56 protein-coding genes (2 of these 56 running past the window's edge) are annotated in these 57,671 nt (G+C 64.4%); 13 read left to right on the top strand and 43 right to left on the bottom strand.

Annotated elements, in window-relative coordinates; translation table 11 throughout:
• The 3 genes from AOT83_RS18025 to pafA form a co-directional block, all read right to left on the bottom strand.
• Positions 1 to 866, bottom strand: partial view of a YafY family protein gene (locus AOT83_RS18025; protein WP_030095626.1) — the 5' portion only. Its footprint begins 115 nt before the window's first position; 866 of the gene's 981 nt are visible here — the first part of the coding sequence; it begins with the start codon at positions 864 to 866; its stop codon lies beyond the left edge, outside the window.
• Complete coding sequence (locus AOT83_RS18020) at positions 863 to 1,864, bottom strand: YafY family protein (protein WP_057964730.1); 1,002 nt, start codon at positions 1,862 to 1,864, stop codon at positions 863 to 865. The genes AOT83_RS18025 and AOT83_RS18020 overlap by 4 nt, the downstream gene beginning before the upstream one ends.
• A 97-nt stretch (positions 1,865 to 1,961) precedes the next feature.
• Complete coding sequence (gene pafA, locus AOT83_RS18015) at positions 1,962 to 3,320, bottom strand: Pup--protein ligase (protein ID WP_030095624.1); 1,359 nt, start codon at positions 3,318 to 3,320, stop codon at positions 1,962 to 1,964.
• Between the two features lie 166 nt (positions 3,321 to 3,486).
• On the opposite strand from pafA, the gene AOT83_RS18010 reads away from it, so the two are divergent.
• From AOT83_RS18010 to AOT83_RS18000, 3 genes are all read left to right on the top strand, one after another.
• A complete protein-coding gene (locus tag AOT83_RS18010) occupies positions 3,487 to 4,731 on the top strand; it encodes a glycosyltransferase (protein WP_030095623.1) in 1,245 nt (414 codons plus the stop codon).
• 27 nt (positions 4,732 to 4,758) lie between these two features.
• Positions 4,759 to 6,234 (top strand): amidase, encoded by a 1,476-nt coding sequence (locus AOT83_RS18005; protein ID WP_030095622.1) that lies wholly within the window; start codon positions 4,759 to 4,761, stop codon positions 6,232 to 6,234.
• Positions 6,235 to 6,376: 142 nt separating this feature from the next.
• On the top strand, positions 6,377 to 7,600 hold the full coding sequence (locus AOT83_RS18000; protein WP_057964729.1) for an ankyrin repeat domain-containing protein: 1,224 nt from the start codon (positions 6,377 to 6,379) through the stop codon (positions 7,598 to 7,600).
• An 8-nt stretch (positions 7,601 to 7,608) separates the two neighbouring features.
• Here AOT83_RS18000 and AOT83_RS17995 read toward each other — a convergent pair whose 3' ends face one another.
• The 10 genes from AOT83_RS17995 to dop form a co-directional block, all read right to left on the bottom strand.
• A complete protein-coding gene (locus AOT83_RS17995; RefSeq protein ID WP_057964728.1) occupies positions 7,609 to 7,794 on the bottom strand; it encodes a hypothetical protein in 186 nt (61 codons plus the stop codon).
• Between the two features lie 255 nt (positions 7,795 to 8,049).
• A complete protein-coding gene (locus AOT83_RS17990; protein WP_044104478.1) occupies positions 8,050 to 8,859 on the bottom strand; it encodes an ABC transporter ATP-binding protein in 810 nt (269 codons plus the stop codon).
• Entirely contained in the window at positions 8,843 to 9,871 is a 1,029-nt protein-coding gene (locus AOT83_RS17985) for an ABC transporter substrate-binding protein (protein WP_057964727.1), read from the bottom strand. Before AOT83_RS17985 ends, AOT83_RS17990 begins: the two co-directional genes overlap by 17 nt.
• Positions 9,868 to 10,734, bottom strand: coding sequence for an ABC transporter permease (locus AOT83_RS17980; protein ID WP_030095617.1), 867 nt, complete (start codon positions 10,732 to 10,734; stop codon positions 9,868 to 9,870). Before AOT83_RS17980 ends, AOT83_RS17985 begins: the two co-directional genes overlap by 4 nt.
• Before the next feature lie 125 nt (positions 10,735 to 10,859).
• Positions 10,860 to 12,053: a hypothetical protein gene (locus AOT83_RS17975; protein ID WP_057964726.1), complete on the bottom strand. Its 1,194-nt coding sequence runs from the start codon at positions 12,051 to 12,053 to the stop codon at positions 10,860 to 10,862.
• 1 nt (position 12,054) lies between these two features.
• On the bottom strand, positions 12,055 to 12,417 hold the full coding sequence (locus tag AOT83_RS17970; protein WP_030095615.1) for a hypothetical protein: 363 nt from the start codon (positions 12,415 to 12,417) through the stop codon (positions 12,055 to 12,057).
• A 136-nt stretch (positions 12,418 to 12,553) separates the two neighbouring features.
• Positions 12,554 to 13,345, bottom strand: a complete 792-nt coding sequence (gene prcA, locus AOT83_RS17965; RefSeq protein WP_057964725.1) for a proteasome subunit alpha — start codon at positions 13,343 to 13,345, stop codon at positions 12,554 to 12,556.
• Entirely contained in the window at positions 13,342 to 14,190 is an 849-nt protein-coding gene (gene prcB / locus AOT83_RS17960; RefSeq protein WP_030095613.1) for a proteasome subunit beta, read from the bottom strand. Before prcB ends, prcA begins: the two co-directional genes overlap by 4 nt.
• A complete protein-coding gene (locus tag AOT83_RS17955) occupies positions 14,187 to 14,381 on the bottom strand; it encodes a ubiquitin-like protein Pup (protein ID WP_030095612.1) in 195 nt (64 codons plus the stop codon). The genes prcB and AOT83_RS17955 overlap by 4 nt, the downstream gene beginning before the upstream one ends.
• A gap of 90 nt (positions 14,382 to 14,471) precedes the next feature.
• Positions 14,472 to 15,968, bottom strand: a complete 1,497-nt coding sequence (dop, locus tag AOT83_RS17950; protein ID WP_030095611.1) for a depupylase/deamidase Dop — start codon at positions 15,966 to 15,968, stop codon at positions 14,472 to 14,474.
• A 92-nt stretch (positions 15,969 to 16,060) separates the two neighbouring features.
• Between dop and AOT83_RS17945 the strand changes: the two genes are divergently transcribed.
• Entirely contained in the window at positions 16,061 to 16,885 is an 825-nt protein-coding gene (locus AOT83_RS17945) for a class I SAM-dependent methyltransferase (RefSeq protein WP_057964724.1), read from the top strand.
• A gap of 78 nt (positions 16,886 to 16,963) precedes the next feature.
• Here AOT83_RS17945 and AOT83_RS17940 read toward each other — a convergent pair whose 3' ends face one another.
• The 6 genes from AOT83_RS17940 to AOT83_RS17915 form a co-directional block, all read right to left on the bottom strand.
• Entirely contained in the window at positions 16,964 to 18,022 is a 1,059-nt protein-coding gene (locus tag AOT83_RS17940; RefSeq protein ID WP_030095609.1) for an aminotransferase class I/II-fold pyridoxal phosphate-dependent enzyme, read from the bottom strand.
• A complete protein-coding gene (locus tag AOT83_RS17935; protein ID WP_030095608.1) occupies positions 18,001 to 19,014 on the bottom strand; it encodes a 3-oxoacyl-[acyl-carrier-protein] synthase III C-terminal domain-containing protein in 1,014 nt (337 codons plus the stop codon). Before AOT83_RS17935 ends, AOT83_RS17940 begins: the two co-directional genes overlap by 22 nt.
• A complete protein-coding gene (locus tag AOT83_RS17930; protein WP_030095607.1) occupies positions 19,011 to 19,670 on the bottom strand; it encodes a hypothetical protein in 660 nt (219 codons plus the stop codon). The genes AOT83_RS17935 and AOT83_RS17930 overlap by 4 nt, the downstream gene beginning before the upstream one ends.
• Positions 19,657 to 21,357 (bottom strand): thiamine pyrophosphate-binding protein, encoded by a 1,701-nt coding sequence (locus tag AOT83_RS17925; protein ID WP_057964766.1) that lies wholly within the window; start codon positions 21,355 to 21,357, stop codon positions 19,657 to 19,659. The genes AOT83_RS17930 and AOT83_RS17925 overlap by 14 nt, the downstream gene beginning before the upstream one ends.
• Positions 21,358 to 21,579: 222 nt before the next feature.
• Positions 21,580 to 22,326, bottom strand: a complete 747-nt coding sequence (locus AOT83_RS17920) for a zf-HC2 domain-containing protein (protein WP_030095605.1) — start codon at positions 22,324 to 22,326, stop codon at positions 21,580 to 21,582.
• Positions 22,323 to 22,805 carry a sigma-70 family RNA polymerase sigma factor gene (locus tag AOT83_RS17915; RefSeq protein ID WP_005061267.1) on the bottom strand — a complete coding sequence of 161 codons (483 nt, stop codon included), beginning with the start codon at positions 22,803 to 22,805 and terminating at the stop codon, positions 22,323 to 22,325. The genes AOT83_RS17920 and AOT83_RS17915 overlap by 4 nt, the downstream gene beginning before the upstream one ends.
• A 149-nt stretch (positions 22,806 to 22,954) precedes the next feature.
• Between AOT83_RS17915 and AOT83_RS17910 the strand changes: the two genes are divergently transcribed.
• Entirely contained in the window at positions 22,955 to 24,115 is a 1,161-nt protein-coding gene (locus AOT83_RS17910) for a hypothetical protein (protein WP_057964723.1), read from the top strand.
• Between the two features lie 2 nt (positions 24,116 to 24,117).
• Here the strand turns inward: AOT83_RS17910 and AOT83_RS17905 are convergent, their stop codons facing one another.
• Complete coding sequence (locus AOT83_RS17905) at positions 24,118 to 24,723, bottom strand: maleylpyruvate isomerase family mycothiol-dependent enzyme (RefSeq protein WP_057964765.1); 606 nt, start codon at positions 24,721 to 24,723, stop codon at positions 24,118 to 24,120.
• A 139-nt stretch (positions 24,724 to 24,862) separates the two neighbouring features.
• Between AOT83_RS17905 and AOT83_RS17900 the strand changes: the two genes are divergently transcribed.
• A complete protein-coding gene (locus AOT83_RS17900; RefSeq protein WP_070943050.1) occupies positions 24,863 to 25,738 on the top strand; it encodes an SAM-dependent methyltransferase in 876 nt (291 codons plus the stop codon).
• A 9-nt stretch (positions 25,739 to 25,747) separates the two neighbouring features.
• Here the strand turns inward: AOT83_RS17900 and arc are convergent, their stop codons facing one another.
• Complete coding sequence (gene arc, locus AOT83_RS17895; RefSeq protein WP_030095601.1) at positions 25,748 to 27,556, bottom strand: proteasome ATPase; 1,809 nt, start codon at positions 27,554 to 27,556, stop codon at positions 25,748 to 25,750.
• Positions 27,557 to 27,719: 163 nt separating this feature from the next.
• Here arc and AOT83_RS17890 point away from each other — a divergent pair, with 163 nt between their 5' ends.
• A complete protein-coding gene (locus tag AOT83_RS17890; RefSeq protein ID WP_030095600.1) occupies positions 27,720 to 28,247 on the top strand; it encodes a hypothetical protein in 528 nt (175 codons plus the stop codon).
• A gap of 82 nt (positions 28,248 to 28,329) precedes the next feature.
• Positions 28,330 to 28,932: a hypothetical protein gene (locus AOT83_RS17885; protein ID WP_081343679.1), complete on the top strand. Its 603-nt coding sequence runs from the start codon at positions 28,330 to 28,332 to the stop codon at positions 28,930 to 28,932.
• Positions 28,933 to 28,949: 17 nt separating this feature from the next.
• Here AOT83_RS17885 and AOT83_RS17880 read toward each other — a convergent pair whose 3' ends face one another.
• On the bottom strand, positions 28,950 to 29,786 hold the full coding sequence (locus tag AOT83_RS17880; protein WP_030095598.1) for a tRNA (adenine-N1)-methyltransferase: 837 nt from the start codon (positions 29,784 to 29,786) through the stop codon (positions 28,950 to 28,952).
• Positions 29,787 to 30,053: 267 nt separating this feature from the next.
• On the opposite strand from AOT83_RS17880, the gene AOT83_RS17875 reads away from it, so the two are divergent.
• A complete protein-coding gene (locus AOT83_RS17875; RefSeq protein ID WP_057964763.1) occupies positions 30,054 to 31,427 on the top strand; it encodes a DEAD/DEAH box helicase in 1,374 nt (457 codons plus the stop codon).
• A 21-nt stretch (positions 31,428 to 31,448) separates the two neighbouring features.
• Here AOT83_RS17875 and AOT83_RS17870 read toward each other — a convergent pair whose 3' ends face one another.
• Positions 31,449 to 32,369, bottom strand: a complete 921-nt coding sequence (locus AOT83_RS17870) for an acyl-ACP desaturase (RefSeq protein WP_030095596.1) — start codon at positions 32,367 to 32,369, stop codon at positions 31,449 to 31,451.
• A gap of 95 nt (positions 32,370 to 32,464) precedes the next feature.
• Positions 32,465 to 34,432 (bottom strand): CocE/NonD family hydrolase, encoded by a 1,968-nt coding sequence (locus tag AOT83_RS17865; protein ID WP_057964721.1) that lies wholly within the window; start codon positions 34,430 to 34,432, stop codon positions 32,465 to 32,467.
• A gap of 172 nt (positions 34,433 to 34,604) precedes the next feature.
• On the opposite strand from AOT83_RS17865, the gene AOT83_RS17860 reads away from it, so the two are divergent.
• On the top strand, positions 34,605 to 35,495 hold the full coding sequence (locus tag AOT83_RS17860; RefSeq protein WP_030095594.1) for a RecB family exonuclease: 891 nt from the start codon (positions 34,605 to 34,607) through the stop codon (positions 35,493 to 35,495).
• Positions 35,492 to 36,301, top strand: a complete 810-nt coding sequence (locus AOT83_RS17855) for a thioesterase family protein (RefSeq protein ID WP_030095593.1) — start codon at positions 35,492 to 35,494, stop codon at positions 36,299 to 36,301. Before AOT83_RS17860 ends, AOT83_RS17855 begins: the two co-directional genes overlap by 4 nt.
• A gap of 1 nt (position 36,302) precedes the next feature.
• On the opposite strand, the gene AOT83_RS17850 is transcribed toward AOT83_RS17855, so the two are convergent.
• Together AOT83_RS17850 and AOT83_RS17845 are read right to left on the bottom strand one after the other, a co-directional pair.
• Positions 36,303 to 36,965 carry an MOSC domain-containing protein gene (locus AOT83_RS17850; RefSeq protein WP_057964762.1) on the bottom strand — a complete coding sequence of 221 codons (663 nt, stop codon included), beginning with the start codon at positions 36,963 to 36,965 and terminating at the stop codon, positions 36,303 to 36,305.
• Between the two features lie 22 nt (positions 36,966 to 36,987).
• Complete coding sequence (locus AOT83_RS17845) at positions 36,988 to 37,653, bottom strand: TetR/AcrR family transcriptional regulator (RefSeq protein WP_057964720.1); 666 nt, start codon at positions 37,651 to 37,653, stop codon at positions 36,988 to 36,990.
• 129 nt (positions 37,654 to 37,782) lie between these two features.
• Here AOT83_RS17845 and AOT83_RS17840 point away from each other — a divergent pair, with 129 nt between their 5' ends.
• Both AOT83_RS17840 and AOT83_RS17835 read left to right on the top strand, forming a co-directional pair.
• Positions 37,783 to 39,183: a cytochrome P450 gene (locus AOT83_RS17840; RefSeq protein WP_057964719.1), complete on the top strand. Its 1,401-nt coding sequence runs from the start codon at positions 37,783 to 37,785 to the stop codon at positions 39,181 to 39,183.
• A 34-nt stretch (positions 39,184 to 39,217) separates the two neighbouring features.
• Positions 39,218 to 39,895 carry a nuclear transport factor 2 family protein gene (locus AOT83_RS17835; RefSeq protein WP_057964718.1) on the top strand — a complete coding sequence of 226 codons (678 nt, stop codon included), beginning with the start codon at positions 39,218 to 39,220 and terminating at the stop codon, positions 39,893 to 39,895.
• A 22-nt stretch (positions 39,896 to 39,917) separates the two neighbouring features.
• On the opposite strand, the gene AOT83_RS17830 is transcribed toward AOT83_RS17835, so the two are convergent.
• The 17 genes from AOT83_RS17830 to AOT83_RS17750 form a co-directional block, all read right to left on the bottom strand.
• Positions 39,918 to 40,574: an ABC transporter permease gene (locus tag AOT83_RS17830; protein WP_057964717.1), complete on the bottom strand. Its 657-nt coding sequence runs from the start codon at positions 40,572 to 40,574 to the stop codon at positions 39,918 to 39,920.
• A gap of 99 nt (positions 40,575 to 40,673) precedes the next feature.
• Positions 40,674 to 41,915, bottom strand: a complete 1,242-nt coding sequence (locus AOT83_RS17825; protein ID WP_030095587.1) for a fatty acid desaturase — start codon at positions 41,913 to 41,915, stop codon at positions 40,674 to 40,676.
• Between the two features lie 186 nt (positions 41,916 to 42,101).
• Positions 42,102 to 43,700: an NADH-quinone oxidoreductase subunit NuoN gene (gene nuoN / locus AOT83_RS17820; RefSeq protein ID WP_057964716.1), complete on the bottom strand. Its 1,599-nt coding sequence runs from the start codon at positions 43,698 to 43,700 to the stop codon at positions 42,102 to 42,104.
• Complete coding sequence (locus AOT83_RS17815; RefSeq protein WP_075908931.1) at positions 43,697 to 45,295, bottom strand: NADH-quinone oxidoreductase subunit M; 1,599 nt, start codon at positions 45,293 to 45,295, stop codon at positions 43,697 to 43,699. Before AOT83_RS17815 ends, nuoN begins: the two co-directional genes overlap by 4 nt.
• The gene (gene nuoL / locus AOT83_RS17810; protein ID WP_109394666.1) at positions 45,289 to 47,154 is read right to left on the bottom strand and encodes an NADH-quinone oxidoreductase subunit L; all 1,866 of its coding nucleotides are present in this window, start codon (positions 47,152 to 47,154) and stop codon (positions 45,289 to 45,291) included. Before nuoL ends, AOT83_RS17815 begins: the two co-directional genes overlap by 7 nt.
• A 13-nt stretch (positions 47,155 to 47,167) precedes the next feature.
• Positions 47,168 to 47,467: an NADH-quinone oxidoreductase subunit NuoK gene (gene nuoK / locus AOT83_RS17805; RefSeq protein WP_030095583.1), complete on the bottom strand. Its 300-nt coding sequence runs from the start codon at positions 47,465 to 47,467 to the stop codon at positions 47,168 to 47,170.
• Positions 47,464 to 48,192 carry an NADH-quinone oxidoreductase subunit J gene (locus AOT83_RS17800; RefSeq protein WP_030095582.1) on the bottom strand — a complete coding sequence of 243 codons (729 nt, stop codon included), beginning with the start codon at positions 48,190 to 48,192 and terminating at the stop codon, positions 47,464 to 47,466. Before AOT83_RS17800 ends, nuoK begins: the two co-directional genes overlap by 4 nt.
• Positions 48,193 to 48,221: 29 nt before the next feature.
• Positions 48,222 to 48,758: an NADH-quinone oxidoreductase subunit NuoI gene (nuoI, locus tag AOT83_RS17795; protein ID WP_101312732.1), complete on the bottom strand. Its 537-nt coding sequence runs from the start codon at positions 48,756 to 48,758 to the stop codon at positions 48,222 to 48,224.
• Complete coding sequence (gene nuoH, locus AOT83_RS17790; protein WP_057964714.1) at positions 48,751 to 50,028, bottom strand: NADH-quinone oxidoreductase subunit NuoH; 1,278 nt, start codon at positions 50,026 to 50,028, stop codon at positions 48,751 to 48,753. Before nuoH ends, nuoI begins: the two co-directional genes overlap by 8 nt.
• Entirely contained in the window at positions 50,025 to 52,409 is a 2,385-nt protein-coding gene (locus tag AOT83_RS17785; protein WP_057964760.1) for an NADH-quinone oxidoreductase subunit G, read from the bottom strand. The genes nuoH and AOT83_RS17785 overlap by 4 nt, the downstream gene beginning before the upstream one ends.
• Positions 52,406 to 53,710 carry an NADH-quinone oxidoreductase subunit NuoF gene (gene nuoF / locus AOT83_RS17780; protein ID WP_057964759.1) on the bottom strand — a complete coding sequence of 435 codons (1,305 nt, stop codon included), beginning with the start codon at positions 53,708 to 53,710 and terminating at the stop codon, positions 52,406 to 52,408. Before nuoF ends, AOT83_RS17785 begins: the two co-directional genes overlap by 4 nt.
• On the bottom strand, positions 53,710 to 54,471 hold the full coding sequence (nuoE, locus tag AOT83_RS17775; RefSeq protein ID WP_057964713.1) for an NADH-quinone oxidoreductase subunit NuoE: 762 nt from the start codon (positions 54,469 to 54,471) through the stop codon (positions 53,710 to 53,712). The genes nuoF and nuoE overlap by 1 nt, the downstream gene beginning before the upstream one ends.
• Positions 54,471 to 55,742: an NADH dehydrogenase (quinone) subunit D gene (nuoD, locus tag AOT83_RS17770; RefSeq protein WP_234797645.1), complete on the bottom strand. Its 1,272-nt coding sequence runs from the start codon at positions 55,740 to 55,742 to the stop codon at positions 54,471 to 54,473. Before nuoD ends, nuoE begins: the two co-directional genes overlap by 1 nt.
• A 26-nt stretch (positions 55,743 to 55,768) precedes the next feature.
• Positions 55,769 to 56,455 (bottom strand): NADH-quinone oxidoreductase subunit C, encoded by a 687-nt coding sequence (locus AOT83_RS17765; RefSeq protein ID WP_057964711.1) that lies wholly within the window; start codon positions 56,453 to 56,455, stop codon positions 55,769 to 55,771.
• Positions 56,452 to 57,006: an NADH-quinone oxidoreductase subunit B gene (locus AOT83_RS17760; protein WP_030095574.1), complete on the bottom strand. Its 555-nt coding sequence runs from the start codon at positions 57,004 to 57,006 to the stop codon at positions 56,452 to 56,454. Before AOT83_RS17760 ends, AOT83_RS17765 begins: the two co-directional genes overlap by 4 nt.
• 72 nt (positions 57,007 to 57,078) lie before the next feature.
• Positions 57,079 to 57,465: an NADH-quinone oxidoreductase subunit A gene (locus tag AOT83_RS17755; RefSeq protein WP_030095573.1), complete on the bottom strand. Its 387-nt coding sequence runs from the start codon at positions 57,463 to 57,465 to the stop codon at positions 57,079 to 57,081.
• 205 nt (positions 57,466 to 57,670) lie between these two features.
• Position 57,671, bottom strand: partial view of a response regulator gene (locus AOT83_RS17750; protein ID WP_057964710.1) — a 1-nt sliver only. It continues 395 nt past the right edge of the window; just 1 of its 396 coding nucleotides falls inside the window; its start codon lies off the right edge, out of view; its stop codon straddles the right edge of the window (only 1 of its three bases is visible, at position 57,671).

Here is a 57,671-nt window from a genome sequence, read left to right as displayed (position 1 = left end):
ATCCAGTCCTCGGAGGCATAGGTCATGGCGGCCTCGACCGATCCATCGGCATGCTGGACACCGGTGGGCCGCATCGGGAAGTAGTCGAAGACCCAGGAGGCGCCCGGCCCGACCAATACCGTCGCGGCCGGCAACGAGGGGTCCGCCTCGAACAGGCCGGTGTCGGTGGCCGTCTGGACCGCGGGCGCGGGGGGTGCCGAACGCTGGTCGAGAACCTCGGCCTGTTCGATCCTGTCGAACCGGAATAACCGCACCCCCTCGGAGGCGCGACACCAGGCCTCCAGGTAACTGTGGTCCCCCACGACCGCGATCCGAATGGGATCGACTATCCGCTCCGACAAGGCATCTCGTGATGCCGAGTAATACTCGATGCGCAGCGCCTTGCGGTTACGCACGGCCGAGCGGACGGCGGAGACCGCCTCGGACTCGACGGGAGTCGCCGGTGAAGCGTTCGATTCGGCGTCTGATTCTCGTCGCCCGAGCGTCTCGTCGCCGGCCCCCGCGGCATCCTCGATCTTGGCGATAGCGCTGCGCGCGGCCTCCGGGTCGACGGTGCCGGGCATGTCCAGCAGGGCGCGCAGGGCGACCAACAGCGCCGTCGCCTCGGGCGAGGTGAGGCGCAGCGGACGGTCGATACCGGCCGAGAACGTGACCTCGATGCTCTCCTCGGAGAACGAGAGATCGATCAGGTCGCCGGGACCGTAACCGGGCAGGCCACACATCCACAGCTGGTTCAGATCGGCCATCAGCTGCTTGGTGGTGACGCCCAGATCCGCGGCGGCGTCAGCGGCACTGATACCCGGATTGGCCTGGAAGTACGGAACCATGTTGAGAAGCCGGGTCAGACGATTCGACAGCTCGGTCATGCCGTGACCCCCGCGTGCTCCTGAAGACGAGCGATGACCTCTTCGCGCACCTGCGCCGGCTCCAACGCGACCGCATCGGCGCCGTGGGAGGCGATCGAGCGGACCAGACGGTCGGGTGAGGCCACCTCGATCTCGACCACATCTCCGTCGCGCTCGCCCAGCCGGCGTGGCTCGACCATTGCGCCCATCCGGCGCAGCTCCTGGGCACGTCCCTCGGCGATCCACACCCGCGCAGTGATGCGCACCGGCCCATCGCCGACGGCCCTGGCCACGATGGCGCGCAGATCCACTCCGTCGGGGCGACGCACCGCGCCCGGCTTTTCCAGCATCGTGACGTCCTCTCCGATGCGGGAGAGCCGGAACGTACGGGTGGCATTGCGGTCCCGATCGTGTCCGACCAGGTACCAGCGTCCGCGGTCGGTGATCACGCCCCACGGCTCCACGGTGCGCGTGACGTACGGCTCGGCGCGTGAGGGCCGGTGACCGAACTGCACTGCCTGACCGGAGTCGATGGCGGACAGCAGGATTCGCAACACCGATTCCGACCCACGACCACCGGGCATCGCTAGGTTTGACGTGGACCCCGCCACCGAAACGTTCTCGGCGGCGGGATCGACGTCCACGCCCGCCGCGCGCAGTTTCATCAGCGCACCCTGTGCGGCGGTGACCAGTTCGGGCGACTGCCACAGCTGCGTGGCGACCGCAACAGCCGCGGATTCATCGGCGGTGAGAGTGATATCGGGCAACTCGTAGGCGTCGCGACGGATGCGGTAGCCCTCCGTGGCATCGAAGGACGACACTTTGCCCGTTTCCAGCGGGATGCCCAGGTCGCGCAGTTCGTTCTTGTCGCGCTCGAACATCCGGCTGAAGGCCTCATCGCTCGGCGAGTCCGAGTAACCGGCCACAGAGGTGCGGATTCGTTCTGCGGTGACATAGGTGCGGGTGGACAGCAGGCAGATCACCAGGTTCATCAACCGCTCGACTTTGGAGATCGCCACGGCGGAAAGCTTAGAGGAAACCGGCACGTCAGCCCGGAGCGCATGCGGGAGTGTCCGAATGTTTGTTCGGACACGACCCAAACGCCGAGCGCGAGCGCTACATGCTGGCGATGAGCCGTTCCACCCGCTCGTCGACCGACCGGAACGGGTCCTTGCACAGCACGGTGCGTTGCGCCTGGTCGTTGAGCTTGAGGTGCACCCAGTCGACGGTGAAATCGCGGCCGGCCTCCTGGGCGGCGGTGATGAAGTCGCCGCGGAGCTTGGCGCGCGTGGTCTGCGGCGGCTGATCGACGGCGGCCTTGATCTCCTCATCGGTGGTGATGCGTGCGGCCAACCCCTTGCGTTGCAGCAGGTCGAACACGCCCCGGCCACGCTTGATGTCGTGATAGGCCAGGTCCAGCTGAGCGATCTTCGGGTCAGACAGCTCCATGTTGTAGCGATCCTGGTACCGCTGGAAGAGCTTGCGCTTGATCACCCAGTCGATCTCGGTGTCGACCTTCGAGAAGTCTTGGCTCTCAACGGCATCCAGCGTGCGACCCCAGAGTTCGACGACCTGCTCGACCTGCTCATTGGGTTCTCTGGTGTTGAGGTGTTCCACGGCACGCGCGTGGTATTCGCGCTGGATGTCCAGCGCGCTGGCCTGACGCCCACCGGCGAGCCGGACCGGGCGACGGCCGGTGAGGTCGTGGCTGACCTCACGGATGGCGCGGATCGGGTTGTCCAGAGAGAAGTCCCGGAATGCCACACCCGACTCGATCATCTCCAGCACCAGTGCCGCGGTGCCCACCTTGAGCATGGTGGTGGACTCGGACATGTTGGAGTCGCCGACGATGACGTGCAGGCGCCGGTACTTCTCGGCGTCGGCGTGCGGCTCGTCGCGCGTGTTGATGATGGGGCGGCTACGCGTGGTCGCCGAGGACACACCTTCCCAAATATGCTCGGCACGTTGCGATAAGCAATAGGTCGCGGCCTTGGGCGTGAGCAGCACCTTGCCCGCCCCGCAGATCAATTGGCGGGTGACCAGGAACGGCAGCAGCACATCCGAGATCCGGGAGAACTCACCGGCCCGCACGATGAGGTAGTTCTCGTGGCAGCCGTACGAGTTGCCCGCGGAATCGGTGTTGTTCTTGAACAGGTAGATGTCGCCGCCGATGCCCTCGTCGGAGAGGCGCTGCTCGGCGTCGATGAGCAGATCTTCCAGGACGCGTTCTCCGGCGCGGTCATGGGTGACCAGCTGCACCAGGCTGTCGCACTCGGCGGTGGCGTACTCGGGGTGGCTGCCCACGTCGAGATAGAGCCGCGCGCCATTACGCAGGAAGACGTTGGAGCTGCGCCCCCAGGACACCACCCGGCGGAACAGGTAGCGGGCGACCTCGTCCGGGCTCAATCGCCGGTGGCCGTGAAATGTGCACGTGACGCCGAACTCGGTCTCGATCCCCATAATTCGACGTTGCACACCATCGAGCCTACTGGGTGAGGCCATCGACAGCGGGGAGGCTGGCCTTTCTCGAGGCCATCTGTCTGGGTATCTCAGCAGCACGACCGGCGATCCGATACGGTTCGGTTCGGGTTGGGCCCGGTTTCGTCCGCGCCGTATTGGCACACAACGACAGGTTTCGACAATGCATATTGCGCTGTTCACCGATCTTCACCCTGAGAGCCTGGGCGGGGCGCAGATCTCGGTGGCGCGCCAGCGTCACGGGCTGGAACGGCTGGGACACAAGGTGACGGTGTTCACCGCGCCGCTGGCCCACACCGTTGACCCCGACCCGAACGTCGTCGAGGTCAAGCCGGTGCCATTCGTGGCCGAGGCAATGCGCAAGCTCGGCAAGCACGACGATTTCACCTTCGTATGGCCCGGGGCGGCGAACAAGGAGCTGATCGATCGGGAGCTTCGTGCCCGCGGGCCGATCGACATCATCCACAGCCAGGGCGACCTGGGCGTCTGCATCGCCGGCGTGGAAGCGGCCCGCCGCAATGGCATCCCGGTGGTGCAGACCAAGCACACCCGGTACGACGTGTACTTCGAAAAGGCCAGCCCCAACCCCCTGCTGTTGGCGTGGATCTTCAGCCAGATGCAGGAGCGCCATCTACCCAAGGATTTCCACCTGACGACGGTGCAGGAATCGGCCGCGTCGCGGCGGGCATGGCAGCTGATGATGGCTCAGGCGCAGGCGGTGGATCACGAGATCACCCCGACGACACACTTTGCCCAGGCCCTCACCGACCGCGGGCTGCGTCGGCCGATTTCGGTGGTCTCCAATGGCGTGGACGACGAGCTGGTGGATATCGCCCGTGAAGCCGCGGACGACAAGCCGACCGACGACGAGCCGCTACGGCTGATCTGGTGCGGACGGCTGTCCCCGGAGAAGCGGGTGCTGGAGGCCGTGAAGGCCGCCACCCAGGTCCAGAACTGCGTCATGGACATCTACGGCGACGGCCACCTCGAGCACGCCATCAAGAAGTACGTCGATTCACACGGAGCTTCGCACCGCATCAGGCTGCGCGGCCGGGTCAGCCAGGACAGCTGTCTGGCGGCGATGGGAGCCAGCAGCGCCCTACTGTTCACCTCCTACGGTTTCGACACCCAGGGACTGGTTCTGCTGGAGGCGATTTCGATGTCAACTCCGGTGATCTTCTGCGACGAGATCCTGGGCGAGTCGGTACCCGATGGCGGTGGCCTGGTCACCGAGAACGAATCCGTCGAGGCCATTGCGAAGGCCATCCGGGCGTTGGCCGATGACCGCGCCAAGCTGCGGCAGATGACCGAGGTGGTGGCCGCGCACCAGGACGAGCCGCGGCAGTCGCTGCAGACCGAGAAGATTGTCGCCATCTACAACGATGTGTTGAAGAAGGCCAACGCCTGACCCCGTGAGGCCGCATAGGCTGGCCGGGTGGACTTCTCCGAATACTCCCGATACGACGCCACCGGCCTGGCCGAGCTGGTGGCCACCAAGCAGGTCACCCCGGCCGAACTGCTCGCCGCGGCCCGCGCCCGCGCGGTAGCGGTCAACAACAAGATCACTGCCATAGTCCGGACCATTCCGGAGGCGGATAAACAGGTCGAGGGCGAGCTGAGCGGTCCGTTCGCGGGGGTTCCTTTTCTCATCAAGGACCTCGGCCAGGACTACAAGGGCCACCCGACATCGGGAGGGTGCCGGGCGCTGTCCACCCTTCCCGCGCCGGAGCATTCCACCATCGTGCAGCGGTGGCTCGACGCCGGTCTGGTCATCTTCGGCAAGACCAACACCCCCGAGTTCGGCTCGAAGGGCATCACCGAGCCGGAACTTTTTGGGGCTAGCCGTAATCCGTGGGACCTGGACCGCACACCCGGCGGATCATCGGGTGGCTCCGCGGCCGCCGTCGCGGCGGGAATCGTCCCGGTGGCCGGTGCCAGCGACGGCGGCGGGTCCATCCGCATCCCCGCGGGATGTTGTGGCCTGGTGGGCCTCAAGCCAGGGCGTGGCATCACTCCGATGGGTCCGGCGGCCGGCGAGCCCATGCACGGTGCGGCCGTGAGCGGCACGGTCTCGCGCACCGTCCGCGATACCGCCGCGATGCTCGATGTTATTGCCGGACCGGATGCGACGTCGCCGTACCTGCCTGCCATACCCGAGGATTCGTACGCCTCGCAGGTGGGCAGGGATCCCGGAAAGCTGCGGATCGGGGTGCGCATCCCGACCGTCATCACCCCCAATCCCGATCCGGCGGCAGCCGCCGCGGTCGAGGCCGCAGTGCGTGTCCTGACGCATCTGGGCCACGAGGTGGAAGAGGTGAGCGCCCCGTATGACGATGGGCAGCTGGCACGCGACTTCCTGCTGACCTGGTTTGTGCACGCGGCCTACGAGGTGGACGACACCAAGCGGCTAACCGGAGCCGGTGACGAAGGTTTCGAACGCGACACCCTACTCATCGCCGCGCTGGGCCGTGCCACCAACGGCCCCGATTATGTTGCGGCCGTGGAACGCCGGCACAACTATGTACGGGAACTGGCCACCTTCTTCGGCGACTACGACCTGTTGCTCACGCCCACGCTTGCCAAGGTCCCACCGAAGATCGGCGAGTTCAACCTTCCGGCACCCTTGGCGGCGGTGTCCGATCTGTTGTTGCGCACCAAGACGGCCCGCGTGCTCAAGTACGCCAACATCGTCGACAGCATGATCAACGACAACCTCGGCTGGGTTCCCTATACCCAGTTGGCGAATCTGACTGGGCGCCCCGCGATTTCCCTGCCCCTGTATCAAACGCCGAAGGGCCTGCCACTCGGTGTGCAGTTCGTCGCCCCACTGGGCGGCGAATCACTGCTCATCCGGCTGGCCGCCCAGTTGGAGGCAACCGCACCGTGGGCAGACCGCCGGCCCACGCTCTAGCGCGGTAATGTGGACGCCGGGCGTGCAGGAGCGCCCGGTGTCCGCCCGAAGAGGCTCAGCCTCCCTGCCTTGCTTGCACTGGTTTACCGACCTCTTCTCGCACCTGGTCTCGCGGACATCGGGCACACGAGAGGAGGCCGTCATGGCCAGCACCCTTCCCACCAATCCGTCACTTGATCGCCTCCGCGATGAGGCGCGCGGACTGCAGCGCGCGATGCGAGCCACCGATCTTGACGCGGCCGGCGTGGTGCGTCAACACCATCCACGTCCGGATATCGCCTTGGCGGGTGAACAATTCGCGCTGCACGATGCCCAGCTGACAGTGGCCCGCCGCTACGGATTCACCGGCTGGCCCGCGCTCGTGCACTATGTGGAGCTTGCCGCCGGACTCAGCACCGATCCGAGCGCGGTGTCCGAAGCGGCGCTCGACAAGGCCGACCGATTCTGCGCTCTGGCATCGCTGCGATACGACGAGGACGATGAGCCGCCCCGTTGGCAGACGGCCGCGGACCTCGCGGCCGCCGATCCCGCGCTGGTAGATCGGCATGTATGGGCGGCCGCCTCGGCCGCCGACCCGGCCGCACTCGCACGACATCTGGCGGCGCGCCCAACACTGGCGAGCACGAATGGTGGTCCATACCAATGGTTTCCGTTGATGTACCTGTGCTACGGCCGTGCGCCATTGGGCCGCACGGAGCAGCAGACGGTAGCTGCCGCGCGCCTGCTTCTGGACGCCGGCGCCGATCCGAACGCGGGATACCTCTGGCGCGGTCTGTCCACTCCGTTCACCGCGCTGACGGGGGTGTTCGGCGAGGGTGAGCAGGGGCCGGGACGTCAGCCCCGGCACCCCTTCGCCGAAGCGCTGGCCACCGTTCTGCTGCAGCGCGGCGCACACCCGGTGGATCAGCAGACCCTCTACAACAGGATGTTTCGCCCCGACGATTCGCATCTGGAGCTGCTGTTCGCCCACGGGCTGGCCGATGCCGGGGCGAGCCCGTGGGAACTCCGCCTGGGCGAGGCCATGGAAACCCGTCAACAGATGTGGCGGCGGCAGGTCGACTGGGCCGCCGAGCACGGGTTCTCCGGCAGGCTGGAACTGCTCGCACGGCATGGAATCGACACCGCGGGCGCCACCGTCGTGGTACCCGCCTTCCCCACCGACGTCAACGCCCGCGACGACGAAGGCGCGACGCCGCTGCATCACGCCGCCTGGGCGGGCGACCTCGGGTTGATCCGAAGGCTTCTGGACGCAGGAGCCGATCGCACAATCGCCGACAACCGTTTCAGCACAACGCCGCTGCAATGGGCAGAGCACGCGTACCAAATGGAGGCGGCAAAACTACTGCGGGATGCCGGACATGGATAGGCGCCGGATCAAGCGGAGTCCCTGAGTCGCTGCACGTCGTGCTCGACGCAGCCCACCTCGTCGGCCGCCTGCGTAACCGATAGAGCCGGATTCAGCAGAATCCGCAGTTCACTGGAGGTAAAGGTCGGCTCGACTTCCCAGGGCGCATGATCCCACCCGGTTTCACTCATGCCGACGAAGAGTTCTTCGCTCATTTTCGATCCTCAGAACAAGGAGAATTAAGAACGGGACACCACGATGAGGGCCCAGCTGAGGTGGGCTTCTTCGCCCACCCGTGACGTATGCCAGTAATGCTAGCCGCGCGTGTCAGCCAGATACAGCACCGTCCCGATAACACTGCGTAACGAGTCCGCTCTCCCTGTGGCACAACCATGTTAACGGGTGCGCAGCCGCGCACACTCGAGGCCGGACACTCGTCGGTTCGACCTGCCGCAAACTGTTCGCGCGCGTCAGGCGGCAGCGGCCTTGACGGCCTTGCCCACCTCGGTACGCAGTTCGGCGTACTCGGGAGAACGGCGTAGATCGTCGGGGTCGATGCCGGTTCTGGGCAGGTTCACCGGAATGTCCAGTGCCACTTGCCCCGGGCGGCGGGTCAGCACGACGATGCGCGACCCGAGGAAGGCAGCCTCGTCGGCGCTGTGTGTGACGAACACCGTGGTGCGGCCCGACTCGGCACTGACCTGCCGGACATCTTCCTGGAGACGCTCGCGGGTGAGTGCGTCGAGCGCGGCGAACGGCTCGTCCAAGAGGAAAAGCGGGGTCTCCGCGGCGAGTGCCCGGGCGATGGCCACCCGCTGCTGCTGGCCGCCGCTGATCTCCCAGATGCGCCGACTCGCGGTGCCCTCCAGCCCGACGCGGGTGAGCAGTTCGTCCCGGCGCTGCGCCCATCGATCCCGAGGCACCTTTGCGTACTTCAGGGCGAGTTCGACGTTGCCTCCCACGGTGCGCCAGGGGAACAGCCGTGGCTGCTGAAAGACCACTCCAGAGGTGATGCCGGGGGTGGGCGCATCGCCGGCCACCTGTACGGCCCCCTCACTCGGTGATTCGAATCCGGCCAGCAGCCGCAACAGGGTGCTCTTTCCGCAGCCCGAGGCCCCGACCAAGACCAGAAAGGTCCCCGGATCGACGGTCAGGTCCACCGGGCCCAGTGCCGTGGTCCTGTCCGCGCCGCTGCCGTAGCGGTGCGTGACGCCACTGATCTTTATCGATCCGGTTTTGCTTTCCTGGACAGTGCTTTCCACATCATTTGCCAATGACACCGGGTAGGCCTTTCGTATAGACGGCATTCTCGAATGTCGACAGTGGCGCCGCAGCGGGGATCTGTTTCTGTTCGGCCAGGAACTGTGACGCACTCTGCAGGTCCACGGCGATATGGCCCGGCTTTCCCTGTTCACCGAGCCATTTCGGAGAAGCGACCTCACCGGGAGTCAAGTAGATCCCCTGCTTGAGCTGGCCCGCCACCTCTTGTGGAGTAAGCCCGTTCTCGGCGGCGATGGCCTTGGCCGCCGCACTCGGATCGTCATGAATGAGTCGCAGCGCCCGTGCCTGCTGCTGGCGCCACACGTCGACGATCTCCGGGTGCGCGTCGGAGAAGACGTTGGCCACGGCCGCCAGGTCCAGGGTGGGTTTACTCCCCTGGGCCAGCTGCCGGCTGGTGATGAGATCCCTACCGTTCTTGCGCACCTGGTCCACCGTGGGCAACCAGGTGTAGACGGCGTCCACGTCACCGCGGTCGAAGGCGGCCAGCGCGGCTTGTGGCTGCAGATCCACGAGCTGAACATCCTTGGCGGACAGTCCGTTCTGAGCCAATGCCGCCAACAGGCTGTAGTGGGCGGTGGAGGCAAAGGGGGTACCCACGCGCTTACCCCGCAGACCCGCGATAGTCGTGACACCGCTGCGATTACTGGCCACCAGGGCCTCGTTGTCCCCCGCGACATCGAGAACGAAGGCCACCCGGTACGGGATGTTCAAGGGCGCCGACAATCCCCGCGCGAAGGGACTTGAGCCCAGCGACCCGAAGTCCAGCTCCCTGGCGATGAATGCCGTGTTGACATCGGCACCGGAGTCGAACCGCGTCCACTTGATGTTGTAATCGGGTAAAGCCGTTTCCAGCCAACGGTTTTGCTTGACCACGAGGTCGCCGCTGGGGAAGTTCTGATACCCGATGCGGATGGTCGGTTTACCATCCTGCAGGCCTGAGTGGTCGATGGCGCATCCGGACAGGAGCCCGATCGCCACCATCAGCGCCGCCGCGATTCGGCCCGCTCTCATACCTTTCCCCTCCACGGCACCGCACGGCGCTCCACAGCCCGCAGCGCCGCGTCGATGATCAGTCCCGAGATCCCGATCGAAAAGATTCCGACGAGTACCACCGGCGTGTTGTTGTAGTTGCTCGCGTCTTTCACCAGACCGCCGATTCCGGGTATGCCGTTGAACAATTCGGCGGCGACCACCGATGAGTACGCCATGCCCACCGCGAGCCGAACTCCGGTGAATGTCTCCGGCAGCGCCGCGGGGATGACAACGTCACGGGTCACCTGCCAGCGGGTGGCGCCCAGGGCGCGGGCGGCCTCCACCAGCCCGACCGGTGCGGCCACCACGGCGGCGGTGGTGGCGACCGCGGCCGGTGGCAGCGCCGCCAACGCGAGCAGCGTGATCTTGGGGGCCTCGTCGATGCCCAGCCAAATGACCAACAGGAAGAAGTACGCCAACGGCGGCAGCGTGCGCAGGAACGTCAGCCACGGCTCGAGCACGCTGCGCACCCAGCCGACCGATCCCATGACCAGGCCCAGCAGCACGCCACCGGTAACGCCGATGATGACACCAAAAAGCAAGCGGCGCAGCGTCATATACAGATGTTCGGCGAGCAGGTAGCCACCGTACCCATGCACGCCGTCATGGTTTGTGGAGACCTCGATGAACGCGTGCCACACGCTGCTCGGATACGGCACGAAGGTCTGGTTCCAAATGCCGCTCACCGCGGCCAGCTGCCAGATGCCGACGAAGACCACCACCGAAAGCAGCGGCAGGGCGGCGCTGGTCAACCGGCGGCGCCACTGCGATGGGCGCGGGGCTGCTTCTTTCGATTCGGCGGGCGACTCTTCGGGGGGAACGATGTCGACGAATACAGACACTATGCGAATGGCTTTCTGTGGCTAGGCGCGATGGGACGGCGTCAGACAACAGCAGCTATCAGCAGAGGGTGTCGAAGGCACCCGGTATTGATACCGGCGCAAACCCGGACACTCAAGGGTCCGGCTCAGCGCGAACGAAACCCGCGACGGGGCGGTGGTCCGAGATCGTCGTCGGGCTCGTGCTCCCACAAACCGATAACCGGGGCCGAGCCCTTGGGCAACTCCCCCAGCAGCTCACGGGTGTTCTCGCCATTGACGAGATATCCCGGGCTGTAGTGCTCGTTTTCGTCCCCGCGCCGCTGGTTCGTGTGCGACGGATACGCGCCCATCATCGGCATCATCGCACCCCATGGCCGGATCGCCGCCCCCGCACCGATGCCGCCGGTACTCGCCGGCGTTGCTCCCGCACCGAGCGGCGGTATCCGGTCCGGGGTAAGCGGCTGACGACTCGCGGGTGCCGCCGATTCGAACCCCGCGCTGCGGGTTGGGTTCTCATGCCCGAGCGGATCACGCATCCAGTTCTGCTGCGCGTAGACATCGTCTTCAGCGAGCTCGTCCACCCCCGATCCGGATTTCTGCCTGGACCCGAAATCATTGCCCAGAAAGGGATTACCCGGCATTCCCGCCACCATGAGGGGTACCTGCAACGGCATACCGGCACCGCCCTGAGGCATCGTCTGCTGCGGATTCGTCTCCGGCTCCCCCAACGCCCACCGCGCCAGGAAGTCCCCGGCCCTCTCGGCCTGTTCGTCCCGCGACGAGTCGCCTGCCTCTCCCAGACCGGGGCCGGATCCGAAACGAAGTCGTTCCCGGGGGCCGACCAGTTGGGCCACCGCATTTCCGGCCTGCACCGCCGGATCGCTGTACACGGTGCGCACCTGCTCCAACGCTCGTTCCCACAGATCGAGGTCGTCGGTGACCGAGGCTCTCCAACCGACCGGCACGCCCAGCCGGCCCACTGGTGCGCCGGTACTCGGGGCCACGACCTGCCGCTGTAATTGACCCGTCGCGTGAGCCAGCACGCTCAGACCGGTGGACAGGGTGGTGGCCTCTCCGAGTGCCACCCGCGAGTTCTCCACGTACGCCCGCATGGTGCTCAGCGCCTCCCGCGCCCCTGCGCCGCTCCAGCTCTCGCTGATCATCGCCGTGACATCCTCGAGAAATGCGGTGAGCAGCGAATCAAGCTTGCTCAGAGTGCTCGTCCATTCGCCGGCGACGCGTTTGATACCGTCGGGCTCCATCCGCGCCTGCAGGTCCATGATCGATTCGTGGCTCCATTTGTCGCCGTGCCATTCATCGGGCCGCACCGTGCCGGTCATCTCACCGCCCCGCTTTCCGGGAGCAATCGGCAGAGTTCGTGTCGATGTCGAGGTAGGCGTCGCCGATGCGCCGGAATGTTTCGGCGAACTCGGTAAGTACGGATCGATGCTGTTCGAGAACGGCGGTGAGCGATCCCGCGGGTGCCCGGACGGCGTCATGAACCACCTGGTACCACCCCCGGCCCTCCGCACAGTCGCCGAAGATCGTATGGCCCGCGGGTGCGATGGTGTCCAGACGCGCGATGGCGCCCGCAAAAGCGCTCCGTAGCAGCTCGCAGCGCGCGGCCAGCTCCTCACAGGCGCCATCTGCCAGTCGCAGCGTCGCGAGATCGATGTATGTGTCTTTGTCGGTGGTGACGGACATGACTGCTCCTACCTGAGACGAAACGGGTTCGATACAGGTACGACCACCGACGTCCGCTCACGGTTCCGCCGATTTCAGGCTGTGGATAACTTCCGGGACGCGGTGTTACCCGCTCGGGACGCCAAACGCGTGCGAGCTAACTGTCCTTGGAATCCTTGGAGTCTTTGGAATCACCGGCCTCGGGGCCCGGATCGCCGCCGCCCTCGATCTCCCCCGGGGAGAAGTCCTCGGGCAGAAGCGCTTCCAGCGCGGCGCCCTTGATCCGGCGGAAGGCTCTGCGGGGACGGCTCTGTTCCAGCACCGCCACCTCAAGTCCGCCCAGCGCCCGGCCCTCCGAACCGTTGGCGCCGGCCGTCCCTGCCTGCAGTGCCTTCACCGCGAAACCGACCGCGTCCTTCAGCGTGGCGCCCTCGGCGTAGCTCTCCTTGAGCGAGTTGATCACCGGCTCGGTGTTACCACCCATGACCACCCAATGCGGCTCATCGGCGATCGAGCCGTCATAGGTGATCCGGTACAGCACCGGCTGGGTGTCCCGGCCGTGATGAGCCACCTCACCGACACACAGCTCCACCTCATACGGTTTGGCCTGCTCGTTGAAGATGGTGCCAAGCGCCTCGGCGTAGATATTGGCCAGCTGCCGTCCACTCACGTCGCGGCGGTCATACGCATAGCCGCGCATATCGGCCCACTGAATACCACCGCGGCGCAGTCGGTCGAACTCGTTGAACTTTCCGACGGCGGCGAAACCCACCCGGTCGTACACCTCGCTGACCTTCTGCAACGAGTTGGACGGGTTCTCGGCGACAAACAACACGCCGTCTGCATAGGTGAGCGCCACGACCGAACGACCGCGGCTGATTCCCTTGCGCGCCAACTCCGAACGGTCGCGCATGAGCTGCTCGACCGAGGCGTAATACGGAAAGGTCATGAGGGATCACCACTTTCGGCCGCTTCGGTCCGCTTCTGGATGACCTCGCGCGCGATGCTTTCGATATCGGCCTCGGGCACCCGAATCGCTCCGCCGGAATCGATCCGAATGGCCGTCGGGAACACCCGGCGCACCAGATCCGGTCCGCCCGTTGCCGAATCGTCCTCGGCAGCGTCATACAGCGCCTCTACCGCCACCGCCAGCGCACCCAGTGCGTCGCCGCCAGACTTGTAGAGCTTCTTGATCGATGATTTGGCGAACACCGAACCAGAACCCACCGCCTGGTATCCGTCGCTCTCGACGTGCCAACCGCCCGCGACATCGAAAGACACGATGCGCCCAGCGGTTTCACCGTTGGGGTCGTCGATGTCGTAGCCCACCAGCAGCGGCACCGCCACCAGCCCCTGCATGGCCGCGGCGAGGTTGCCACGTACCAAGGCCGAGAGCCGATTGGCCTTACCGTTGAAGGTCAGGGGCACACCTTCGAGCTTTTCGTAGTGCTCCAATTCGACGGCGTACAACCGCGCGAACTCAACGGCGATCGCAGCGGTTCCCGCGATACCTGTCGCCGAGTAGTTGTCGGTGATCTGCACCTTGTCGATATCGCGGTTCGCGATGTAGTTGCCCTGGGTGGCGCGCCGGTCACCGGCGATCAGGACTCCACCGCGGTACGTGAGCGCCACGATGGTCGTGCCGTGCGGCAGGTTCGTGATCACGTCACCTGATGCCTTTCCGAGTGCCGGAAGCAACTCCGGCGCCTGAATCCTCAGGTACTCGGAGAACGAGGAAAGGTGCGAGTGTCGGGTGAACTGCTGGGGCGCGATCGAATCATCGCGCCAGATCACTGGCCACCCTTTTGGACGTACGCCCGCACGAAGTCCTCGGCGTTCTCTTCCAGCACGTCATCGATCTCATCGAGCAGATCGTCAGTGTCCTCCGCCAGCTTTTCGCGGCGCTCCTGCCCGGCCGGTCCTCCCAGGTCGGTGACATCGTCCTCGTCACCGCCACCACCGCGCTTGGTCTGCTCCTGCGCCATCGCTGCCTCCTGACTGCTAGGTCGGTTCTGTTCAGCCTACCGGGCAGCGCCCACGGTGTGACGTTTCACGGGCGTGCGTCGCCGAACCCGTTACGTGGTGAGCTGATCGACCAGTTCAGCAGCCGAATCGACCGAATCCAGCAGCGAGCCCACGTGGCTCTTGCTGCCGCGCAGCGGCTCCAGCGTTGGAATCCTGACAAGCGAATCCCCACCCAGGTCGAAGATCACCGAGTCCCAGCTGGCGGCGGCAATGTCGGCGCCGAAGCGGCGCAGGCACTCACCCCGGAAGTAGGCGCGGGTATCCGACGGGGGCCGTGTGACCGCGTCCAGCACCTGTTGTTCGGTGACCATCCGCTGCATGGACCCGCGGGCCACCAGCCGGTTGTAGAGCCCCTTGTCCAGGCGCACATCGGAGTACTGCAGGTCGACCAGATGCAGACGCGGTGCCGACCAGCTCAGATTCTCGCGTTGCCGGAATCCTTCCAGCAGCCGCAGCTTGGCGGGCCAGTCCAGCAGGTCGGCGCATTCCATCGGATCGCGCTCCAGCAGATCGAGAACCTTGGCCCACACCTGCAGCACGTGATCGGCCTGCGGATCCGGATCGCGGGATGCGACCAACTCGGCCACCCGCTCCAAGTAAATACGTTGCAGCGCAAGGCCTGTCAGCTCTCGGCCGTCCGCAAGCGCCACGGTGGCCCGCAGCGACGGATCGCGACTGATCACGTGCACCGCATACACCGGCCGCGCCAGGGCCAGGTCCGAGAGATCGGCCCCGGATTCGATCAGGTCGAGTACCAGCGAGGTGGTGCCCACCTTCAGGAACGTCGAGGTCTCGGCAAGGTTGGCGTCACCGATGATGACGTGCAGGCGCCGGTACTTGTCGGCGTCGGCGTGCGGCTCGTCGCGGGTGTTGATTATGCCGCGCTTGAGCGTGGTTTCCAGACCGACCTCTACCTCGATGTAGTCGGCACGCTGCGACAACTGAAAGCCCGAGTCGTCACCGGAGGGCCCGATTCCTACCCGGCCGGAACCCGTGACCACCTGGCGCGACACGAAGAACGGCGTCAGGCCCGCGATGATCGCCGAGAACGGCGTCTGGCGGTCCATCAGGTAGTTCTCGTGGGTGCCGTAGGAGGCACCCTTGCCGTCGATGTTGTTCTTGTACAGCTGCAGCCGCGCGGCGCCGGGCACGCTGGCGACGTGGCGGGCAGCGGCCTCCATCACGCGTTCACCGGCCTTGTCCCAGATCACCGCGTCGAGCGGATTGGTGCATTCGGGCGCCGAATACTCCGGGTGGGCGTGATCGACGTACAGGCGGGCACCGTTGGTGAGAATCATGTTGGCCGCCCCTACCTCGTCGGCATCGACGATAGGAGCCGGACCGGTGGTGCGCCCCAGGTCGAACCCACGGGCATCACGCAGCGGCGACTCCACCTCGTAATCCCACCGGGTGCGCTTGGCGCGCTGGATCCCCGAGGCCGCGGCGTACGCCAGCACTGCCTGCGTGGAGGTGAGGATCGGGTTGGCGGCGGGGTCCGTAGGAGACGAAATGCCGTATTCAACCTCGGTACCGATGATCCGTTGCATGACGCTCAGCCTAGAGAGTTAGGGCTGAACACCACGCCGGGGACTGTTCAGACTGCTCTGCGCGCCGCGGAATCCGCATTAGCGTCGGATTCATGAGCGGCCCAGAGAAGATCCATGTCGACCTCAGCGGAGCACCGCAGACCATGCTGGCGACGTTCTACGCCAAGGCATTGGATGCCGATCTGCCGAAGCCGATCCTCGGCGACCGGCTGGCCCGTGACATCGCCGACCGCATCGACTACGACTGGTCTAAGACGACCATCACCGCGGGTAGGTCGCCGGCCGTCACCACCCGTTCCGCACATTTCGACGGCTGGGCGCGCGCCTTTCTGTCCAGGCACGCCGAGGCCGTGGTGCTGCATCTGGGCTGCGGTCTCGACGGCCGGTATTTCCGGCTGAACCCCGGTGCGGGAGTCCAGTGGTACGACATCGATTACCCCGACGTGGCCGCGCTGCGCAGCCAGCTCTATCCGACACGCGATAACTATCACGTCGTGTCCGCATCGGTGACCGATCCGGCATGGCTCGCGCACATTCGGGGCGACCGCCCGGTGCTCGCGATCGGAGAGGGGCTCACCATGTATCTCACGCAGGCCGACGGCATCGCCCTGTTTCGCCGGATTGTCGATCACTTTCCGTATGGGGAACTGCAATTCGATGCGTTCAACAGGTTCGGCATCAAGACGCAGTGGTCGAACGCGGTGGTGCGACGCTCGGGGGCGACCCTGTATTGGGGCATCGACGGTCCCGAAGACATTATTCGCGAGATCCCCAAGCTGCAGCTCCTCGAGTGGGAGTCACCCTTCGATTCGGCGACCTTCCAACAGACCAGGACCGCGTATCGGCTTCTCGCCAAGGCGATGTCGGTATCGCCGACGCTGCGGTACATGGCGCAGTATCACCGCTACGCATTCTGAGAATTGGGGGTTGACCGCGGCAGTCCTTGCCGTTTCGGGGCCGGCAATCGGGGGGACGGATCGCCGCGGCCAACCAGTCTATGACGCCGGTCTACTCAACTGCGGCGCTGCGCTTTCGCCGATCTCGTCGACCTCCAGCAGCCGCCGCGCGACGATCGCCATTTCTCGTGGGTCGCCGACGGTGAGCCGGACACCGCCATCGGGATACTCCTTCGCGACAACGTCATCGGTTCCCAGGATGGACATCCAGCGCTCGCCGTCACCGCGCGCCGGCAGATACACGAAATTGGCATGCGACTCCGGGATATGTGCACCCATCTGAGCGAGCCGTTCCCTGAGCCGATCACGCTCGTAGACAATAGAATCGACCCGCAGTCGCAGCTCGTCTTCGGCCGCATACGAGGCGGCCACCGCCACTGCCGCCGCACGGTTCATGCCGAATGGGAGCTGGTATCTACGAATGACAGCACAGACCGCGGGAGCGGCCAACCCATAGCCGATCCGCAGCCCCGCCAATCCGTATGCCTTCGAGAAGGTACGCAGCACCACCAGGTTCGGGTGTATCGCAAGAAGACGCGGAACGTCCAGATGTTCGTCGGGATCCACGAATTCGATGTAGGCCTCGTCGAGGATCACCACACTGGTCGGCGGCGCCGCGCGGACGAACTCATAGACCTGGTCCGCGGGTATCAGTGTTCCGGTCGGGTTATGGGGCCGGCACAGCACCACGGCAGCGGCATCGGCGTCATACGCCGCACCCAGTAGCTCATCCAGATCTGTGATCCCGTTATCTGCCAGCGGAATCGGAACCTGGATCAACCCGGCGATATCGGCCAGTATCGGATAGCCGTCGAATGTCGGGTGCGCGAACACCAGCGAATCGCCCGGCTGACATAGCGCCTGCAGCACCTGCAGCGCGACGCCGGTGGCGCCAACGCCCACCACCACTTCTTCCGGTGTCATGCCCACCCGTTCGGCGATCAGTCGCGGAAGCACCACGGGCAAGAACTCGGGGTACCTGTTCACCTCCGCAATGTCATGCCTGAGCGCATCGCGCACCGATGGCAGTGGACGATAAGGATTCTCGTTCAATGCCAATCGGAGTGGACTGACCGTCACAGGCCCCTCCCTCCCCATCGCACGGCCGCCGCTGCCGCGTAGTCACCGGCGTGGGCGAAACCTGCCAGCATCACCGTGTCGCCGGACTTGACCTGGCCGTCGGAGATCGCCTGATCGAGAGTGTGCGGAATGCCCACCCCGAAGAGGTTGCCGCACTCGTCGAAGGTATCCGGGTGCTTCTCCCGGGGCAGCTGCAGGGCGTCGCGCCAGTTCCGCAGAAATATGCGGTTCGGCTGGTTGGTCACCAACGCGTCCAGATCCGTTGACGGAAGCCCGATTCGATCGCAGACGGCCAGGGCCACCTCGGGCACCATGCGATTGCCACGGGCCAGCACCTTGCTGATCTTGTGCTCGGTGAACGCCACCCTCCCCTGCCCTGCCCCGGCCTCCCAGTACTTGCGATGAGGCGTCACCGCGTACGTCATGTCGCCCGCGAACTCGCCGAAGTTCCGCGTCTCGATGCCCAGTACCGGGGAACTCCCATCGCGGGTGATCAGGGCCGCGGTGGCGCCGTCCCCCGGAATGGAAGCCTGTGCGGTGGAGCGCACCTGCTCTTGCACGAAGATCTGGCCGGCCGCATTCTGCATGTTCACGATGAGGGCCGAACGGGCGCTCGACGAGGCCATCATCTGCTGCACGAGCTTGAGCATCAGAACGAACGAGACGCAGCCACCGTTGTGTATGTCCAAGATCCATTCCGGGCGGATCTGCAGCCGGTTCGCCACCTCCCCACCGCAACCCACGAAGGGTAGGTCGGGCAGCTGGGTATGTGTCAGCAGGATGTCCACCTCGTCCAGCACACTGTCGCCGTGCCGATCCTTGAGTCCGGCGACCGCACGTTCGGCCATGTCCACCGCGGACTCGTCGGCGGCGACGTGATGCCGGAAGGCCGGGCTGCGGAACATGACGTTCTCCGCCAGATCGTCATCCTTGGCGTACTGCGCGAAGTAGTCGGCGCTGACCCGGTTCTCGGGAAGATAGCTGGAGATGTCGAAGATGCTGATGGTCATTTCATCCACTCCGGAACGATCGGAAGCCCATGGCTGTGGCGATACTCGGCGATGGCCTTGAGGTTCAGCAGTTCCAGCAGGTGACCCGCACCGAACATGTCCCAAAAGTCCCCGACCCACGGCTTACGTTGGGGCGGAGCGGTTTCTGGATAGGGGTTCTCGTCGTAGAACGGATGGTGGCAGTTGGTCCACAGCACGACCGAGCCCGGCTTGTTAAGCACGATCTGCGCGTCGACCACTCGCATGAGGTAGATCATCCAGAGGTGATCACCTTGATCCCAGGCACAGTGATAATCGACGGTTCCGGATTCGGCGTTCGATTCCGTGCGGGTGTAGATCAGCGTGTCCGATCCCAAACGGTCATGTGCGACCCACAACCCGGGCTCATCGGTCTCCTCGAAGCCGCGCAGGCTGTAGGTCCACTCCTCCAGGCAACGAGTGTCGGACAGGTAGCGGTGCAACTCGTCGGGCGGGCAGTCCACATACTCCTGGACCGTGCAGAACGGGCCGAACACCTGGTCATGTGGGTACACCGACCGCATCATGTCCATGATGATCGGCGTCGCCTTCTCACGTGGCGAGGTCTCGATCCGATGCACCCCGGGCAATGCGTCCTCGGTGCCGGCATCGGCGGCGATATCGCTAAGCGCGGGCAAGGCTTTCAGGCAAGGCTTGGATGCTTCGGTGATCGTGTCGGTCATGCGTTTTCTCCTTAGCGATATCGGATGACAAGAACGGGGCAAACGGGGGTATCTCGTCGGTGGAACAGATGACCTCCACCACAGAGGGGCCGCCATGGGCCATCGCCGCATGCATGGCGGCCTCGAAATCGGCCACCGTATCGGCCGAACGGCACATCAGACTCGGGAACATCGCGGCCATCCCGGCGGCGATATGCGAGGGTGTGAACCGGTTGAAGCTGTACTTTCCTCCGTAATACAGCTGCTCACGGGTGACGCACATGGCATGTGCGTTGTTGTTGACAATGACGAATGTCACCGGCAGCCGGTGCTCGATCGCCGTGTGAATCTCCATGCCGTGCATGAAGAATGCCCCGTCCCCCGCCACCACCACGGTGCGGCCGCCCCGCGCGAACGCACAGCCGATGCCCGCACCGAAGGCATACCCCATGCCGCCCATACCGAGCGCGACAACATAACGGCCCCGGTGCCGGGCGCCCAGGTAGTGCACCGCGGCAGCGCCGGTGTTACCCGCATCGACGAAGATATCCGCCTCCGCAGGAATCACCCGGTCGAGAACGTGCATGCCATCGTGGTACCTGACACCGTCGCCGTCATGCGCGGGCGGTTCCAGATGGGCTGGCGCGTAGAGCGTTTCACTGTCCAACGAGTCCGAACGCGCCGGCACAGCCGCGGCGAGCTGGGCCAGGGTCGATGACAGGTCCTCGGTCTGCAGGTGACGGGACGGGATATGTGGTGTCGCCGAACCGATCGAGAGAACCGGCGTCGTCGCGAAGTCGACACCGCCTCGGGTCATCACGGGCATGGTGGTCCCGATGCAGACACATGTCACACCGTGGCGCAGTACCCTTTCGATGGCCGGGTGTCCCATCACCCCGATGACGCCCAGCAGCCGTGGATCATCGCCGTCTACAGCATCTTTGGCATCGGGCGACACCGCGACAAAGGCATCGAGACGATCGAGGAGATCCGACAGCTCACCGCGGGCGTTGTGTCGTGCCACCTCCGGCCCCGCTACCACCAGCACCCGCCCCGGCGTATCGGCCAGATGCTTGGCGAAGTCGGCAAGCTGCGCGGGCACCGCTCCAGGCCGCACGTGCGGCTCCGGCAGCTGTGGTGTGGTGTGCAGGCGCGCCTGCTGGACGTCTTTAGGTATCAAGAGAACCGCCGGCAGACCGTCTCGAAGCGCGGCCAGGGCATGACCGAGCGCCTCGGCGATTTCTTCGGGATTTTCCACTCGGGTGCAGTAGCCGGAAATGGGCCGGAAAACCGCCTGCAGATCCATGCTCCCGGCGCGCCCACTCCCATCCTGAAACGCCCCGTTACCTTCTAGCGGGCGCGGCGGCTGGCCCACGATCGCCAGCACCGGCACCCGGCTCGCATACGATTCAGCAAGCGCAGGAACAAGATTGACAGCGCCGCCGCCCGAGGTCGCGGCCACTACGCTCATCCGCGAGGCGGCACGCGCATAGCCGTCGGCCATGGTGCCGGCCGAGAACTCGTGCTTGGCGACGACGGCCTGGATACCCGGCGCGTAGTGCACGGCATCGTACAGATCCTCGATGTTCGCACCGTCGACCCCGAAGACGACATCGACATGGTGACGACGCAACTCGAGGACGAGCCAGTCGACTAATCGCATGGTCCCGTTCCCGTTCCCGAGCGCAATATCGCCGGCCGTACGGCTCCGGGCACGTATCGGGGTGGTCATGACTAGTACACGACTGTCACACGTGACCGGTTCAACAATCCGGAAGAAAAAGTGATCGAGTTATCTCAATCATGTGATGGCACAATATGAATCGCGTTTCAGGTAATGCTGATATGGGCACGTCAAAGCACCATGAACCTGATGGGATAGGCGTCAGCGACGCAGTTCGAGGAACACCAACGGCACGGCGTCACCGTGATTGTCGATCACCTGGACGCTCTCGATCTGATCCTGCGCCACCGGGACGGTCATCGATGTCATCATCGCGGAGCCCGGCTTGGCCGTCCACGAACTGGCGATGATGTTCCCGCCTGCTCGGGTGCCGACGCGCAGTGCATAGGGTGCCGCCGAGTCATCCGGGTCGTCTCCGTATGCCGGATAGCTGCACCACATTTCGATACGGGTGCCGGCACCGTCCTGGACAATGGCCACTTGAGCGCTCAGCGGTGAGGGCGTCACCTGGCGCATCGGCTGCCAATGCTCCCCCGCCGGCAACGAACCCGCGGCGACATTCATCGGTGCGGGCCGGTGATACCACGGCGGCGGCACCAACGAGACCGTCAGCGCGACAGCGGCGGCCACCGCGACCGCACCCACATAGGCGAGCCGGCGCACCGCACTCTGCCGCCGCCACCGGGCCTGCAGCTTGGGCCACAGCGCCTGCACCGGGCAGCTGGTGGCGGGCTTGGCGAGCACGGGCGGGTCTTCGAGTTCCATCTTCTCGGCGTAACCGCGATCAACCTTGGACAGCAGACCGGGCATGGCTGTCACCTCGGACAGCGCGCGCTGGCAGCTGACACAGTCGACCAGGTGCTGTTCGTATTCACGCCGCTCGGCGGACGAGAGCGCACCCAGCACATAGGCGGCGTCCCAGTCGGCGTAAACATGCTCCACAGTCATCGTGTGACCCCCATTTCCTGCAGCGACAGCCGAAGCGCGCGCACGCCATAGTGCAGGCGTGACTTGACGGTGCCCTCAGGCACCCCCAGCTCGGCGGATATGTCGGCGACTGAACTCCCCCGGTAATACGCACGCAGGATGACAGCGCGGTGATCGGTGGACAACGTGCGCAGCGCTTCGGCCACCAGCCACGCGTCCAGCGTTGCGTCCACCTGATCGGGAGAGGCGAACTCGGGTGTCTCGGCGGTGGCTATCTCGCTGCGAAAGCGCGAGCTACGTGCGTTATCGCGGACCAGGTTGTGGGCGACCGTGAACAGCCATGCCCTCGCCGACCCTTCCGTCTGGTTGACCAGCGTCGGATGCCGCCAGGCTCGCAACAGCACCTCCTGCACGATGTCTTCCGCCAGCGCCGAGTCGTGGGTCAGGTGCATGACATAACGATGCAGCGGGCCTGCGTACTCGTCGTAAAAGGCCCGCATAAGACTCGATGAGCCATTGACGCCGACGCCTTTCGGCCCAGCCTGCCCATCCGCCATGGAACACCTCCGACGGTTACACGATCCGACCGCCCGATTGGTTCAACGTACGCCCGTTTTGCCTCGTCGAACAGCCTTGTCATCATGATCAGGTGCGCAATCTCCACGACATTCACGAATGGTTCCTGTCCCGTGGACTACCCGTCGTGCTGGATCGTCGCGTCCGCTCGCGTGAGCTCATCGACCGGGCCGCGCCCATGATCGGAGTCGCCGGTGCGGGGGTGGCGCTCTACGAGCTGATCTCCACCGACAACGACACCCGCTCGATTGTGCTGATGATCCTGCTCGGGGTGGTGGCACTGCTGATGGCGGCGCAACCGCTGGTGCTCACCGCACTGCAACGTGTCGGAACCATCCGTGCCGACGTGGTGCGCCGCGCCCTGTCATGGCTCGTCATCGCGATCTTCGTGGTAGCGCTCCCGGCCACCGACACCGGTTCGTGGCCGGAGGCCGCCGCGAAGATGCCCGCCTTCCTGCTGGCCGCGCTGGTGCTTATCTGGTTGACGTACCTGGGTGCCGGGTCGATCGGACTGTGGGCCCTGCGGTACGCATCCACGCAGTTCGGTGCGCTGGGCACGCTCATGTCCCGCGCGCTGCCACTGCTCATGCTGACCGTGGTGGTGTTCTTCACCGGAGAGCTCTGGCAGCTGTCGGCCCGGATCACGCGCGAAAGGCTCTGGCAGACAATCGGCTTCCTGGCCCTCACCGCCACCGTGTTCATGGTCGCCACCGTGCGCGACGAGTTGAACAATCTGCGCGAAAACCGGGCCGAACGTCCCGCGCCCGCCGCGCTACTGGCCGGCACCCCACTGGCCGACCTGACCGGAGCCGACGGTCCGGAGCCGCCGCGGCCCGCACTGCGCTGGCCCGAACGGCTGAATGTGCTACTGGTGATGGTGGTTTCGCAGGCCATCCAGGTGGTGTTCTTCACCACCGGGGTATTCGCGTTCTTCATGTTGCTGGGCATCGTGGCCGTGCCGCACGACGTGATGGCGTTGTGGTCCAATGAGGCCGCGTGCCCGTCGGGAGCAGCGCCGCCATGTTCGGGCACCTGGTACGGGATTCGGATCGGCGTGCCACAGACTCTGATTCATATGTCGCTGTTGGTCGCGGTGCTGTCGGGGCTGTACTTCACCGTCAACAGCAGCATCGATCCGCAGTATCGGACACGTTTTTTCGAACCGTTGATCGCCGATGTGGCGGTAAGCCTCGCCGGACGCGACGTGTATCTATCGGCCTCACAGCGGATCTGACCTCAGCGCATCCGTGCCGCCAGCGTCGGTACACCGTCACCTTCCAGCTCACCGAGCACCACCGGACGGCCCGCCATCGCCAGCACCAGCGCCTCCCCGGTGCCGCACACGTGCGGGCCTTTGCCTTTCGCCCAATCCACGTCGTTGGCCATGAACCTCAGCCCCTTGGTGTACCGCTTCGGGTGGGCGCCAAAGTCTGGATGATCCAACGCAAAGACCAGCCGGTCCTCGGGAATGGCACGCGGCCTGCCCAGTGGCCGCCGAATATCCTGGTGGTGCACCATGGCGTCGGTATGAAGCGCCGCGGGCGCCATCTTGCCAAACGCTCCGGGCCGCACTGCCGACTCGAAATGGTGCAACAGCTCTTCATTCGACAGGTGACCGGTGCGCTCCACCAATGCATCGTTGAGCTTGTTGATCGATGGGTTCCGTAGCGCGGTCCCCAGATAGACACCCAGCGATACCGCGTCGACGGCGGCGTGTGCCACGACATCGCGGACCCGCCAGCCTGGGCACAGTGACGGGGCCAACCAATCGTCTTCGGTCAATGTGTGCAGGAACTCGGCCAGGCTGGTGCGCTCGGCGGAAAGCATTTCTCGGGGTTTCATGGTCTTCACGGATACCTCCTCGGGCTGTACTCGCCATGCTAGGAAGACCGCGCTGACCAGCACCGCCTCCGTATGCCACGCACTGCCAGATGATGCCAATGCCCCCTCGCGGGCCCACCGGACTTTCTATCCTCGCGATATGTCTGGACGCCGGCTCGACCAAACCGCAAGTCTGACCGCACAGTTCAACGCGTGGCAGCGCGCTGCCGAGTCGATGCAGCGCGATGGCCTGCTGAACGATCCGCAGTCCGGATGGTTCGTGACCCATCCGCTGCTGCGTGCGGCACTGACATCTCCCGCTGCCGCCAGGTGGGGCCTGCGTCTGGTGGACCGATGGTGCGCGGGCCTGCATGCCCTCATCGTGCTGCGCCGCCGCGTTTCCGACGACGAAGTGCGGACCGCCGCGCGATCCGGCATCGGTCAAGTGGTGATGCTGGGGGCGGGCTTCGACACCTCGAGTCAGCAGCTCGGTTCCCTGCCCGTCACCGTATTCGAGGTCGACGCACCCACCACCCAGCAGGCGAAACAACATCTCATCGCCGGAACCCGCGGTGACGAGTCGCGGCTGGTCTGGGTCCCCTGCGATTTCGAGCGCGATGACCTGACATCGCGTCTGCTTGGCGCCGGATTCGATACGGCCGCACCCTCACTCGTGGTGTGGCTCGGCGTGACCTACTACCTCACCGAGGCCGCCCTCGAGTCGACCCTGGCGCAACTGACGAAGCTCTGCGCACCGGGAAGCAGGCTCGTCCTGGATTACGGTGATCCCGATATCGTCGGCCCCGACAGTCGCCGTCGCGAAGTCCGGCGCGGATCGCGGTCCGTCTCCCGGCGCGGCGAGCCGTACCGCACGGGCATGACGGCGAGACAGGCCGACGAACTGCTTGCGCGCCAAGGCTTTCAGATCACCGAGCAGCTGCGGATACCCGAGCTGCTGCGTCGCTACGATCCGACCGGCGCGCGGGCACTCGCACCCGGCGACTGGACCACGGTGGTCACAGCCCGCCGCGAGTGAGCACGGTGCCTACAGGTACTGGCCCAGGCTCGATTCGGTGTCGATGGCGCGGCTGGCGCTGGAGCTCTTGCCGGTGACCAGCGTACGGATGTAAACGATGCGCTCGCCCTTCTTGCCCGAGATCCGTGCCCAGTCATCCGGATTGGTGGTATTGGGCAGGTCCTCGTTCTCGGCGAACTCGTCGACGATCGAGTCGAGCAGATGCTGAATACGCAGACCCTTCTGACCGGTCTCCAGCACCGCCTTGATGGCGTTCTTCTTCGCACGGTCCACCACGTTCTGGATCATGGCGCCGGAGTTGAAGTCCTTGAAATACATGACTTCCTTGTCACCGTTGGCGTAGGTGACCTCCAGGAAACGGTTGTCGTCGATCTCGGCGTACATCCGGTCCACGACCTTCTCGATCATGGCCTTGATGGTCAGCCCGCGATCGCCGCCGAATTCCGCCAGATCGTCGGTGTTCACCGGCAGTTTGTCGGTGAGGTACTTGGAGAAGATGTCTTGCGCCGACTCCGCATCCGGCCGTTCGATCTTGATCTTCACGTCGAGGCGGCCGGGCCGCAGGATCGCCGGGTCGATCATGTCTTCACGGTTGGAGGCACCGATGACGATGACGTTCTCGAGACCCTCGACACCGTCGATCTCGGATAGCAGCTGCGGCACGACCGTCGTCTCCACATCGGAGCTGACGCCGGTACCACGAGTGCGGAAGATCGAGTCCATCTCATCGAAGAAGACGATGACCGGCGTACCGTCCGAAGCCTTTTCGCGGGCCCGCTGGAAGATCAGGCGGATATGCCGCTCGGTCTCACCGACGAACTTGTTGAGCAGCTCCGGGCCCTTGATGTTCAAGAAGTAGGACTTGGCCTCGCGCGAGTCATCGCCGCGCAGCTCCGCCATCTTCTTGGCCAGCGAGTTGGCGACGGCCTTGGCGATGAGTGTCTTTCCGCATCCGGGGGGCCCGTACAGCAGCACACCCTTGGGCGGACGCAGGGCGTACTCCCGATAGAGATCCTTGTGCAGGAACGGCAGCTCCACCGCGTCGCGGATCTGCTCGATCTGCCGCGTCAGACCACCGATGTCGCTGTAGCTGACGTCGGGCACCTCTTCGAGCACCAGATCCTCGACCTCGGCCTTGGGAATCCGCTCGAAGGCATATCCGGCCTTGGTATCAACCAGCAACGAATCGCCGGGCCGCAGTTTCCGGGGCTTCAGATCCGCTCCGTCGGCATCCTCGGATACCTCGGAGAGATCGGGCGCGATCAGCGGATCGGCCAGCCAGACGATGCGCTCCTCGTCGGCATGCCCCACCACGAGCGCGCGGTGACCGTCGTCCAGCAGCTCCCGCAACGTGCTGATTTCACCGACCGATTCGAAGCTGCCGGCCTCGACCACTGTGAGCGCCTCGTTGAGGCGCACGGTCTGCCCCCGCCGCAGTTCGGCGGTCTCGATGTTGGGAGAGCAGGTCACCCGCATCTTGCGACCCGAGGTGAACACGTCCACCGTGTCATCGGCCTGTACTGCCAGCAACACGCCGTAACCGCTCGGCGGCTGGCCCAGCCGGTCAACCTCCTCACGCAGTGCCAAGAGCTGCTGACGGGCCTCTTTGAGGGTGTCCATCAGCTTGGCGTTACGTGCATTCAGGGAGTCGATACGAGCCTCAAGCTGGTTCAGGTCGCGCAGACGACCGGTGTCACCAGATCCGTGGGCCGCGCTGCCTTCCAGCTCCTGGCGAAGGGCCGCAACCTCTCGACGTAGCCGTTCCAGTTCGGCGGCATCCGGTGTGCCGAACGCCTCTGAACGCTCCGACTCACTCATGATGTCCTCCTTTCCCACACCGAGAATTGGTGCGGTGGATGCTTCAACGCTACCGGCGATTGGCCGCCCGTGCGGGGTCTACCCGTTGCCTGGGACGTCTACGCTGTTAGCGTTCGTCACATTCAGGTCGATCGGAAGGACAACCGTGAGCTCACGAACCGGTATGTCAGGGGTCGCCACGCTGGGTTTACTCGCGGCGGCAGCGGTTGGCTTGGCAGTACCAATGGGCGAGCCGACAGCCAGCTCCGCTGGCCCGACAGCAACGACCACCATGTCCGCGGACATTACCTCCGTGTCCTGGGACGTCCCCATGGATGTGCCCACCGAACCTGCCGACGCGGCACCCACATCCGATGAGCTAAGCGGTTTGCTGTATTCACTCGCAGATCCGGGCGTGTCGGCCCTGGCCAAGGGTGGCCTCGTGGAAGGCGGCATCGGCGCGGGTGAGGCGATTTACGCCGATCGTGCCTTCAAGAGTGCCAACCGTGACGGGTTCCTGCCGCTGGCTTTCACTGTGTCCGACATCAAATCCACCGGACCGGGTGTGGCCGCTGCGGCGGTCACCATCACCGGACCCAAGACGCAGGCGTACACGACGAAGATCAACTTCGTGAACCAGGATGGCTGGAAGATCAGCAAGGCCTCGGCGGTTTCGCTGATCCAGGCGGCATCGGGTAAGTCTGGAAGGTAGACGTGTACGAGGAGGGCTGGATGATCACCACGACCTCGCACGCCGATATCGTCACCGCACTTGGCCGAACGACTTAGCCGATATGCCGAATGGAGTCACCAGGATCATGGCCCGTCACCTTCAACTCGCCGTCGTCGCCGCCGGTGCAGCCGTTCTCGCCCTGACCGCCTGCAGCAGCTCAAACGATAAGGCCGCCCCCGCCAGCGCTTCGGCGACTCAGCCCGCATCCTCGGCGGCGGCCGCCGCTGTCCCGAACCATCCGCTGCCCGATCCGGCGGTGCTGACCGATGTCCTCAACCGCCTCGCCGACCCGAACCTGCCGGGCGCCGAGAAGATCACCGCCGTTCAGGGCGCCACTCCCGAGCAGCTGGACAAGTTCACCAAGGCGATCGGCGACGCCGGGTTCTCGCCGTTGTCGTTCACCGTCAAGGACCCGAAGTGGTCGACGGAAACCCAGGGCGACGTCGAAGCCGTCGTCACCATCAACAGCCCCAGCCCGAAGATGGGTGGTTTCGCGGTCCCGATGTCGTTCTCGCCCGAAGGTGAGAGCTGGAAGCTGTCCAAGCGAACCTCCGACCTCTTGCTCAAGACCGGAACGTCGCTGGCGGGTACCGCCACACCGCACGAGGCGCCTCCCGCCGGCGCGCCCGCGCCCGAGACACCGGCCCCAGCGCCTACCCCGTAGCGCCGCTGGCGACGGCTCTAGCTCGGTAGGCGCTTACGCCGCAGCGGTGTCGGAGTGATGGTGCCCGGCGCCAGACGACGCGCACTGACCAGGAACGCGGTATGCCCGCGCATGCTGTGCTCGGGGCGCACCGCCAGCCCGACGACGTTCCAGCCGCGCTGCATCGACTCCCAGGACCGCGGTTCGGTCCAGCATTGCTGTTCCCGCAGCGCCTCGACCACGCGCGACAGTTGCGTGACGGTAGCGACGTACACAATGAGCACGCCACCGGGTACCAGCGATTCGGCCACCGCGGGCAAAGTCTCCCAGGGGGCCAGCATGTCCAGGACCACCCGGTCGACGCCACCGGCATCAGCAGCCCGCTCGGCGAGATCACCGATCACCAGCTCCCAGTTGTCTGGTTGCTCCCCGAAAAACGCTGTGACGTTTCGCACAGCATGTTCGGCGTGATCCTCACGAATCTCGTAAGAGATCACCGTTCCCTCGGGCCCCACCGCGCGCAGCAGCGAGCAGGTGAGCGCACCCGAGCCCACACCGGCCTCCAGTACCCGCGCGCCCGGGAAGATATCGCCGTCATGAACGATCTGCGCGGCGTCCTTCGGGTAGATCACCTGCGCGCCACGCGGCATCGACAACACATAGTCGATCAGCAAAGGACGCAGCACCAGAAACTGGTCGCCGTTGGTCGACTTCACCACGCTGCCCTCGGGGATGCCGATCACCGTGTCGTGTGTGATGGCACCGCGATGGGTGTGGAATTCCTTGCCCGGCTCGAGCACCATCGTGTAGTGCCGCCCCTTGGGGTCGGTCAGTTGCACGCGATCGCCCACGACAAAGGGCCCGGTCCGAGTCATGCGCTCACCTTGCCAGGTGCGTATCGCGCACCGCGAACTGGGCAGGCCTTGCAGGTAAAACGGCGTCACCCACCAATGTGTTTCGGCACACACGATTTAGCTCTAGAGGCCAAAGGCACGTACTGTCATGGGTAAGCGCCACTGTGCGCCTGCGTCGTAGATCATTCTTTCGTCAGCCAGTCCGCTGATTTCAGGCTTTTCTCACGGCGATCGATGTTGCCCATTGGCAATCTCGCCATCTCGAAGCCTCGAAAGGCGTCATTTCTCATGTCTTCAACCACATTCGCGTCACTCGGCGTGCCCGCAGTACTGGTCCGCGCCCTGCAGCAGGGCGGCATCGACGCCCCATTCCCGATCCAGGCCGCCACCCTGCCGGACACACTCGCCGGCCGTGATGTGCTGGCCCGCGGCAAAACTGGCAGCGGCAAGACCCTTGCGTTCTCCATCCCCGTCGTCGCACGTATCGCCGAAGGCACTCGAGTGCCGGGCCGCCCGCGGGCGCTCGTGCTCGCTCCCACCCGCGAGCTGGCGACCCAGATCAGCGCAGTCATCGAGCCGCTGGCGGCCGCCTACCGCATGAAGGTCACCACCATCTTCGGCGGTGTCTCGCAGCACCGTCAGGTTCAGGCGCTCAAGGCCGGCGTCGACATCGTGGTCGCCTGCCCCGGTCGGCTCGATGACTTACTCAAGCAGCGCCACCTGACTCTGGACGGCGTTGAGATCAGCGTTCTCGACGAGGCCGACCACATGGCAGATCTCGGATTCCTGCCCGTCGTAACGCGGTTGCTCGCCGCGACCCCGAGTTCCGGTCAGCGCCTGCTGTTCTCGGCCACCTTGGATAACGATGTCGACAAGTTGGTCAAACGATTCCTGCACTCCCCCGCCGAGCATTCGGTCGATCCCGTCGATTCCCCGGTTGCCGCGATGACACACCATGTGTTCACGGTCAGCGGCCCCGACGCCAAGCGTGAACTTGTGAACACGCTGGCCTCCGGCACCGGACGGCGCATCCTGTTCATGCGTACCAAGCACCACGCCAAGCGGCTCGCGCATCAGCTCAATCAGTCGGGCATCCCGTCAGTTGACTTGCACGGCAACCTCTCTCAGGGTGCACGTGACCGTAACCTGGCCGCCTTCGCGAACGGCGAAGCACGGGTGCTGGTCGCCACGGATGTCGCTGCCCGCGGCGTGCACGTCGACGATGTCGCTCTCGTCGTACACGTCGACCCTCCCGCCGAGCACAAGGCGTACCTGCACCGTTCAGGCCGCACTGCGCGCGCCGGTGGCACCGGCGACGTGGTCACGGTGGTACTCCCCGAGCAGCGCCGCGATGTCACACAGCTGCTACGCAAAGCCGCCATCACCGCCACGCCCCAACAGGTGACGGCCCATTCCGATGAGGTCAAGACCTTGGTGGGCGAGGTGGCTCCGTATGTGAAACCTGCTCCCGCACAGAAGGCCAACGGCTCTTCCACGGCGAACGGCCAGCGGTCCCACCGACCCCGCGGGGCCGCCGAGGGACGTCCGGCACGTGCTCCTCGGCGCGGCGGACAGGGCCAAGGCCGCCAGGGGCAGGGTCAAGGGCGTCAAGGCCAGGGACAGCGATCCGCCCGCAGGACGGGCAACAGCGCCTCCCGGTAACCGGCTGGCGCGGGCTATTCCCTACACCCGCGCCGCGGCCCGGATCGCCGCCTTCTCCTCGTAGTACTTTGCACGCTCATCCACGGCGGCAAGGAATTTCACGAGAGTGTCGCGGGCCTGCTCCCCTTCGGCTCCGATATCGGAGCGTTCGAACACCCGCCAGAACCTCAGGATGGGTTGCAGAACCTCATCGTGATGGATGCGCAGGTCGTAGATGCCCGCTTTCGCGATGGCTATCGCGTTCTGCGCAAATCCCGCCATCCCCATACCCGGCATCGCGAAACCGACGATCTCCTTGCAGATGGCCTGCATCGCGGCATCGGGTTCGATATCGAGTGCCGCCGACATGAGATTGCGGTAGAAGACCATGTGCAGGTTCTCATCCAGCGCGACGCGCGCCAGCAGCTGATCGGCGATGGGGCAGCCCGAGGCCTTCCCCGTGTTGCGATGAGATATCCGAGTGGCCAGCTCCTGGAACGACACGTATGCGAGCGCCTCCAGGGGCGTCTTGTCCCCTGAGTCGTAACCGGCGATGGTGTGCGCCATGCGCATCGCTTCGAGGTTGCTCGGGTCGACACCACGGGTGACCACCAGATAGTCGCGAAGTGCGATGCTGTGCCGCCCTTCCTCCGCCGTCCACTGGCCCACCCAGGTTCCCCATGCCCCGTCCCGGCCGAATCTCGTGGCGATCTCACGGTGATACGACGGCAGGTTGTCCTCGGTCAGCAGATTGACGATCAACGCCGCCTGAGCGATCGGATCGAGCGGGCTATCCTCCGGCTTCCAATCCTCTCCGCCCAGAAATGCGAAGTCCCGGCCCCTGCTCCAGGGCACGTAATCATGTGGGGCCCATGGCCGCGCGGCGCTCAGGTGCCGCTCGAGATTCGCCTCGACAACGGGCTCCAGCTCGGTCAGTAATCGTGTTTGCAGTCCGGTCACCATCTCATCCACCTCTCTGTTCGGCCTACCGCGATCCGTAACCTACGGTACCGTAAGTTACAGAAAAAGTAGATGAGGAGTTGGTGAACTGGCGAGGACTAGGCGGCCCCGGCGCCGGTATCGAGAATGACGGGCGCCACCAGGTAACTCGGCTGGCCGGGATCCAGGACAACGGCCTGACCGTGACGGCTCGCCCACAGCTCCGGAATGGACGGGATGTACCTCGGCAGACTGGCCGCCGCGACGACCACCCGCAGCCGGTGCCCCGCCGCGATCACCGCATCTACCTCGGTGAGATCGATGTCGAGAGTGGTTGGCACGCCGGGTTCCACCGGAAGCGTCGATCCCTTACCGGTGAGATGCCAGGGCGATAGGTAGTCTCCGTCCGCGGTACGCAGACTCTTGACCTCATCCACCCCGCGGCGCGATGCCAGCAGGGCACCCTCGGCCAGCATCCGGGAGAAACCGTCGGGTGCCACGTCCGTCACCGATACGACCCAGAACGCCTCTGTACCTACGGCTTTGGTGTGCAGATGAAGGTTCAGCGCCCCGGAGATCACCCACGGCCGCACAGCGGGGCTGCTGGTGAAGGTGAGTGCCCCACGCTCGAAGTACCGAGAGTCCTTGAGCCCGGACGTACCCAGCACGGCAGTGATACCGGCCGTCAGCCGGGAGGTGGTGGGCGATTTCAGCAGTCCCATCCGTCGGCGAAGGAGGTGCTCGGTCTTGTTGAGCGGCACAGCATCCGTCAACGACCCGTCGAATGTCGAACCAGCCCCCACCCCTGAGGGTTCGGCATCCAGATAGAACCGTTGCGGCTCGGCTTCGGGCCGCGGATAGACATCCAGGGTGTGCCAACCGCCATTTTGCTGTTGCAGGGTGAGCGGGCCGTAGCTCTCCACTCCGTTGTCAATACCCTTGAGCCACTTGTCAAACCACGCACGCTGCAAGACATCCAGCCGGGGTGGCCCATCTTCGCGGCCAAGCTGTGAACCCGGTGACCCGTGATAACCCTCGTTGATGACGACCTGAAACCTCCCGCCCGGCGATGCGGCTCGGCGATGGATACGCAGGGCGGCCGGACCGAAGATGTCGTCCCACGCCCCATAGACAAACGTCGGGATCTCGATGTCTTCGAACCGGGGACTGATCTGCTGGAAATACTCGTCGTTGTCGATCAGCGCACCCGTGCCACGCAAGCCCTCGAAGATGTACCGCACCACACGATTCAGTGGTGCGCGCAACCGCCCCGCGAGCCAGCCCAGGCCGACGCCGCCACGTATCACGTCCGATGGCGACGGCAACCACTTCCCCAACGCAACGGCAAGCATCCAGATGGGCAGGAAGAATGTCTGCGCCCCACCAGTTTTCATGAGGTCGCGAGAGATGTCGCTGACCGGCTCGACCGCGAACACCGCACCGAGACCCGGCACCCGGTTGCCGGCGGCCTGCAGCGCGTTGATCGAACAGTAAGAGATGCCATACATGCCGACCGAACCATCGCACCACGGCTGCGCCTGCGCCCAGGCCACCACCTCGGCGGTGTCCCGCTGTTCGAGATCGTTGAGCATTCCCCAGTCACCCGAGGAGGCGCCGGTACCGCGAACATCGACAACCACTTGGGCATACCCACTGCGGATCAGCGAGTCGTTCACTCCGAACGTCGTCAGGCCGCCACCGGGGATCGCCCGTGCCAGCTCGGCGAGCTCCAACAGACGCGGATTCCTGGGCGGCAGGGCCGGCACGGTAATGCCGAACCGGTGCAGGCCCCGCAGCAGCCATGCCGCCAGGTGAGTAACGGATTTGTTGTAGGGGGTGAGGTTGAAGAGCACCGGCACCGGGTCATTGACCGGGGTCCCGTCGGCATTGGCCGGCCGGAACACTTGGGCCTTGAGCACGGTCCCGTCGGACAGCGGTATCGAGACATTGGGAGTGAAGGACACCCGGGAGTACCGACTGGGCCCATCGGCCAGCGCGGTCCACCGCTCGGCGAGTTCAGAACCGGCGAGCCCGGTGTCCTTCACCTGCGGGCCGTCCAGCAGGCTTCGATGCTTTGCCGTCGTCACTGCGCATTCCTCTCGCGTGGGGCGTCGTCGCCCCATGGCCAATGAGAGGTTCACGTTACTTCGAGTACGGATACTTTGGGGGCGACTTGTGACATGTGTTGAACGGAGCCCACCAGCTTTGTGCCCGGCGTGGCGTCAGCACCTGTCGGACACGATGCCTAGGCTGCCAACCATGAAGGAGACCACGCAGAACCGGCCCACGCGCCGGCCCGCGCTGTCCCCTTCCCGTGCCAGCGACTTCAAGCAATGCCCACTGCTGTACCGGTTCCGCGCGATCGACCGCCTCCCCGAGCCGCCCTCGACAGCGCAGGTGCGCGGCAGCCTCGTGCATGCCGCCCTGGAAGATCTCTACGCCCGGCCCGCGGCCGATCGCGAGTACGCCACCGCCGCGGGATTGGTGCAGCCCGCGTGGGAACGCCTCGTGGAATCGAACCCCGAACTCGCGGCGGTGGTCGAGACCGAGCGCCTTCCGGCGTTCCTCGACGAGGCGCGAGATCTGCTCTCGGGCTATTACCGGCTTGAAGATCCCACCCGATTCGATCCCGACAGTTGCGAGGAGCGCGTCGAGGTCGAGCTGTCCGACGGCACGATGCTGCGCGGATTCATCGATCGCATCGACGTCGCCCCCGGGGGCGCGATGCGTCTGGTCGACTACAAGACCGGACGCGCACCGCGCGCCTTGTTCGAAGCCAAGGCGTTGTTTCAGATGAAGTTCTATGCCGTCGCGCTGTATCGCACCCGCGGGGTGGTGCCGCGACGGCTGCGGCTGCTGTATCTGTCCGATGGCGAGGTTCTCGACTACACACCGGATGAGGCAGAGCTACTCAAGTTCGAGAAGACGCTCATGGCGATCTGGCGAGCGATTCAGAACCTCGGCACCACCGGCGACTTCCGGCCCAATCCCTCCCGGTTGTGCGACTGGTGTGCCCATCAGTCGCTCTGTCCCGCGTTCGGCGGCACGCCGCCTCCCTACCCGGGCTGGCCTTCCGATTACGGTGTCTCCGATACTGATATCGAAGATGCCGAAGCCTCCGCGACCGCGATCCCGGGAGATGCCGCATGACGTTGGACCTGACAGGCTGTTACTACCGGCGATTGGACACCGACGGCGAGTTCCAGGTGTTCGAGTCCACCGAGTTGACCGCCAGCGGATGGGGGCCGAACCTGCAGCACGGCTCTCCCCCGATGGCGTTGCTACTCAAGGCCATCGAGGAGCTGCCGGAGCCGCGCGAGAGCCTGCGGATCGGCCGGGTCGCGCTCGACATCCTCGGCCCGGTTCCGCTGGAGCCGGTGCGAGTACGGGCATGGATTGAACGGCCGGGTCGGCGCATCGCGCTTGCCGTGGCCGAGATGGAAGCGCGCGCCAATGGCGGTTACCGTGCGGTCGCGCGGGCCAGCGCGTGGCTGTTAGCGACCTCGGTGACCGCCGACAAAGCCAGTGACCGATACCCACCCTTACCCGAGTACCCGCCCGGCCCCACACCGCCGGCCTTCGGCTTCGAGGGCTCTAACTACTCAAAATCGGTTGATTTTCAGTGGTTTTCGGTACCCGAGGGAGAACCACAGGTTGCCTGGATGCGGCCACATGTGCACATCGTCGATACCGAGCCCACCACCGGATGGCAGCGGCTGGCGTCGGTCATCGACTCCGCGAACGGCATCGGCGCGGTGCTCAACCCCCTGCGGTTCGTCTACATGAACACCGATACCGTGATGCACGTCCACCGGATTCCCCAGGGCGACGAATTCGGCGTACGCGCCCGCATGTCGGTCGGCCCCGACGGCGTCGGCGTGACCACAGCGGAGATATTCGACCGCCGCGGCTACATCGGCTCGAGCGCCCAGACGGTCCTGGTGCAGCGGCGGTAGGTTAGGCCGATCCGCTCCTGCGCCTGACCGTCTCCTTGACATGCTCCGGCAACGCGGGGGCATCGAGAAGCCGCGGAAGCAACTCGGACTCGAGGGTGAGCGCCCGGAACGCAAGTCCCACGGTCACGTCATGCTCCGGACGATTCTTGACGGCGATGCCGTCACCCTCGCGCACCACCCCGGGTGAGATCACCCGGAAGTATGCGCCGGGGATCGCTTGCGCCGTAAAGGTCTTGACCCACCCGCGCAGGTCAAGCCAGGCCGCAAAGGTCCGGCACGGTATGCGCGGCGCGGACACTTCCAGCACCAGCCCGCCGTCACCGATATGCCACTGCTCACCGATGAGCGCACCGGTCACATCGATCTCGCGGGTGGTCAGATTCTCCCCGAACTGGCCGTTCGCCAGCTCTCGCCCGAGCGTGCCCTGCCACCAGTCCAGGTCCTCGCGGGCGTATGCATACACGGCTTGATCGTCGCCGCCGTGCACGCCCGTATCTCCTATCGCGTCACCTTCCAGGCCGCTGCCGGCACCCTCGGATGTACCACCCGGCGCGCGGACGGCTATGACCGAATCGGTGGGATGTTTGTCGATGCCGGTGCGCGTTGGTCCGCCTGCCGGATTCGACCGCAGCTGGCACACGTTCACCGTCAAAACTGTAGCCACCACACCAGGATACGGAGCGCACCTAACGGGCGGCACGCATGAGGGGTAGCAGATATCGGCCCGCGAATTCGCGGGTGTTTTCGTCGGTGTCGGTCGGCACCAGCGCGGAAGGGTTCACCAGAAACGTCGACGTCAGCCGCAGCGCCAGGTCGAGCGCGCGCTTCACCGCAGGAACGGGATAGTCCTCGTCGGCCAGTAGTTCCGCGATCACCGCAAGCAGGCCCTGATACCCGGACGCATTCACGTCAAAGACATTCCGCGAGAACGATTCGGCGTCGAATTCCTTGAGCGCCAGCACCAATGGATGATCACGCGCCTCACGCATGCCCATGACGAATGCCTCGACCATCCTGTCCTCGGCATTCGATAAGGGCGCGAGCACAGCCTGCGCCCTCATGAAGAATTCGGTTGTCTCCCGGACCAACACCGCGGCGACGATGTCTTCCTTGTCTCCGCATTTGCGGTACAAGGTCGGGCGGGACACACCGGCGCGGCGTGCGATATCCCCAACAGCGGTGCGAGCGATCCCGTGGGCAACGAATTCCTCGCGGGCGGCATCCAACAAATGAGCGGTCGCCACATTCGTATCGGACAGTGTTCCGGAGACCAGCTGCCGCAGCAACGAGTCGATCTCTACCACGGACCCGATAGTAACGGCGGGGAGCTGCGAAACCTCGCTGCGACTCACAGCCCCTCCGTTCGGCACATCTAGCTGGCATTTGAATCAATGAATTACTTTTGATTCAGTATTGCATGACGGCTGGATCGGTCATACACTTCGCCACCAGAATCACCGTTCCGCACAGAAGAGGCAGCCATGCACGCCACCGGCACAAACTCCCCCGCACAGGAAACATCGCGGACCCCAGGACCCCGACTTGCCCCGCGGCTGCCCTTGCATCGGGCCGCGCTCCTGGGGCTGAGCTGCCTGGGTGACCCGTTTCGGCTGCCCTACCTGCTACTGCCCAAGATTGCGAATCGATACGGCGACATCGTCCGCCTCTTCACGGGCCCGAGCCCCGCGCTCACAGTCACCCTGATCAACCATCCCGAGTACGTCGACCATGTGTTCACCCGCCACCACGACCGATACGCCAAGCACCAGGCCACCATCGAATTGGTCTCCGGAGAGCCGGCCGCCCTCCCCTTGCTCGAGGGCCAGGAGTGGAAACGAGTCCGCACCGCCTTCAATCCGTACTTCGGCGAACGCGCACTGGCGGCAGCGACCCCGCTCATGATGGAAGGGATCACCGATCGGGTCGATGCCTGGTCACGCCATGCGACCAGCGGGCAACCCGTGGATCTGGAACATGAACTCGGCGCGGTCGTGATGGACGGACTGATGCGCTCGATGTTCAACGTTCAGCTCGGCTCCGACGAGATTGATCATGCGGTAGACGGTGCGCGTCGGTACGGCCGCTACGTCATCAGCCGGGTCGCCATGCATTATCTGCCCGGCTGGATCCCAAATCCCCTGCGTCGCAGTGGCGAACGGTCCAAGGAGGAGCTATTCGGGATCCTCGACCGCTTCGTCGACGAACGGAAAGGGTGCCCGCTGCCCGACTCGCCCGATCTCGTGGACGCATTGATCGGGCTGGAATTCGAGGGCTGCCCGCAGACACAGCACCGCAGACGGCGCTCCGAAGCCGCCGGGTTGGTGTTCGCAGGATTCGAGACCACCGCCGCCGCGCTGGCCTGGACCATCGCGCTGCTGTGCCGCAACCCGATCGCTCTCGGTAGGGCGTATAGGGAGATTGACGCGCTCGGCGGAAAGACGTTGGAGTACGACGATCTCGAGAACTTGAAGTATCTGAGGGCATGTTTCGATGAGGCACAGCGTTTCCAGGCCGCACCCGCCAACATCCGAACGGCCGTCCAGGACGACGAGATCGGCGGCTATCTCATTCCCCAAGGTTCACACGTCGTGATCACCCAATACGCACTACAGCGCGATCCCCGGTTCTGGAAGGACCCGGAAACGTTCAACCCCGAACGATTCCTGACCGACAAGATCAATCGGAATGCGTTCCTGCCGTTCAGTATCGGACCACGCAAGTGCATGGGCACCAGGATGGCCTACATCGAGGGGACCCTGGTCCTCGGAACCATCTTGCAGCGCTATGCATTCCAGATCCGCGATGGCTGGACACCCCGGCACCGAGTACGCGTCTCCACCGGCCTGGCCGGCGGCCTCCCGACGCGGCTCCTCACCCGCTGAGCCATCACACAGTTCCCACAACGAAAGGAAAAAGATGAGCAGATTGGACAAGTTGGGCCCCTCACCGGAACACGCGCAGTATCAGGCGCTCATGCCGGAGTTCTGGAAGAAGGTGCGGCAGCAAGAAAAGAACGACATCGAGCGCGGGCTTCCCGCCCAGGGCCGAACAGAGTTCGCCTACACATGGTTTGATGCCTGGGCCGAGCAGGACATCAAGAAGATCGATTACTGCATCGCCGAGGAGTGCAGCTACATCGACAGCACGACGTTCCAGGAGAACAGGCTCGGACGTCAGTTCACGATCGACAACTGCCAGGCCGCCTTCGACGTCTTCCCCGACTTTGCGTTCTACCCACAGGACGGAACCAACCGGTCACTGCCCTACTGGGACTACTTCGACGATCAGTGGCGAGTGACCATTCCGTGGCGAGGTATCGGCCGCATGATCGGTGAGACCATCGAGCCCAACACGGGAGCTAAACTCAAGGGAACCGGCCGCTGCCTGAATTTCATTGGTATCGACCGCTATACACTGACTGAAGACTTCAAGATCACCCACATCGACACCGACTGGGACATGCTTTACGGTGCCGCACAGCTCGCGGGATTAGGCTCCCTCATGCACAGCCAGCGTCTTCAAAGGATCGGGCTGCGCGCCGCTAGCCTGGTCGCACCGGTGTTTCGCCTGGCGACCCTGCTCACCACAAGGTGACCGATCTCGCCAGCCGTTCAGGTCAGCGCGACGCGGAAACACCTTTGTAGCAAGCGATTAGGCCACCGATAAGCCCGAGAGCCACCGCTTCGATGGCCACAATCAACACATTGAAGGGACTCAACAACTGCGTCAAGTTCTCGATGAAAAGACTCAACGGAGTGTGCTTGCCGAATGCCGAGAAGAAATAGACACCGGCTGCGCCAACAGCTATGAAGGCCAACGGCACCGCGGCGACCGCGGTGGCGAGGACTCGAGGGACAACAAACCCGTGCGTGACGTCGACGCCCCGGCCCCGCATGGCCTCAATCTCTTGTTGGATCCGGGCGGAATCGGCCTCGGCAAACACCACCGTCGCGCCGGTGGCCGCGGCCACCAAGACCGCGTGCGTCGGGAACCCCGTGGGGCCGAACACCAACGCCTCCAGCACGAGCACTATGAGCACCGCGAGCGGTATCGCCACCATGCACATCGGCAGAACCGACACTCTGGCGATCGACCACACCTGCCGGAAGAACTCGCCCACCGCCGGTGGACGACGCACCATGGCACCAAAGGTCTCCAGTGTCATGGCCAGGAAGCCGGCCAGTGTGCGTGCCGGCTTCTCGGCAGAACCCGAGATCAGGGCATCCCCTCGGCCCACTTGGGTTACCGCCGGGGCCTCTGCGTACGTAGTCACACATCACTGCATAGCGCGTTCCGCCCGCGTCCGCGGCGGAATCATCAAGATCACCAGAGCAGATCCACGCCGCCGGTGACGTGATCGGCCGCTCAGAAACTAGACGGACACCTTGGTGCGGCGCCGCTCACGCACCAACGCGATGGCGGTCTTGAGGCCGCGACGCGGAACCGAATTCGGTTCGGCCACGGGTGGTTCTAGGACCACGAACATGCGCTCGCTACGAGTCTCCGGCGCATTGTCGGCCGTGGCATGCAGGAATCGATCCGGCAACGACAACTTGGCAATGGTGCGCCAGGTCTTCGCGTATTGGAACAGCATCGATCCGGTGGTGTACGGAAGGTCGTAGCGATCGCAGATCTCGCGTACCCGCAGCGAGATCTCGTGCAGCCGGTTGCTCGGCAGATCCGGGTAGAGATGATGTTCGATCTGATGACACAGGTTGCCGCTCATCAGCCGCATCGTTGGACCCGCGTCGAAATTCGCGCTGCCGAGCAGCTGGCGCAGATACCACTGACCGCGCGTCTCGTTCTCCATGTCGGTCACGGAGAACTTCTCTGCGCCGTCCGGAAAATGTCCGCAGAAGATGACGGCATTGGACCAGAAGTTCCGGATCAGGTTGGCTGTCGCGGTGGAGGTCAGCGTCGAGCGGTAAGTCGCCCCCGGCGAGAGCGCCGTGATCGCCGGGAACGCGACGTAATCCTTGAAGACCTGCGCGCCTGCCGAGCGGACCAGCTCGCGTACCCGCTGTTTGGTCGCCTCGCGAGTTTCCTTTGCCCAGATCTTCCGGAATTCCAGGTGCTGCAGGGCAATTCCCCACTCAAAACCAGCAGCGAGGATGAAGTTGAGTGGCATGTTCAGAAGGTTGCGCACCTTCCACGGTTCATCACGTGTGACCCGCAGAATCCCGTAGCCCACATCGTCGTCCAGATCCAGGATGTTGGTGTACTTGTGATGCTCGACGTTATGGGTGATGCGCCAGTGCTTGGCCGCACCTGCCATGTCCCATTCCCACGTCGACGAGTGAATCTCGGGATCGTTCATCCAGTCCCACTGACCGTGTAGGACGTTGTGACCGATCTCCATGTTCTCGATGATCTTGGCGACCGCCAGCGTCACCGTGCCGGCCCACCACGCGGAGCGCTTCTTGCTCGCCGCCAGCAGCACACGGCCGGTCAGCTCGAGCGCGCGTTGCGCGGCGATGGTGCGACGGATGTAGCGGGCGTCGCGCGCACCGCGCGACTCCTCGATCTCACGCCGGAGCCCATCGAGCTCGACGGCCAGGTTCTCGACGTCCTCGCTGGTGAGATGCGCGAATGCCGAGATGTCCGTGATTGCCATCGGCCTCCTTCCGCGCCCACGATACCTTCACCCTACGGTCCCGTAGGTTACTCGTCGGTAAATGGACACGCCACAGGTGGTGACAACCAGGCCACGGTAGGCGTCGACACGCCGCATTTTGCACGGATCAGAGGCGTGTCGGCACCGAAGACGGCATGTCGAAACACCGGTGGCCCGTGATCGGACTCACGGAACGAAGTGAGCGAGATTCCCGACGAGATCAAGCAATGGCTGCGGCACTACGCCGAGCAGAACCGTGACGAGCGCACTTACCCCGATCGATATCGCCACCGCCGGACCAGGGATCCGAAGCACCCCGGAGTGCTCGACCGGATCGGCGAAGAACATCAGCACGATCACCCGCACGTAGAAGTAGGCGGCGATGGCGCTGCACACCACACCAACCACCACCAGCGGCACGGCGCCGCCGGATGCGGCGGCCTCGAAGACCGCGAACTTGCTGACGAATCCACTGGTGAGCGGAATGCCCGCGAAAGCCAGCAAGAACAAGGCGAAGACGATGCCGAGCACAGGTGAACGGCGGCCGATTCCTGCCCACCGACTCAGATCGGTGATCTCTTCGTCCTCATCCGGTCCGCCGTCGCCATCACCGGAACGGACCAGCCCGGCAATGGCGAATGCCCCTACGGTGCTGAAACCGTATGCCGCCAAATAGAACAACGTCGACGACACACCACGTTCATTGGCGGCCGTGACCCCGGTCAGCAGAAACCCGGTGTGCGCCACCGCGGAATAGGCCAACATGCGTTTCACATCGGTCTGCGTGACGGCACCGATCGATCCGATCAGCATGGTCGCGATCGCCACCGCCCACAGCACCGGACGCCAGTCGGCCGTGATTCCCGGCAGCGCGACATACAGAACCCGAAGCAGCGCGCCGAAAGCCGCGATTTTGGTGGTAGCCGCCATGAATGCGGTAACCGGGGTCGGCGCCCCTTGGTAGACGTCGGGGACCCAGAAATGGAAGGGCACCGCTCCTACCTTGAACAACAGGCCCACCGACAGCATGGCCACACCGAGCAGCAGGAAGGACCGCTCGCCGGCATCTGCGCTGACGGCCCGCGCGACGGCGTCGAGTTCGACGGTGCCGGCGAATCCGTACACGAAGGCCGACCCGAACAGAAAGAACGCCGAGGAGAACGCACCGAGCAGAAAATACTTGAGCGCCGATTCTTGGGACAGCAGCCGGCGTCGTCGGGCCAGCGCGCACATCACGTACAACGGGAGTGAAAACACCTCCAGGGCAACGAACATCGTCAACAGGTCGTTGCAGGCGGGGAACAGCATCATGCCCGCGATCGCGAACAGTGTCAGCGGGAAGATCTCCGTTTGCGTAATACCGGTCCGATTCAATACCCCCTCCGGCTCGCTGCCCGGAACGCTGGACGCCTGCGCGGCGAAGGCGTCCAGCCCGCCGCCGACGGCAACTGTGCTGGGAAGGGCCACGGCTGTTCTGCGCTGCGCCATCACCGTCAGAGCCAGGCCGGAGGCCACCAGGATGAGCCCCTGCAGATAGAGCGTGGGGCCGTCTATCGCCACGGCGCCGTTCATGACGACTTCACGCGTACCCCCCAGCGCCACCACGGCCGCAAAGGCGGCGAAGATCCCCCCGGTGGCCAGCGCCAGCTGGGTCGTGAGCCGGTACCGTCGCGGGACGAACGCCTCGACGAGCACCGATACCACCGCGACCCCGAACATGATCAACATGGGAGACAGCGCGCCGTAGGCGATCGGCGGCGTGGGAAGAATCCCGATATCGGTCATCGTCGCTCACCTTCGCCGTGCCGCAGGGCAATATCGGCCACTGCCGGCGGCGGATCCTTCTCGTTGACGTTGCGCAGCGTCTGTTCCACCGCCGGATTCACGATGTCCAACAGTGGCTTGGGATAGATACCCAGCACCAGAAGCATGGCGATCAACGGCGCGACCACGGTGAGTTCACGGCGCTTCAGATCACCGATGCTCTCATTTCCCGGCGCCAACGGTCCCGTCATCATCCGCTGATACATCCACAACACGTAGATCGCGGCCAGCACCAACGCGATGACCGCACACGCCGCGGCCGCCGGATATCGCGTGAATGTTCCCACCAGCACCAGAAACTCGCTGATGAACGGTGCCAGCCCGGGCAGCGACAGGGTGGCCAGACCGGCTACCAAGAAGGAGCCGGCAAGAACGGGTGCCACCTTCTGCACTCCCCCATAGGCCGCGATGAGTCGAGATCCTTTGCGAGACACCAGAAATCCTGCCACCAACATCAGTGCCGCGGTGGAGATGCCGTGGTTGACCATGTACAACGTCGAGCCCGATTGCCCCTGGCTGGTCATCGCGAAGATGCCCAGGATGATGAACCCGAAATGCGATATCGAGGTGTAGGCGATCAGTCGCATCACATCGGTCTGACCGATCGCCACGATGGCGCCGTACACGATGCCGATGACCGCCAGCGTGATGATCACCGGGGTGAAGTATCTGCTGGCCTCGGGGAACAGCTGAATGCAGTACCGCAGCATCGCGAAGGTCCCCACCTTGTCCACGATCGCCATCATGAGCACCGCACTGGCCGGGGTGGCGTGCACAGCCGCATCGGGCAGCCACGTGTGAAATGGCCAGAGCGGGGCCTTGACCGCAAACGCGAACATGAACCCGAGGAAGAGCGCCTTCGCGACACCCGGATCGATCCCGAGCGCGCCGGTGGCGACCATCTCGGTGATATCGCGCAGATCGAACGTGCCGGTCTGGCCTCTGGCGGTGACCACGTAGAGACCGATGACGGCCGCCAGCATGATCAGGCCGCCGAACAGGTTGTACATCAAGAACTTCACTGCCGCGCGCGAACGTTGCTTGGCGTCTGAATGCGTGCTCCCGAATCCCCCGATCAGGAAGTACATCGGGATCAGCATGGCCTCGAAGAAGATGTAGAACAGCAGCACGTCCAGGGCGGAGAAAGACAGCAGCACCATCGATTCCACAATCAGGATCAAGGCGACATAGCGTTGTGCCAGAGGCCGATTTCCGTATCCGGGCGCCTCTGCCCCGTCATTCCATCCGGCCAGCAACAGCACGGGCAGGAGCCCCGCGGTCAGCAGGACCAGCGCGAGCGCGATCCCGTCGAGCCCCACCGCATACTTCATCCCGAATGCGGGTATCCAGGACATCGATTCGACGAACTGATATTGGGGTCCCGCCGGGTCGAACGCAATGGCTAGCCCGATCGCGACGACCAGCACCAGCAACGAAGCACTCAACGCCACATACTTGGCCAGGGTCCGCCGGCGACCCGGCATGATCAGCACCGTGGCGGCGCCTATCAGGGGAATGAACCACAGAGCTGTCACGGCACCCACGGCGCTCACCACCTCACTGCCATCAACACGGCGACTACCAAAGCCGCTCCGGCACACATGGACAACGCATACGAGCGGACATGGCCGGTCTGTAGGCGACGCACCCAGTCCGACACCGCGCCCAGGGTTGAGGTGACCGCGTTGACAAGGCCATCGACCCAGCGGTCGTCCACGAGCACCAGCCCCCGGGTGAGACGCTGCCCGGGGCGCATGAACACCGCCTCGTTGACGGCGTCGCCATACAGGTCCCGGCGAGCGGCAACGGTAAGCGCCGAACCCCGAGGAGCCGACTCGGGTACGTCGGCGCGGTACATCCGGTATGCCACACCAACACCGCAGAGCACCACCGCGACGGTGACGACGCTGATGACCCAGGCTGCAACGGGTAACTCGCCGTGGTTCGCACCCACGACCGGCTCTAACCAGTTCTGTAATGCCCCGCCGAAGCTGAGCAGGAATCCCGCACTCACCGAACCGATGGCGAGCACCATCATCGGCCACGTCATCACCGACGGTGATTCGTGTGGATGCGCGTCCGGTTTCCAGCGGCGGGTGCCGAAGAAGGTCAGCAGCATGACCCGAGTCATGTAGAACGCCGTAATCCCGGCGCCCAGTAGTGCCGCCGCCCCGAGAAGAAATCCCCCGGCACCGCCGTGTCCGAAGGCGACCTCGATGATCTTGTCCTTCGAGTAGAACCCCGCAAACGGTGGAACGCCAATGATGGCAAGGTATCCCAGCCCGAAGGTGACAAAGGTGATCGGCATGACGGCGCGCAGCCCGCCGTAGCGGCGCATGTCGGTTTCCTCGTTCATACCGTGCATGACCGAGCCCGCACCGAGGAACAGCCCGGCCTTGAAGAACCCGTGTGTGAGCAGGTGCATGATCGCCACGGCATACCCGGCGGGGCCGAGTCCGGCCGCCAACACCATGTATCCGATCTGCGACATGGTGCTCGCGGCCAGGGCCTTCTTGATGTCGTCCTTGGCGCAGCCGATGATCGCTCCGAAGAGCACGGTAACGGCGCCCACGATCACCACCGCGACCTGTGCGTAAGGCGCGCGTTCGAAGATCGGCCCGGACCGGGTGATCAGGTAGACACCCGCGGTGACCATGGTGGCGGCGTGGATGAGCGCGGACACCGGGGTGGGGCCTTCCATCGCGTCGCCAAGCCAGGACTGCAGCGGCACCTGAGCCGACTTTCCACACGCCGCCAGCAGCAACGCCAATCCAATTGCGGTGTTACGACTCTCACCCGCCGCACCGGCCGACCCGAGTACCTGCGCAAAGCCGACCGAGCCGAACGTCGCGAACATCAGCATCATGGCCAGGGCCAGCCCCATATCACCGACACGGTTGACGATGAAGGCCTTTTTGGCTGCGACGGCGGCCGATGGTTTCTGGTACCAGAAACCGATCAACAGGTAGGACGCCAGACCGACACCTTCCCACCCGACGTACAAACCCAGGAAGTTGTCGGCGAGCACCAGCAGCAGCATGGCCGCCAGGAAAAGATTCAGATAGCCGAAAAACCTTCGCCTGTCAGGATCATGCTCCATGTATCCGATCGAGTAGATATGGATGAGTGAACCCACTCCAGTGATCAGCAGTGCGAAACACACAGACAGCTGGTCCAGGGTCAGCCCGAAATCGATGTGCAGCGCCCCAACCGGAACCCAGGTGAAAAGAGTCTCGTGCACCGCGCGCTCGGTGCCGGTTCGGCCGAGCATGCCGACGAACGAAACGACCGCGACAAGAAACGATGCGAGTGCCGTCGCACAGCCCAGCAGATGCCCCCAGGAGTCACCCCGACGGCCGACGAGCAGGAGTACGGCCGCACCCGCCAGCGGCAGCGCCGGCATGAGCCATGTCACGGGGACTTCCCTCCTAGAGTTTCAACAAATCGGCGTCGTCGACCGAGGCCGACCTGCGGGTACGGAAGATGGTCATGATGATCCCCAGCCCCACAACCACTTCCGTGGCCGCGACCACCATGGTGAAGAACGCGATGACCTGACCGTCGAGGTTCCCGTGCATCCGGGCGAAGGTGACGAATGCCAGGTTGGCCGCGTTGAGCATCAGCTCGACGCTCATGAAGACCACGATCGCGTTGCGGCGCAACATCACGCCGGCAGCCCCGATGGTGAAGATGAGTGCGGCCAGGTAGAGGTAGTTGGCGGGATTCACCGGGCCTCCATGTCCCGCGGGATAAGCACGCCGCTGACCGACAACTCCGAGAAGGATCCGTCGGGAAGGAGCGCAGGTACGTCCACGGCGTTATGCCGGGCGTAGACACCCGGGTTGGGCAACGGGGTGGCCCGGTCTCCATGCTGAAAGCGCCGAATTGCCAACTCCCGCTGGCCGCCGGTCTGCCCCAGCTTCTCGCGATGCGCCAGCACCATCGCGCCAATCGTCGCGGTGATCAGCAGTGCTCCGGTGAGTTCGAAGGCCCAGAGGTAGTCGATGAAGATGCGCTCGGCCAAACCTTCCACGTTGCCGCGGCTGTTGGCCTGATCGAGCCCGACGAACACTGTCGTGGAAGCGTTTCCGATACCGGCGATAGCCAGGATCCCGAATCCCAACCCGGCGGCGATCGCACCCACCCGCTGCCCCGGCAGGGTCTCCACCAGAGAATCCGAGGAATCCACGCCCACGAACATGAGCACGAAGAGGAACAACATCATGACCGCCCCGGTGTACACCACCACCTGGGCGACGCCCAGAAACAACGCTCCCTGGGCTACAAAGAAGACCGCGAGAATGACCATCGTCATGGCGAGGAAGATCGCCGAGTACACCGCCTTGGGGGCCGCGATCACACCGAGTGCGCCCAGAACCGCGATGGCACCAAGTACCCAGAACGTCACCGCCTCCCACGTCGGTGTGCGGGATAACCCCTCGGCGGCAAGCACTGCCACCTGGCCGGCCATGAAGTCCGGGCTCACCTGACCTCCTTCCCGGCCTGCGGCAGATTGCCGAGGTAGTAGTCCGTGTCGGTGGTTCCCGGGTACATCGCGTGTGGGGGTGGCGCCATGCCAGGCTGCAGCGGTGCCAGCAGCTTGTCCTTGCCGTAGATGAGGTCCGCGCGGTTGTCGTCGGCCATCTCATAATCGTTGGTCATGGTCAGCGCGCGGGTCGGGCACGCCTCGATACATAACCCGCACCCGATGCACCGCAGATAGTTGATCTGGTACACCCGGCCATACCGCTCCCCCGGCGAGAAGCGTTCCTGCTCGGAGTTGTCAGCGCCCTCAACGAATATGGCATCGGCCGGGCACGCCCAGGCGCACAGCTCACAACCGATACATTTCTCCAGCCCATCGGTATACCTGTTGAGTTGATGCCGCCCGTGATAGCGCGGCGCGGTGGGCTCCTTCTTCTCGGGGTACTGCTCGGTGAGCCGTTTCTTGAACATCGACGAGAAGGTCACCCAGAATCCCGCCATCGCGTCGACCGAACGTCGCACAACATCAGGCATGTGCATCCTCCTTGGTGGTCGAGAACGGGGCCGCGTCGAGGCGCTGCCCGGGCAGTGGCGGCACCGGGAATCCACCGGCCATCGGGTCGAAACTCTTATCCAGCACGGGTTTTGGCGGTTCAGTGCGTCGGGCGAGCACACCCACCAGCGCGATACTGCCGACAGAAACCACGAGACCGGCGACCCCGAGAATGATCGAGGGGTTTCCGTATCCATAGAGGGCCAGTGCCTGCACCACTCCGACAATGACGATCCATACCAGCGCCACCGGGATCAGGACTTCCCAGCCCAGCCGCATGAACTGGTCATAGCGCAGCCTCGGCAACGTGGCACGCAACCACATGAACAGGAACATGAAGCCCCAGACCTTGGCCACGAACCACAGCACCGGCCACCAGGAGCTGTTTGCTCCATCGATCAAGCTCAACGGCCAGGGGGCATGCCATCCCCCAAGGAACATGGTTGCCGCGAGACCGGAAACCGTTGCCATGTTGATGTATTCGGCGAGCATGAACATCGCGAAGCGCAATGAGGAGTACTCCGTGTGGAAGCCGCCGACCAGCTCGCCTTCCGCTTCGGGGAGATCGAACGGCGCCCTGTTGGTCTCGCCGACCATGGCGGTCACGTACACCAGGAATGACGGGAGCAGTAGGAATACGTACCAACGACCGGCTTGCGCAGCGACGATTCCCGAGGTCGACATCGTGCCGGCCAGCAGGAACACCGCCGCGAATGTCAGACCCATCGCGATCTCATAGGAAATCACCTGCGCGGAGGAGCGCAATCCACCCAGCAGCGGGTAGGTGGAGCCGGATGCCCAGCCCCCCAAGACAATCCCGTACACGCCTACGGACGTGACCGCCAGCACGAACAGAATCGCCACCGGAAGATCGGTTAGCTGAAGTGGGGTGCGATGCCCGAAGACCGAGACGACTGGGCCGAACGGGATGACGGCGTACGCGACGATCGCCGGCACCACCGAGATGATCGGCGCGAGGAGATAGATCGGCTTGTCCACCCCGGCTGGGGTCAGGCCCTCCTTGAGCGCCAGCTTCACGCCGTCGGCCAGGCTCTGCAACAAGCCGAAGGGACCCACCCGATTGGGACCGATTCGACGCTGCATCCAGGCAAGCACCTTGCGCTCCACAAGAATAGCGACGAGCACGGTCAGAACCAGAAAAGCGAATACCGCCACGCATTTCACGAAGACCAGCCAGAGCGGGTCAATCCCGAACTGGTAGAGCACCGCCGAACCGTCCGTCTGCCTCATGGCGCGACCTCGATTCGCACCACTTGTCCCAGCGCCGGACCGAGCTGCTGATGAACCTCCGACCCGACAGAACGCATGGGCACCCATACCACCCTGTCTGGCATCTCGGTTATCCGCAGCGGCAAGGTTATCGATCCCTGAATCGACTCCGACAGACTGCGTATCGTCACCGATTCGCCCTCCGCGGCACCGATCTCGCTTGCGGTCACCTCCGATAACCGCACCTGTGCGGTGTGTGCGGTCCCGGCAAGGAACGCCTCACCGTCTTGCAGCCGACCGGCATCCAGCAGCAGCCTCCACGAGGCGAGCACCGCCTCTCCCGCCATGGGCTGGGGAAGGGCGGTCGCGCGTACCGGTCCCGGGGTTTCCCGCGCCCCCTCCCAGGGCCCGATATCCGCAAGCTCGGCAAGTGCCTGATTTTCGTCGTTCAGCCCGATCGGGCGATCCATCCGCGCTGACAGCGCGGCGAGCACCTTGAGATCATCGAGAGCATCACTGGTGTCGAGAGTCGCCCGGAAGGGCCTCAGCCTGCCTTCCCAGTTCACGAAGCTTCCGGATTTCTCGGCGACTGCCGCCACCGGAAGAACCACATCGGCGAGCTCGGTGACAGCGCTGTGCCGCATCTCCAGGCTAACGACGAACGCGCTCTTGAGGGCGCCGATGGCGGCGGCGGGATAGGGCAGATCGGCCAGTTCCACGCCACCGATGAGGAAGGCGTCGAGCCCATTTCCCGGATCCAGCATGCCCGCGGCATCGAGTCCGGGCATGTCGGGTAGCGCGATCACACCCCACTTGTCGGCGATGTAGCGCCGTGCCGCACTGTCGGATACCGGATGCCCGCCCGGCAGCAGTCTCGGCAAGGCTCCAGCCTCCAATGCGCCACGCTCGCCTGCCCGGCGCGGAATCCACACCAGCGTCGCGCCCGTGCTGTCGGCCAGCCGGGCCGCCGCGGACAGCGCTCCGGGTATCGACGCCAGTCGCTCTCCCACCATGATCACGGCACCGGGCCGGCGCAGTAACTCAGAATCGGCCAGCCCTGCCATCGTTTCCGGCTCTGATCCGGGAGCGGTGGCAATCACATCGGCCGAGAGCTTGGTAGATCCTCGGCTGACGAACGGTGCGATGGCCAGCACCTTGAGGCCCCGTTTACGTACCCCCTTGCGCAGCCGCAGGAAAACAATCGGAGATTCCTCTTCCGGTTCAAATCCCGCCAGCAGGACCACCGGCGCGGACTCCAAGGCCGCATAGGTGCGCATCAGCCCGCGCCCGGCGACGCCCGATCCGAGGAACGCGGCCTCTTCGGCGCTATGTGCACGGGCCCGGAAGTCGATGTTGTTGGTGCCCAGCACCATACGAGCGAATTTGACGTAGGCGTAGGAATCTTCGACGGTGAGCCGCCCACCGGTCAGGACCCCCGCGTGGGCACCAGCATCCGCCAAGCCCTTGGCCGCGACCTCCAATGCCTGTGGCCACGATGCCGCCACCAGGTCCCCGGACTCATCACGTATCAGCGGATTGGTGATGCGGTCCCGTGCCGTGGCATACGCGAACGCCCAGCGCCCCTTGTCGCAATTCCATTCCTCGTTTACTTCCGGATCGTCACCGGCCAGGCGCCGCAACACCTTTCCACGCCGATGGTCGGTGCGCTGCGCGCATCCGCTCGCGCAGTGCTCGCACACGCTGGGGGTGGACACCAGATCGAATGGCCGCGCACGAAACCGGTAGGCAGCACCGGTCAGAGCGCCGACCGGACATATCTGCACGGTGTTGCCGGAGAAGTACGACTCGAAGGGCTCGCCGCCTGCGATACCAACCTGTTGTAACGCACCACGTTCGAGTAGCTCGATGAAGGGGTCGCCGGCCACCTGTTGTGAAAAACGGGTGCACCGGGCGCACAGGACACAACGTTCCCTGTCGAGCAGCACCTCGGTGGATAGCGGAATCGGCTTGGGAAACGTGCGTTTGGCCTCGGTAAATCGGGTCTCGGAGCGGCCGGTCGACATCGCCTGGTTCTGCAGTGGACACTCCCCGCCCTTGTCGCAGACCGGACAGTCGAGCGGATGGTTGATCAGCAGCAGCTCCATCACACCGCTCTGCGCCTTCTGCGCCGCCGCGGAGGTGACCTGGGTATGGACCACCATGTCCTCGGCAACGGTGGTGGTACAGGCGGCCAACGGTTTACGCTGCCCCTCCACCTCGACCAGGCACTGGCGACAGGCACCCACCGGATCGAGTAAGGGGTGATCGCAGAATCTGGGTATCTGCACGCCTACCAGTTCGGCGGCGCGGATCACCAGTGTTCCCTTAGGCACCGAGATGCTGTGTCCGTCGATGTTCACGGTAACGAAGTCGGTGTTGATGGCTGGTTCTGTGGCCGTCATCGACATACCTCCCCGAATACAGTGCTGGCTGCCGAATCGAAGGGACACCCATGGTCCAGGTGCGCCTCATACTCTCCGCGGAAGTACTTGAGCGAGGACATGATCGGGCTGGCCGCACCGTCCCCGAGCGCGCAGAAGGACTTGCCGAGCACGATGTCCGAGATATCCAGAAGCTTGTCGAGGTCTTCGGCGGTACCCTCTCCGGATTCCAGTCGCCGCAGAATACGCACCAGCCAGTAGGTGCCCTCGCGGCACGGCGTGCACTTGCCACAGGACTCGTGCGCATAGAACTCGGTCCACCTCAGGACCGCGCGCACCACACACGTGGTGTCGTCGAATATCTGTAATGCCTTGGTGCCCAACATCGATCCGGCGGCGCTGACCCCTTCGTAGTCGAGTGGGACGTCCAGATGCTCGGCGGTGAACAGTGGTGTCGACGAACCACCGGGAGTCCAGAACTTGAGCCCGTGCCCGTCCCGCACTCCGCCGGCCAGCTCCAGGAGCTCTCGCAGCGTCACGCCGAGCGGGGCCTCGTACTGCCCGGGAGTGCGCACATGCCCGGACAACGAATACAACGTGAATCCAGGGGATTTCTCCGAACCCATGGTCCGGAACCACTCGGCGCCGCGCCGCAGGATGACGGGCACGCTCGCGATTGACTCGACGTTGTTGACGACGGTCGGGCTGGCGTACAGACCGGCAACCGCAGGGAACGGCGGGCGCAGCCGTGGCTGGCCGCGACGACCCTCCAGCGAGTCCAGGAGCGCGGTTTCTTCCCCGCAGATGTAGGCACCCGCACCGGCGTGCACCACCAGTTCGAGATCGAAACCGCTGTCAAGAATGTTGCGACCCAGATATCCGGCCTCATAGGCCTGGGCCACCGCGGTCTGCAATCGTCTGATCACCGAGATCACCTCACCGCGCACATAGATGAAGGCATGCGCGGCGCGGATCGCGTAGGCGGCGATGACGATTCCCTCGATGAGGGTGTGCGGCGTCGCCAGCATCAGCGGAATGTCTTTGCAGGTACCGGGTTCGGATTCGTCGGCGTTGACCACCAGATAGTGTGGCTTGCCATCACCCTGCGGAATGAAGGACCATTTGGTGCCCGTCGGGAATCCGGCACCTCCTCGTCCACGCAGCCCGGCTTCCTTGACGACACCGATGACCGCGTCCGGTTCCATGCTCAGCGCGGCGCGCAGGCCCTGATATCCGTCATGGCGCAGATACCCGTCGAGAGTCCACGAGTCGGCCTCGTCCCAGTACTCGGACAGGACCGGGGTGAGAATAGAGGAAGTCATCACACCTCCTTCTGCACGTTCTGCTGTACATCCCGGGCCAATCGCAGCCCGGCCAGCGTCGGGTTCCCGGCCCGGGCGGCGGCCACCGCCTCCGGCCGATCGTCGGCGAACCCGGCCAAGATCCGGGCGGTCTGTCTGAATGTGCACGGCGGAGCACCGCGCCGGGGCTCGGGGATGCGGCCCCTTTGGAGCCCAGTCACCAGATCTACGGCCCCGTCCGGGGTCTGGTTATCGAAGAACTCCCAGTTGATCATCAGCACCGGCGCGTAGTCGCAGGCGGCGTTGCACTCGACATGCTCGAGCGTTACCTTGCCGTCCTCGGTAGTGCCTCCTGGTGCCACGCCGAGCTCGTCGACCAATCGCGTCAAGATCGCGTCACCACCGAGCACCGCGCACAGCGTGTTGGTGCACACCCCGACGAGATAATCGCCGGTCGGTTCGCGCCGGTACATCGAGTAGAAGCTTGCCACCGCGGTGACCTCGGCGGCCGTCAATTCCACTTGTCCGGAACAGAATTCAATTCCAGCCATAGTCACATACCCGTCCTCGGACTGCACGAGATGCAGCAGCGGCAGCAACGCCGACCTCCGACTCGGGTACCGGTCGAGAACCTCCTTGGCGTCGATAGCAAGCCGGGAAATAACCTCCGGCGGATAGCTTTTGCGGCCGGCGAAACATCCCTCGTCCTCCGGCGGACGGCTCCCGAGTTCAAGAAAGATGCCTTCGCGCTCCGTTGGATGTTCTTCGCCCGAGTGGCTCATCACCGGTCCACACCGCCCATCACCGGATCGATGCTTGCCACCGCGGCTATCAGATCGGCGACCATCCCGCCCTCGCACATCGCCGACACGGACTGCAGATTGGTAAAGGACGGATCGCGGAAATGCACACGGTAGGGCCGGGTTCCACCATCACTGACCATATGGACCCCGAGCTCGCCGCGCGGCGACTCGACGGCGACGTACACCTGCCCGGCCGGCACGCGGATCCCCTCGGTCACCAGCTTGAAGTGATGGATGAGTCCTTCCATCGACGTACCCATGATCTTGGCGATGTGCTTGGGTGAGTTACCCAGTCCATCCGGGCCCGAGGCCAGGTCCGCGGGCCACGCAATCTTCTTGTCGTCCACCATGACCGGTCCTGGCCGCAACCGGTCCAGACACTGCTGGGCGATCTTGATGGACTCGTGCATCTCCTTGACCCGAATCAGATATCGCCCGTAAGAGTCGCAATCCCCGTGGGTGATGACCTCGAAGTCATAGCTCTCATAACCGCAGTACGGCTGTGCGCGTCGCAGATCGTGAGCGAGCCCAGTGGCACGCAGGACCGGACCCGTGATTCCCAAAGCCATGCACCCGGTCAGATCGAGGTATCCGACGCCCTGGGTCCGCGCCTTCCAGATGTAGTTCTCGTTCAACAGGTTTTCCATATCGCGCAACCTGCCCGGCAGAATCTTGAGCAGATCGCGCACCTCTTGTTCGGCGCCATCGGGCAGATCCTGTGCCAGCCCGCCTGGCCTGACGTAGGCGTGATTCATGCGCAGGCCGGTGACCGCTTCGAAAACCTTCAAGATCATCTCGCGTTCCCGGAAACCGAGGAACATCGCGGTCATCGCCCCGAGTTCCATGCCGCCCGTGGCAAGTGCGACCAGATGCGAGGAGATCCGGTTGAGCTCCATCATCAACACCCGAATCACGGTGGCCCGCTCTGGGATTTCGTCGGTGATGTCAAGCAGCTTCTCAACCCCCAGGCAGTAGGCGGTCTCGTTGAAGAAAGGTGACAGGTAGTCCATCCGGGTCACGAAGGTGACACCCTGCGTCCAGGTCCGGTACTCCAGATTCTTTTCGATACCGGTGTGCAGATAGCCGATTCCGCAGCGTACGTCGGTAACCGTCTCCCCCTCGATCTCAAGGATCAGGCGAAGCACGCCGTGGGTTGACGGATGTTGCGGGCCCATGTTGACGACGATTCTCTCGTCGCTTGCTTGGGCGGCGGCAGTGACGATCTCGTCCCAGTCCTGCCCACCGGCCATGAGATGAGTCTCGGGCTGCGCTGTCATTAGTTGTAGGACCTCCGCTGATCGGGCGGCGCAATGGTGGCCCCGTGGTACTCGACCGGCACACCACCGAGGGGATAGTCCTTACGCTGCGGATGACCTTCCCAGTCATCGGGCATTTCGATTCGGGTCAGCGCGGGGTGATCGTCGAAGACGATGCCGAAAAAGTCGTAGGTTTCGCGTTCATGCCAGTCGGTGGTCGGGTACACGGCGTTCAGTGACGGGACATGCGGATTACCATCAGGTACAGCCACTTCGAGCATGATCCGGCGGTTCCACGTGATCGACATGAGTGGGTAAACAGCATGCAGCTCCCGCGCGGTGTCCTCGGGGTAATGCACACCACTGACGCCCAGACAGAGCTCGAAACGCAGCTGCGGATCATCCCGCAGAGACTGGGCGACCTGCACCAGGTGTTCGGCCTTCACGTGGATCGTGAGCTGATCGCGGTAGACGACGACACTCTCGACAGCGTCCTCGTAGGTGAGGTGTTCCTGCTCCGCCAGAACCGATTCCAGCCGGTCGACCACGTGGTCGAAGTACCCGCCGTACGGGCGATTCGAGCTCGCCGGCAAGGAGATCGACTGAACCAGCCCACCGTAGCCCGAGGTGTCGCCGCTGCCCCGGACTCCGAAGAGCCCATGCCGTACCCCGATGACCTCGCCCGAACTCTGATCGTCGCCCGTCACCGCAGTAGACCCTTCATCTCGATGGTCGGCGTCGCGGCGAGCGCGGCGGCCTCGGTCTCGCGGATGACTTCCTCTCGGTTGGCCCCGAGCGGCATCTGCCCAATCTTCTCGTGCAACTTCAAGATCGCATGCAGCAGCATCTCCGGACGCGGCGGGCATCCTGGAAGGTAGATATCCACGGGGACAACATGATCGACACCTTGGACAATGGCGTAGTTGTTGAACATGCCGCCGGATGATGCGCAGACCCCCATAGCAAGCACCCATTTGGGTTCGGCCATCTGGTCGTAGATCTGTCGCAACACCGGAGCCATCTTCTGACTCACCCGGCCGGCCACGATCATGAGGTCGGCTTGCCGTGGCGTCGCCGAGAAACGCTCCATGCCAAAGCGGGCAATATCGAATCGCGGCCCCGCCGTGGACATCATCTCGATGGCACAGCAGGCCAATCCAAAGGTGGCCGGCCACAACGAACCTTTGCGCACATACCCCGCCAGCGTCTCGACGGTGCTCAGCAGAAATCCGCTAGGCAGTTTTTCCTCAAGACCCATGGCTCTCCCGACAGGTGTGCTTATTCGTTATGTTGCAAGGACTTCCGCGCCGCCCCGCCAATCGCACAGGGGCTAATCCCAGCTCAGGCCACCGCGCCTCCATTCGTAGGCGTACGCCACCGACACATTGACGATGAACAGGGCCATTGCGAGCAGTCCGAACAGTCCGAGGGCGCCGAAATGGACGGCCCACGGATACAAGAAGACGATCTCGATATCGAAAATGATGAACAACATGGCGGTGAGGTAGTACTTGACCGGCACCCGATGTCCGCCGGACGCGGCGCCGTGATGATCACGTCCCATCGAATGCTGGGTGGCCTCGATGCCACACTCGTAGGCCTCGAGCTTGGCCCGGTTGTATCGACGTGGACCGACGAACGATGAAATCCCAATGGAGAAAACGGCAAAGGCCACCGCAATGGCGCCGAGTACCAAGATCGGTACATACGCATCCATGGCAGACCAGCCTCCCGAATCGATCGATCGGGTCCCTGTGCTGGATCGGCAACGTTGCCGTGTCAGTGCTGTCTGTGGTCGAGGGCTGCCGACCAGTACAGATGTGACCTAACAAACACACTATCGGTTGGCGCTGGATCCATGCCACCGTTTCACGGTGTTTTGCGCAATTAAGTATCGAGTCGAAGAGCCTGGCCGGCTGACGT

Origin of the sequence: Mycobacteroides sp. H001 (assembly GCF_001440005.1) — a bacterium.
Lineage (GTDB): Bacteria > Actinomycetota > Actinomycetes > Mycobacteriales > Mycobacteriaceae > Mycobacterium > Mycobacterium gwanakae.
Note: the sequence above shows the minus strand (reverse complement) of the source record. Positions and strands in the feature narration are given on the sequence as shown.

Excerpts from the sequence above, each read along its gene's own strand:
- AOT83_RS17920 (WP_030095605.1), bottom strand. The coding sequence starts at position 22,326 with ATGACTGTGGAGCATGTTTACGCCGACTGGGACGCCGCCTATGTGCTG.
- nuoE (WP_057964713.1), bottom strand. The coding sequence starts at position 54,471 with ATGAGCCACTCGGGCGAAGAACATCCAACGGAGCGCGAAGGCATCTTT.
- nuoF (WP_057964759.1), bottom strand. The coding sequence starts at position 53,710 with ATGACTTCCTCTATTCTCACCCCGGTCCTGTCCGAGTACTGGGACGAG.
- AOT83_RS17935 (WP_030095608.1), bottom strand. The coding sequence starts at position 19,014 with ATGACCATCAGCATCTTCGACATCTCCAGCTATCTTCCCGAGAACCGG.
- AOT83_RS17875 (WP_057964763.1), top strand. The coding sequence starts at position 30,054 with ATGTCTTCAACCACATTCGCGTCACTCGGCGTGCCCGCAGTACTGGTC.
- AOT83_RS17970 (WP_030095615.1), bottom strand. The coding sequence starts at position 12,417 with ATGTCCGTCACCACCGACAAAGACACATACATCGATCTCGCGACGCTG.
- AOT83_RS17890 (WP_030095600.1), top strand. The coding sequence starts at position 27,720 with ATGTCAGGGGTCGCCACGCTGGGTTTACTCGCGGCGGCAGCGGTTGGC.
- nuoI (WP_101312732.1), bottom strand. The coding sequence starts at position 48,758 with ATGCCTGATGTTGTGCGACGTTCGGTCGACGCGATGGCGGGATTCTGG.
- AOT83_RS17905 (WP_057964765.1), bottom strand. The coding sequence starts at position 24,723 with ATGAAACCCCGAGAAATGCTTTCCGCCGAGCGCACCAGCCTGGCCGAG.
- nuoD (WP_234797645.1), bottom strand. The coding sequence starts at position 55,742 with ATGGCCGGTGGGCAGGACTGGGACGAGATCGTCACTGCCGCCGCCCAA.
- AOT83_RS17945 (WP_057964724.1), top strand. The coding sequence starts at position 16,061 with ATGAGCGGCCCAGAGAAGATCCATGTCGACCTCAGCGGAGCACCGCAG.
- AOT83_RS17995 (WP_057964728.1), bottom strand. The coding sequence starts at position 7,794 with ATGAGCGAAGAACTCTTCGTCGGCATGAGTGAAACCGGGTGGGATCAT.
- nuoN (WP_057964716.1), bottom strand. The coding sequence starts at position 43,700 with ATGACCGATATCGGGATTCTTCCCACGCCGCCGATCGCCTACGGCGCG.
- AOT83_RS17840 (WP_057964719.1), top strand. The coding sequence starts at position 37,783 with ATGCACGCCACCGGCACAAACTCCCCCGCACAGGAAACATCGCGGACC.
- arc (WP_030095601.1), bottom strand. The coding sequence starts at position 27,556 with ATGAGTGAGTCGGAGCGTTCAGAGGCGTTCGGCACACCGGATGCCGCC.
- AOT83_RS17870 (WP_030095596.1), bottom strand. The coding sequence starts at position 32,369 with ATGGTGACCGGACTGCAAACACGATTACTGACCGAGCTGGAGCCCGTT.
- AOT83_RS17955 (WP_030095612.1), bottom strand. The coding sequence starts at position 14,381 with ATGGCGCAGGAGCAGACCAAGCGCGGTGGTGGCGGTGACGAGGACGAT.
- AOT83_RS17940 (WP_030095609.1), bottom strand. The coding sequence starts at position 18,022 with ATGGGGAGGGAGGGGCCTGTGACGGTCAGTCCACTCCGATTGGCATTG.
- dop (WP_030095611.1), bottom strand. The coding sequence starts at position 15,968 with ATGCAACGGATCATCGGTACCGAGGTTGAATACGGCATTTCGTCTCCT.
- AOT83_RS17985 (WP_057964727.1), bottom strand. The coding sequence starts at position 9,871 with ATGAGAGCGGGCCGAATCGCGGCGGCGCTGATGGTGGCGATCGGGCTC.
- AOT83_RS17835 (WP_057964718.1), top strand. The coding sequence starts at position 39,218 with ATGAGCAGATTGGACAAGTTGGGCCCCTCACCGGAACACGCGCAGTAT.
- AOT83_RS17880 (WP_030095598.1), bottom strand. The coding sequence starts at position 29,786 with ATGACTCGGACCGGGCCCTTTGTCGTGGGCGATCGCGTGCAACTGACC.
- AOT83_RS17885 (WP_081343679.1), top strand. The coding sequence starts at position 28,330 with ATGCCGAATGGAGTCACCAGGATCATGGCCCGTCACCTTCAACTCGCC.
- AOT83_RS17760 (WP_030095574.1), bottom strand. The coding sequence starts at position 57,006 with ATGGGTCTTGAGGAAAAACTGCCTAGCGGATTTCTGCTGAGCACCGTC.
- AOT83_RS17915 (WP_005061267.1), bottom strand. The coding sequence starts at position 22,805 with ATGCGGGCCTTTTACGACGAGTACGCAGGCCCGCTGCATCGTTATGTC.
- AOT83_RS17925 (WP_057964766.1), bottom strand. The coding sequence starts at position 21,357 with ATGCGATTAGTCGACTGGCTCGTCCTCGAGTTGCGTCGTCACCATGTC.
- AOT83_RS17785 (WP_057964760.1), bottom strand. The coding sequence starts at position 52,409 with ATGACGGCCACAGAACCAGCCATCAACACCGACTTCGTTACCGTGAAC.
- AOT83_RS18000 (WP_057964729.1), top strand. The coding sequence starts at position 6,377 with ATGGCCAGCACCCTTCCCACCAATCCGTCACTTGATCGCCTCCGCGAT.
- AOT83_RS18010 (WP_030095623.1), top strand. The coding sequence starts at position 3,487 with ATGCATATTGCGCTGTTCACCGATCTTCACCCTGAGAGCCTGGGCGGG.
- AOT83_RS17900 (WP_070943050.1), top strand. The coding sequence starts at position 24,863 with ATGTCTGGACGCCGGCTCGACCAAACCGCAAGTCTGACCGCACAGTTC.
- AOT83_RS17755 (WP_030095573.1), bottom strand. The coding sequence starts at position 57,465 with ATGGATGCGTATGTACCGATCTTGGTACTCGGCGCCATTGCGGTGGCC.
- AOT83_RS17855 (WP_030095593.1), top strand. The coding sequence starts at position 35,492 with ATGACGTTGGACCTGACAGGCTGTTACTACCGGCGATTGGACACCGAC.
- AOT83_RS17860 (WP_030095594.1), top strand. The coding sequence starts at position 34,605 with ATGAAGGAGACCACGCAGAACCGGCCCACGCGCCGGCCCGCGCTGTCC.
- AOT83_RS17975 (WP_057964726.1), bottom strand. The coding sequence starts at position 12,053 with ATGACCGGCACGGTGCGGCCCGATGAATGGCACGGCGACAAATGGAGC.
- nuoH (WP_057964714.1), bottom strand. The coding sequence starts at position 50,028 with ATGAGGCAGACGGACGGTTCGGCGGTGCTCTACCAGTTCGGGATTGAC.
- prcA (WP_057964725.1), bottom strand. The coding sequence starts at position 13,345 with ATGACCTTTCCGTATTACGCCTCGGTCGAGCAGCTCATGCGCGACCGT.
- AOT83_RS17825 (WP_030095587.1), bottom strand. The coding sequence starts at position 41,915 with ATGGCAATCACGGACATCTCGGCATTCGCGCATCTCACCAGCGAGGAC.